This is a genomic window from Nocardia sp. SYP-A9097 (assembly GCF_009649815.1).
Lineage (GTDB): Bacteria > Actinomycetota > Actinomycetes > Mycobacteriales > Mycobacteriaceae > Nocardia.
This window is the reverse complement of the sequence record NZ_WJIC01000006.1, coordinates 1-57,671: the sequence shown is the minus strand read 5'-3', so window position 1 is coordinate 57,671 and position 57,671 is coordinate 1. Positions and strand designations below refer to the sequence as shown.

The 57,671-nt window shown below is 63.9% G+C and carries 52 protein-coding genes (1 of these 52 running past the window's edge); 13 read left to right on the top strand and 39 right to left on the bottom strand.

Annotation, left to right across the window (positions count from 1 at the left end; genetic code table 11):
- The 16 genes from GFY24_RS14640 to GFY24_RS14565 form a co-directional block, all read right to left on the bottom strand.
- Positions 1–770 carry the 5' portion of a hypothetical protein gene (locus GFY24_RS14640; RefSeq protein WP_153805612.1) on the bottom strand. It extends 91 nt beyond the left edge of the window, so the window shows 770 of its 861 coding nt (coding positions 1–770); it begins with the start codon at positions 768–770; the stop codon falls past the left edge of the window.
- A gap of 457 nt (positions 771–1,227) precedes the next feature.
- A complete protein-coding gene (locus tag GFY24_RS14635; RefSeq protein ID WP_309230920.1) occupies positions 1,228–2,595 on the bottom strand; it encodes a hypothetical protein in 1,368 nt (455 codons plus the stop codon).
- 14 nt (positions 2,596–2,609) lie between these two features.
- Entirely contained in the window at positions 2,610–3,119 is a 510-nt protein-coding gene (locus tag GFY24_RS42945; RefSeq protein WP_153805610.1) for a protein kinase, read from the bottom strand.
- Positions 3,116–4,984: a serine/threonine-protein kinase gene (locus tag GFY24_RS14625; protein WP_153805609.1), complete on the bottom strand. Its 1,869-nt coding sequence runs from the start codon at positions 4,982–4,984 to the stop codon at positions 3,116–3,118. Before GFY24_RS14625 ends, GFY24_RS42945 begins: the two co-directional genes overlap by 4 nt.
- Before the next feature lie 49 nt (positions 4,985–5,033).
- Positions 5,034–6,167 (bottom strand): hypothetical protein, encoded by a 1,134-nt coding sequence (locus GFY24_RS14620; RefSeq protein WP_153805608.1) that lies wholly within the window; start codon positions 6,165–6,167, stop codon positions 5,034–5,036.
- A 238-nt stretch (positions 6,168–6,405) separates the two neighbouring features.
- Positions 6,406–7,938 carry a type VII secretion protein EccB gene (gene eccB / locus GFY24_RS14615; protein ID WP_309230853.1) on the bottom strand — a complete coding sequence of 511 codons (1,533 nt, stop codon included), beginning with the start codon at positions 7,936–7,938 and terminating at the stop codon, positions 6,406–6,408.
- A gap of 109 nt (positions 7,939–8,047) precedes the next feature.
- Complete coding sequence (locus tag GFY24_RS14610) at positions 8,048–8,347, bottom strand: WXG100 family type VII secretion target (RefSeq protein WP_153805607.1); 300 nt, start codon at positions 8,345–8,347, stop codon at positions 8,048–8,050.
- A gap of 47 nt (positions 8,348–8,394) precedes the next feature.
- Positions 8,395–8,703: a WXG100 family type VII secretion target gene (locus GFY24_RS14605; RefSeq protein ID WP_194852871.1), complete on the bottom strand. Its 309-nt coding sequence runs from the start codon at positions 8,701–8,703 to the stop codon at positions 8,395–8,397.
- Between the two features lie 101 nt (positions 8,704–8,804).
- Entirely contained in the window at positions 8,805–9,593 is a 789-nt protein-coding gene (locus tag GFY24_RS14600) for an ESX secretion-associated protein EspG (protein ID WP_153805605.1), read from the bottom strand.
- The gene (locus GFY24_RS14595) at positions 9,590–10,621 is read right to left on the bottom strand and encodes a PPE domain-containing protein (RefSeq protein ID WP_153805604.1); all 1,032 of its coding nucleotides are present in this window, start codon (positions 10,619–10,621) and stop codon (positions 9,590–9,592) included. Before GFY24_RS14595 ends, GFY24_RS14600 begins: the two co-directional genes overlap by 4 nt.
- A gap of 15 nt (positions 10,622–10,636) precedes the next feature.
- A complete protein-coding gene (locus GFY24_RS14590; protein ID WP_153805603.1) occupies positions 10,637–10,951 on the bottom strand; it encodes a PE family protein in 315 nt (104 codons plus the stop codon).
- A gap of 27 nt (positions 10,952–10,978) precedes the next feature.
- Positions 10,979–12,334 carry a hypothetical protein gene (locus tag GFY24_RS14585; RefSeq protein ID WP_153805602.1) on the bottom strand — a complete coding sequence of 452 codons (1,356 nt, stop codon included), beginning with the start codon at positions 12,332–12,334 and terminating at the stop codon, positions 10,979–10,981.
- A gap of 17 nt (positions 12,335–12,351) precedes the next feature.
- A complete protein-coding gene (locus tag GFY24_RS14580; protein WP_153805601.1) occupies positions 12,352–12,663 on the bottom strand; it encodes a type VII secretion target in 312 nt (103 codons plus the stop codon).
- Positions 12,664–12,773: 110 nt separating this feature from the next.
- A complete protein-coding gene (locus GFY24_RS14575) occupies positions 12,774–13,073 on the bottom strand; it encodes a YbaB/EbfC family nucleoid-associated protein (protein ID WP_309230852.1) in 300 nt (99 codons plus the stop codon).
- A 12-nt stretch (positions 13,074–13,085) separates the two neighbouring features.
- Positions 13,086–13,451, bottom strand: a complete 366-nt coding sequence (locus GFY24_RS14570) for a hypothetical protein (protein ID WP_153805600.1) — start codon at positions 13,449–13,451, stop codon at positions 13,086–13,088.
- 113 nt (positions 13,452–13,564) lie between these two features.
- Positions 13,565–14,374 carry a hypothetical protein gene (locus tag GFY24_RS14565; RefSeq protein WP_153805599.1) on the bottom strand — a complete coding sequence of 270 codons (810 nt, stop codon included), beginning with the start codon at positions 14,372–14,374 and terminating at the stop codon, positions 13,565–13,567.
- Between the two features lie 719 nt (positions 14,375–15,093).
- On the opposite strand from GFY24_RS14565, the gene GFY24_RS14560 reads away from it, so the two are divergent.
- Positions 15,094–17,040 (top strand): hypothetical protein, encoded by a 1,947-nt coding sequence (locus GFY24_RS14560; RefSeq protein WP_153805598.1) that lies wholly within the window; start codon positions 15,094–15,096, stop codon positions 17,038–17,040.
- 5 nt (positions 17,041–17,045) lie between these two features.
- The gene (locus GFY24_RS14555; RefSeq protein ID WP_194852870.1) at positions 17,046–17,813 is read left to right on the top strand and encodes an ESX secretion-associated protein EspG; all 768 of its coding nucleotides are present in this window, start codon (positions 17,046–17,048) and stop codon (positions 17,811–17,813) included.
- Between the two features lie 30 nt (positions 17,814–17,843).
- On the opposite strand, the gene GFY24_RS14550 is transcribed toward GFY24_RS14555, so the two are convergent.
- The 7 genes from GFY24_RS14550 to GFY24_RS14520 form a co-directional block, all read right to left on the bottom strand.
- Positions 17,844–19,562 carry a YncE family protein gene (locus GFY24_RS14550; RefSeq protein ID WP_153805596.1) on the bottom strand — a complete coding sequence of 573 codons (1,719 nt, stop codon included), beginning with the start codon at positions 19,560–19,562 and terminating at the stop codon, positions 17,844–17,846.
- Between the two features lie 192 nt (positions 19,563–19,754).
- A complete protein-coding gene (locus GFY24_RS14545) occupies positions 19,755–19,943 on the bottom strand; it encodes a DUF397 domain-containing protein (RefSeq protein WP_309230851.1) in 189 nt (62 codons plus the stop codon).
- Entirely contained in the window at positions 19,940–20,233 is a 294-nt protein-coding gene (locus GFY24_RS14540) for a Scr1 family TA system antitoxin-like transcriptional regulator (protein ID WP_309230919.1), read from the bottom strand. The genes GFY24_RS14545 and GFY24_RS14540 overlap by 4 nt, the downstream gene beginning before the upstream one ends.
- Positions 20,234–20,292: 59 nt before the next feature.
- Positions 20,293–20,856: a hypothetical protein gene (locus GFY24_RS14535; protein ID WP_153805594.1), complete on the bottom strand. Its 564-nt coding sequence runs from the start codon at positions 20,854–20,856 to the stop codon at positions 20,293–20,295.
- An 86-nt stretch (positions 20,857–20,942) separates the two neighbouring features.
- Positions 20,943–21,347 (bottom strand): hypothetical protein, encoded by a 405-nt coding sequence (locus tag GFY24_RS14530; protein ID WP_153805593.1) that lies wholly within the window; start codon positions 21,345–21,347, stop codon positions 20,943–20,945.
- A 564-nt stretch (positions 21,348–21,911) separates the two neighbouring features.
- Positions 21,912–22,175 carry a DUF397 domain-containing protein gene (locus GFY24_RS14525; RefSeq protein ID WP_153805592.1) on the bottom strand — a complete coding sequence of 88 codons (264 nt, stop codon included), beginning with the start codon at positions 22,173–22,175 and terminating at the stop codon, positions 21,912–21,914.
- 12 nt (positions 22,176–22,187) lie between these two features.
- On the bottom strand, positions 22,188–23,036 hold the full coding sequence (locus tag GFY24_RS14520) for a helix-turn-helix transcriptional regulator (protein ID WP_309230850.1): 849 nt from the start codon (positions 23,034–23,036) through the stop codon (positions 22,188–22,190).
- A gap of 185 nt (positions 23,037–23,221) precedes the next feature.
- On the opposite strand from GFY24_RS14520, the gene GFY24_RS14515 reads away from it, so the two are divergent.
- The gene (locus GFY24_RS14515; RefSeq protein WP_153805590.1) at positions 23,222–23,440 is read left to right on the top strand and encodes a hypothetical protein; all 219 of its coding nucleotides are present in this window, start codon (positions 23,222–23,224) and stop codon (positions 23,438–23,440) included.
- Between the two features lie 22 nt (positions 23,441–23,462).
- The gene (locus GFY24_RS14510; protein ID WP_153805589.1) at positions 23,463–23,627 is read left to right on the top strand and encodes a hypothetical protein; all 165 of its coding nucleotides are present in this window, start codon (positions 23,463–23,465) and stop codon (positions 23,625–23,627) included.
- On the opposite strand, the gene GFY24_RS14505 is transcribed toward GFY24_RS14510, so the two are convergent.
- From GFY24_RS14505 to GFY24_RS14490, 4 genes are read right to left on the bottom strand one after another with little or no spacing between them, the layout of a single operon-like run.
- Positions 23,624–23,914: a hypothetical protein gene (locus GFY24_RS14505; RefSeq protein WP_153805588.1), complete on the bottom strand. Its 291-nt coding sequence runs from the start codon at positions 23,912–23,914 to the stop codon at positions 23,624–23,626. The genes GFY24_RS14510 and GFY24_RS14505 overlap by 4 nt on opposite strands.
- Positions 23,915–23,931: 17 nt before the next feature.
- Entirely contained in the window at positions 23,932–24,717 is a 786-nt protein-coding gene (locus GFY24_RS14500; RefSeq protein WP_153805587.1) for a hypothetical protein, read from the bottom strand.
- 49 nt (positions 24,718–24,766) lie between these two features.
- Positions 24,767–25,837 carry a hypothetical protein gene (locus GFY24_RS14495; RefSeq protein WP_153805586.1) on the bottom strand — a complete coding sequence of 357 codons (1,071 nt, stop codon included), beginning with the start codon at positions 25,835–25,837 and terminating at the stop codon, positions 24,767–24,769.
- Between the two features lie 53 nt (positions 25,838–25,890).
- A complete protein-coding gene (locus GFY24_RS14490; RefSeq protein WP_153805585.1) occupies positions 25,891–32,820 on the bottom strand; it encodes an alpha/beta hydrolase in 6,930 nt (2,309 codons plus the stop codon).
- A 319-nt stretch (positions 32,821–33,139) separates the two neighbouring features.
- Between GFY24_RS14490 and GFY24_RS14485 the strand changes: the two genes are divergently transcribed.
- From GFY24_RS14485 to GFY24_RS14475, 3 genes are all read left to right on the top strand, one after another.
- Positions 33,140–34,675 (top strand): hypothetical protein, encoded by a 1,536-nt coding sequence (locus GFY24_RS14485; protein ID WP_194852869.1) that lies wholly within the window; start codon positions 33,140–33,142, stop codon positions 34,673–34,675.
- A gap of 88 nt (positions 34,676–34,763) precedes the next feature.
- On the top strand, positions 34,764–35,087 hold the full coding sequence (locus GFY24_RS14480) for a WXG100 family type VII secretion target (RefSeq protein WP_153805584.1): 324 nt from the start codon (positions 34,764–34,766) through the stop codon (positions 35,085–35,087).
- A 3-nt stretch (positions 35,088–35,090) separates the two neighbouring features.
- Positions 35,091–35,588, top strand: coding sequence for a YbaB/EbfC family nucleoid-associated protein (locus tag GFY24_RS14475; RefSeq protein WP_153805583.1), 498 nt, complete (start codon positions 35,091–35,093; stop codon positions 35,586–35,588).
- A gap of 301 nt (positions 35,589–35,889) precedes the next feature.
- Here the strand turns inward: GFY24_RS14475 and GFY24_RS14470 are convergent, their stop codons facing one another.
- The 3 genes from GFY24_RS14470 to GFY24_RS14460 all read right to left on the bottom strand — a co-directional run bounded on the left by GFY24_RS14470 (position 35,890) and on the right by GFY24_RS14460 (position 39,083).
- Positions 35,890–37,722, bottom strand: coding sequence for a serine/threonine-protein kinase (locus GFY24_RS14470; RefSeq protein WP_309230849.1), 1,833 nt, complete (start codon positions 37,720–37,722; stop codon positions 35,890–35,892).
- Positions 37,723–37,815: 93 nt separating this feature from the next.
- Positions 37,816–38,367 carry a hypothetical protein gene (locus GFY24_RS14465; RefSeq protein WP_153805581.1) on the bottom strand — a complete coding sequence of 184 codons (552 nt, stop codon included), beginning with the start codon at positions 38,365–38,367 and terminating at the stop codon, positions 37,816–37,818.
- 23 nt (positions 38,368–38,390) lie between these two features.
- Positions 38,391–39,083, bottom strand: a complete 693-nt coding sequence (locus GFY24_RS14460; protein WP_153805580.1) for a hypothetical protein — start codon at positions 39,081–39,083, stop codon at positions 38,391–38,393.
- 148 nt (positions 39,084–39,231) lie between these two features.
- Between GFY24_RS14460 and GFY24_RS14455 the strand changes: the two genes are divergently transcribed.
- Together GFY24_RS14455 and GFY24_RS14450 are read left to right on the top strand one after the other, a co-directional pair.
- Positions 39,232–39,546 (top strand): hypothetical protein, encoded by a 315-nt coding sequence (locus GFY24_RS14455; protein WP_153805579.1) that lies wholly within the window; start codon positions 39,232–39,234, stop codon positions 39,544–39,546.
- An 8-nt stretch (positions 39,547–39,554) separates the two neighbouring features.
- Positions 39,555–40,067 carry a YbaB/EbfC family nucleoid-associated protein gene (locus tag GFY24_RS14450; protein ID WP_153805578.1) on the top strand — a complete coding sequence of 171 codons (513 nt, stop codon included), beginning with the start codon at positions 39,555–39,557 and terminating at the stop codon, positions 40,065–40,067.
- A 1-nt stretch (position 40,068) separates the two neighbouring features.
- Here GFY24_RS14450 and GFY24_RS14445 read toward each other — a convergent pair whose 3' ends face one another.
- Positions 40,069–40,728: a hypothetical protein gene (locus GFY24_RS14445; protein WP_153805577.1), complete on the bottom strand. Its 660-nt coding sequence runs from the start codon at positions 40,726–40,728 to the stop codon at positions 40,069–40,071.
- Positions 40,729–40,979: 251 nt separating this feature from the next.
- Between GFY24_RS14445 and GFY24_RS14440 the strand changes: the two genes are divergently transcribed.
- Genes GFY24_RS14440 through GFY24_RS14430 form a run of 4 tightly spaced genes read left to right on the top strand, consistent with a single transcriptional unit; the run spans position 40,980 to position 47,904 of the window.
- Positions 40,980–46,376 carry a hypothetical protein gene (locus GFY24_RS14440; RefSeq protein WP_153805576.1) on the top strand — a complete coding sequence of 1,799 codons (5,397 nt, stop codon included), beginning with the start codon at positions 40,980–40,982 and terminating at the stop codon, positions 46,374–46,376.
- A 4-nt stretch (positions 46,377–46,380) separates the two neighbouring features.
- Positions 46,381–46,737 (top strand): toxin-antitoxin system YwqK family antitoxin, encoded by a 357-nt coding sequence (locus GFY24_RS42940; RefSeq protein WP_194852868.1) that lies wholly within the window; start codon positions 46,381–46,383, stop codon positions 46,735–46,737.
- Between the two features lie 15 nt (positions 46,738–46,752).
- Positions 46,753–47,133 carry a hypothetical protein gene (locus tag GFY24_RS14435; protein WP_153805575.1) on the top strand — a complete coding sequence of 127 codons (381 nt, stop codon included), beginning with the start codon at positions 46,753–46,755 and terminating at the stop codon, positions 47,131–47,133.
- Between the two features lie 18 nt (positions 47,134–47,151).
- Positions 47,152–47,904: a hypothetical protein gene (locus GFY24_RS14430; protein ID WP_153805574.1), complete on the top strand. Its 753-nt coding sequence runs from the start codon at positions 47,152–47,154 to the stop codon at positions 47,902–47,904.
- Between the two features lie 34 nt (positions 47,905–47,938).
- Here GFY24_RS14430 and GFY24_RS14425 read toward each other — a convergent pair whose 3' ends face one another.
- The 8 genes from GFY24_RS14425 to GFY24_RS14390 all read right to left on the bottom strand — a co-directional run bounded on the left by GFY24_RS14425 (position 47,939) and on the right by GFY24_RS14390 (position 57,643).
- Positions 47,939–49,174, bottom strand: a complete 1,236-nt coding sequence (locus GFY24_RS14425) for a hypothetical protein (protein ID WP_153805573.1) — start codon at positions 49,172–49,174, stop codon at positions 47,939–47,941.
- Positions 49,171–49,488 (bottom strand): type VII secretion target, encoded by a 318-nt coding sequence (locus GFY24_RS14420; RefSeq protein ID WP_153805572.1) that lies wholly within the window; start codon positions 49,486–49,488, stop codon positions 49,171–49,173. Before GFY24_RS14420 ends, GFY24_RS14425 begins: the two co-directional genes overlap by 4 nt.
- Before the next feature lie 165 nt (positions 49,489–49,653).
- Positions 49,654–49,998, bottom strand: a complete 345-nt coding sequence (locus tag GFY24_RS14415; protein WP_153805571.1) for a hypothetical protein — start codon at positions 49,996–49,998, stop codon at positions 49,654–49,656.
- A 23-nt stretch (positions 49,999–50,021) separates the two neighbouring features.
- Complete coding sequence (locus GFY24_RS14410; protein WP_194852867.1) at positions 50,022–50,798, bottom strand: ESX secretion-associated protein EspG; 777 nt, start codon at positions 50,796–50,798, stop codon at positions 50,022–50,024.
- Between the two features lie 5 nt (positions 50,799–50,803).
- Positions 50,804–52,603 carry a WXG100 family type VII secretion target gene (locus tag GFY24_RS14405; RefSeq protein WP_153805569.1) on the bottom strand — a complete coding sequence of 600 codons (1,800 nt, stop codon included), beginning with the start codon at positions 52,601–52,603 and terminating at the stop codon, positions 50,804–50,806.
- A gap of 78 nt (positions 52,604–52,681) precedes the next feature.
- The gene (locus GFY24_RS14400; protein ID WP_309230848.1) at positions 52,682–54,289 is read right to left on the bottom strand and encodes a hypothetical protein; all 1,608 of its coding nucleotides are present in this window, start codon (positions 54,287–54,289) and stop codon (positions 52,682–52,684) included.
- A 72-nt stretch (positions 54,290–54,361) separates the two neighbouring features.
- On the bottom strand, positions 54,362–54,631 hold the full coding sequence (locus tag GFY24_RS14395) for a hypothetical protein (RefSeq protein ID WP_309230847.1): 270 nt from the start codon (positions 54,629–54,631) through the stop codon (positions 54,362–54,364).
- Positions 54,632–54,733: 102 nt separating this feature from the next.
- On the bottom strand, positions 54,734–57,643 hold the full coding sequence (locus tag GFY24_RS14390; RefSeq protein WP_153805568.1) for a hypothetical protein: 2,910 nt from the start codon (positions 57,641–57,643) through the stop codon (positions 54,734–54,736).
- Positions 57,644–57,671: the final 28 nt, after the last annotated feature.

The window sequence follows — 57,671 nt, the reverse complement described above, 5'->3', positions numbered from 1 at the left end:
TAGCGTCCGGACCGCACCGTGCAGGTGAATCGTTCTGTGGCCGAACCGGTTTCGACACAGAAGGCATCCGGCACGCCGGGCGGCGCTTCGGCAGCCTGCCGACCCGTCCCGCGTAGTTCATTCAGTACAGCGCCGGCAGCCTTGTCATTCCGCGCCCGAGCCACCAGCCCGCCCCCGGAAGTTCGTGCCACAGCATCGATTCCACCGACGACGATGAGCCGCCGCCACAACTCCGGCTCAACAGCCACATGCCGGAACCCCCGAGCGGTAAACACCGCTTCCCGGTCGAAGTTCGGCGCCAGATCCTCCCCCGAATGCAACGCCCGCCGCAACATCCCCTGCGGGTCGAACTCCTGCTGCCGCATATCCCGCACAGACAATGGCGGCAACTGATCCAACAATGGCAGCTGCGCCGCAATAGCCCTCTTCGTGAGCTCCTGCAACGCAGCCAGATTCGGCTCCGGCCGAGTGGCATTCACCACAATCAAATAATTCCCCCGCGCCAGCGCCGCATCCAACGCTGGAACATCCTGCCGCCAATGCGCTTTGGCATCGGGGTACCAATCCAACGTCACCGGCGCATTAGCCTTCGGCGCCGAACTGAACCCCGCCGCCTCGGCCTCGATAGCAGCGGACCGTGCCGCGGCAGCCTCCGGAAACTGCAACACCGTAACCCGAACTCTGGCCGTATCCGGCTCCCCCGTAGCCGCCATCCCGAACCCGAACATCATCCCATTGCGCTCGACAATCGGCCGAAGCAACGGATCCACATCCCAACTCCCCCGAATTGCCTTCCCCGCCAGCTCATTCCGTAACCAAGGCTCTATCTCACCCCCGGTAGGCACCGCCCCCGCCAACCGCACAACCGCCAACTCCACCCCGAATTCCCCACCACGCGAATCCACCTTCAGATAGTCCACCGGATCAACGGAGTACGCCCCCACATCAAGCCCCCGAACATCAACCTCCCCCGCAACAGGCACCCCCGGCACGGTCCCCCCACACCCCACCACCCCGAGCCCAGCAACCACCGCCAGCCCCACAACCCGAAACACCCTGTGCAAGTTCATAATCGCGTCTATCTGGCCTTCACGAGACGAGCGTACTGCGCCGAAACCCCTTGCCGGACACCGAAGAGCCCCCAACGGGAGTCCCAAGCACTATAGATTCGGACATATCTGACCAGTCTCGTGGGCGTCGATCAAGTTGGAGCTGTGCGAATTAGAACTACTTCGGCAACTTGGCGATGAGGGCCTTGGCGATGGATTCCGCTGCGGTGCAATGTGAGTCATTGTCATCATTACCGTGCACCCGAATCTCCGCCTGCTCCTGTTGCCCTCCTGCGTCGCGGTACGGGTATGCCCTTGTACAAATGGCGGCCACATTGCTCTTGGGCGCGGACAGCAACCGGCCTTCTCCCAGGTCAACCTGCGGATCGGGCGTAGCCGGTGGTTTGACCTGCCGCAGGTTCACCTGCACCTCGGCGGAACCCTCCCAAACACAGGAATGCGCCGAAGCCTCCTTGGGAGCATCGGGAAGCGACCCGATCACGGACGTCAAGACGTCACGATCAACCAGCGCGCACGGATCCAGCCTCGCCAGGGAACGGTCCGCATCAGCCATGCGCGGCACAGACGTCACCCGCGCCAACCGCGTCAACACGTACTCGGCCAGTTCACATTGATCCTGATTCCACACCGAGACCATGACTCCCGAGGTGGGGTGGGCCGTATCCGGTTGCAGAGCACGGTCGCAAGAGGTGGTGTAGGCCCGTCCGAACACCAGTCGGCCGTCAACTGCCAACCCCGTCGCCGCCAAGCCGAAGAGGTATGCGCCCGGATTGAAGTCGAAGGCATACTCTTTGGAAGCTACCGCCTGGCATCCGAATGACGAGTTCGGATAGAACGTCCACTCCGATATATTCGTCGGCCAGTGGCCTGCCGATTCGGCGGGCAGTGAAGTCCCCAGGGCGGTCCGGAGCCATACGCAGGAATCCGCCTCGCGCATCACGTTGAGCGGCAGCGCAAGTGGTGTGACCTGCTGGTCGTCAGCATGGCCCCATCGTGTCCACGCCGCACCCGCCGTGACCGCCAGCACGAGCAGCACCGCGAGCAACACCGGCAGTAGACGCCTCCGCGACCGGCCGGGCGCGGCTTCGACCATGGCGGTCCGGTTGCCTGTGCGTACCCCCCGCCGAGCACCGGGCAGTACGTTCGTCGCCTCCGGATTCGCGGCCAGCGCAACCAGTTCCATACCCAACTGGTCGATATCGTCATGCACAGGCTCCGGCCACGGGTGCCCGTGTTCGGGCGGATGACCCAAATAGTCCAAGATCTGAGCCGGTGTCGGACGTGCGGCCGAATCCTTGCGCAGGCATGGCGCAATCAGATCCTGGAGGTCCAACGGCACCCGCGTCAGATCCGGCTCGACGTGCACAATGTTGAACAGCGTGTACGCGAGAGTCGGTGACACGAACGGACTTTGCCCGGTCGCCGCCATTACCAGAAGCGACCCGAGCGAGAATATATCGCTCGCGGGTGTCAGCGGCTCCGACAACGCCTGTTCCGGCGACATGTAGGCGGGAGAGCCGAGCACCGAACCGGTTTCGGTCAATCCGCCCGGATTTGGCCGTTGACGGCCCACGGGTGATCGACTTCGGCATCGCGCAGGCGGCGGAGAAGTAGAACGTTGGCGGGCTTGAGATCTCGATGGATCAGCGCGGCCTGGTGAATGGCATGCAATGCCGATGCCAGACCTGCTGCGAGCATTCGCACAGCCGCGGGCGGCAATGGCCCGTGCCGCTCGACAGCCGTGTCCAGCGGAACCCCGACCACGAAAACCGAAGCCAGCCACGGCGTCGCGGAGTCCACATCGAAATCGATCACGGGAGCAGTGAAAGCGCCCGAGACACGTGTCGAGGCCGTCACTTCCCGTCGGAATCGGGCACGATACTCGATCTCGTCCAGGAGGTGAGCGTGCACCTGCTTCACCGCGACCAGCCGACCGTCAGGGCCGGTTCCCAGCAGTACCCTGCCCATTCCACCGGCACCGAGGATACCGAGAATCCGGTATCGGCCGATTTGCTGCGGATCGCCCAGGGCGAGCGGACGAATCGTCATTTCGGCAACTGGGACAGCACGGTCGAGAACACGCGTTTGGCCCGATCGCAGGCACCGGGGAGATCGTTCCGGTCGGTAACGTAGAGGTATACAACTTCCGCCAGATCCTGGCGGGTGGGACGAGCCATGTACTTCAGCGAGCAGGAATGATAGGCCGCGTCGTTGTCCTCGAGATAGACCGTCGCACCGTCGATCTGCACTGGCTGCGCCAAGTTACTGCCCCCGACCTTATCCGGTCGCGCGGTTTCGCTGAAGCTCATGTCGAGCGTGGCATCGGCACCGGCGAGAGTGCATCGGTAGGGGTAGCCCGTGCGCTCCGGGCCGGCACCGACTACCTCTGAAATCAGCGACTTCTCCAACAGGGCACAACTATCCAGGCGGAGAATCGAGTTCGCCGGTAGTTGTAGCTGCGGCGGGTTGGCGGCGAGCCTAGTGGCGATGGCGATCATCGCCTGATCGCTGAGCCCGCATCCGTCGCTCTTTCCCGATACTGACAACTCGACCACTACGGCCGGATGATCCTGCGTGATCACGCGACGATCGCAGAACACCATCTTGCCGTAGATCGGCATCCAACCAGCCACAACTCCACTGGGCGTCCAGGTATCAAGAGTCTCAGAGACAGAACCGCCCACCGTCAACGTGATTGTGCGGTCCTTCCCCGCTGGATCTTTGAAGGACGCGGAGCAGGCGTTGGAGTGGCCGGCCTCGAAATCACCACTGCGCTTGGCAGTTGGCCCATTCACCGACTTGTCCAGCAGCGTGCAGAGATCCAGTTGCCGCCATTGATCCCCAGACATGATCACCGACATATCGGTGGCGGGCGCGGCATGCCCCGACTGCAGCGCCCACTCGTGTGCCCCGAACGCCGCGGCGACGAACAGTACGAGACAACCAACCGCTGCCGCGAGTGCACGGATGTTGCGCCGACGAATATTTCGTAGCCCGGCGAGCTGCGCCTCGTGTCGCGCATGCTTCGCGGTGGTCTCCACCCACCAGTCCGAGTCGGAACGATGCTCCGCGATCGCGTCCCGCACCGCACCCGACCACACCGGCTCGGCCTCGATTTGCCCAACCGCATCGAGTAGTTGCTCTGGTGTCGGACGCTGTTCTGGATCCTTGGCCAGGCAGCGTTCTACAAGATTGCGCAGTGGGGACGGCACCCGAGCGGTGTCAGGCGCCGAGTACATGACGTTGTAGAGCACCTGCGGTGTCGCAGTACCGGCGAAGGGACTCTCACCTGATGCGGCCATGGCCAGGATCGCGCCAACGGAAAACACGTCGGCTGCCGGTGTGAGCGGATGGCCCTGCGCCTGTTCGGGCGACATGAACGCTGGTGAACCGATCACCGACCCGGTGGCGGTGAGTTTCGAATCGCCATCGGAACCTCGAGCGATGCCGAAGTCGATAACTCGAGGTCCGTCCGGGGCCAGGAGAACATTGGCGGGCTTGAGATCTCGATGGATCAGACCGGCGCGATGAATCTCGATCAGAGCCGATGCCAGGCCCGCCGCCAATAGTCGCAGGCCACCGAGCGATAGCGGCCCGGTCTCCTCCACGACCGTCTTCAACGACGGCCCCGGAATGTATTCGCTTGCCAGCCAAGGACTCTCGGATTCGGTGTCGCAGTCCACCACCGCGGCGGTATAGGCACCGGTCACCTGGCGGCTGGCCGCGACCTCGCGCTCAAATCTCGCCCGGAACTCAGGGTCATTGGCCAGATGCCGGTGAATCTGCTTTACCGCGACCAGTTTTCGGGTCGGAGATTCTCCGAGCAGAACCCGGCCCATCCCGCCCTGGCCGATCACCGCCACCATACGGTTGCGTCCAAGCTGCCGTGGATCTTGGGAACTCAGCCCCTTCATGCGTCCCCTCCCACGTAACTCCTACACCGGCAGTCTGATTCGAGTGCGATCATTTGCCGTCCTTCAGCAGCACATATTGGGCGGCGGCCAACTGCCGTACAACGGGCTCTTGATCACTGAATACCTCGGCGACAAACCCTTCGTACGTGATCAGGCAGCGGAACTGGCGGGCGCCCGCAACAGTCGGATTCGGTCGAGTGGCTTTGAAACACGAGGTGTTCGGAGCACCGGATACACCCGGTATCGGGATGTATTTCGACACGGTCGGTTCGTCCGCGAGGTGAGCCGCGAATCCAGTTGCCGCAGCGGCATCACGCATTCGATATAGATACTTGTTATCCGACACAGCGATCGCGGTGACACCATGAGAGTCGTAATCCCGAGTATCAGCGGCGGGATCGGTACCCAGTACCGCGTAACCGCGCGGGCTGTAGACCGCGAACTGACGTGGGTCCAGGCGCTGATCGCTGGTTGCGACAAGGCGGGTGAGCACCTTGTCCGGATCCAATTTCAGCATTGGCTGCTGGTCGGCCGGAGTCGGCACGTAACCGTCCAGTTTGGGTACTTGCTGCTTGTAGGTTCGGGTAACGAAGCTTGTGAGCTGATCGAGATCGGCTTGGGGCGCCTCCACGTAAACCGCGATGACGACCGACTTCACCGCCAACCAGCTCCCCAGGTTCGGCACACCCGGTCGCCAATGACTCTGAGCTCCTGGGTAATCGGGGATCGAGACAGCTTGATTCTTCGCGTTCGCCGCGAAGTCGTTCTGATTCATGTCGATCGCCGCGTCCGTAGCGCTTTGCTCGTCGGGGAAGGCCACGAGCGCGACCGAAAGCGTGTAGGTCTTGTGGTATTCGCCGACATACGGTGTCTGCGCCGAAGCCGCGATGTACGCGGCCAACGGGTGATGCGCTACCAGCGCCTCTGCGAAAACTCCGTCGCTGTTCCGGATTCCGTCATCAGTGGCAATGACGTTGCCGCCCAGCCCAGCCTGGAACTCCGGTGCGACGTCGCTGCCGAATACGATGCGCTCGCCCAGCCGAAGCGACTCCACCATGATCCCGCGCGCTCGGCTGGGTCGATCGTCGAAACCACTGTCCGCCCGCTGTGTCGAGTAGGAACCGACATCCAGCGGCTGGTCGTGATCCGTTGCCTGACTATCACTTCCACAGGATGCGGACACAGCCACAATCGTGATAGCCGACGCCATGACAGCGAGCCGACGCAACCGAAACCCCATGCACCCCCCTCTGCCCGCGACTCCCCCGCGAACATTCGGACTTCATCTGACTGAACCAGCGGCCAGACCGCACGGTCGGCGACAATCTAACATCGGCTGGACGCCGGAGCCATTCGCCATGGATTACGTCACAGTTGGGGCATGCAGGCGCGACCGTCGCCGAAAAGTGCTGTGCACCGCCTCATTTGCTCAACGTCGGCAGGGAATCGTAGCTGCTCAGAGCATCGGTCTTGCTGAGCATCGGACCGGGAACCAGTTGCCCGACAATCGCCCAGGGCGCTAGACGGGGTATGCCACCCAGTCCGAGCAACTGAGCGGTATCCACATCCGGTATGCCATAGCGGATTCCATTGTCGGCGATATAAAAAAGACTGTCTCGACGCTGACTACCGGGTTCGATCCCGGTCGTGCGCACGAATTCACCGGTGGTCGGCGGTACATACACGCTGTCGATGCCATCTTTGGTGCCATTCGCACCCGCCAAGGTCACCGGGACTGCCGAATTCGACAGCGGCAAACGGGTTCCGACGAGCAACGCGGTTGTGGCGCGGTCGGTGGGCCCCTCGGTTACGTCGGCATCCTTCAGACCGGTGGCCTTGGTCTTGGCCCAGGTGATGCAGGCGACCGGATTGTCTTCCGCGGTAATGATCTTCGGCGCGGTGCCGGGGAAATCATCGACAGGCAAATCATGCAGGATGGGAATCCCGGCGAGCAGATCCGGTGTCACCGACTTGATGTCGTCCATCTTCTGCGAGTCGGCGCGGCGGATCACATCGGAGGTGAACGCCGAAATCTGTTGGACGCCATTGGAAAGCACGACATAGAGCTCCGATTTGCCGGAGCCGCTCAATGCCGCGACCCGAATGACACCGCCGACGGGCACACTGCTGAGTCGCCCCGGACCAGAATCACCTGCGTTCGGAATCTTCGGCGGAACCAGCGGCGGCACTTCGATTGCCGCGCCGAGCAGACCGGTGGTGATCGGCCGCGGCCGCTGCCCGGCCAGATTCAACGAGGGCGACATGACGGAGTCCTGGACATCGACCTCGGCCCGCTTACCGTCGTAGATCAGGTACTTCTTTTCGACATTGGTCGTCTTGTCCACACCGCGTACCAGCAGGGCGGTACCGGCGTCGGCCTGCTTGACCCGCTCACTCAGCTCGATTTCGCCCGCGATCGCGGTGGTCGTAGCCCCGGAGGAGGAAGCGGCGCCGCCGGAGGCGGACAATTGCACGGTGTCGCAGATCGTCCACTGCGACCGATCTCCCTGCGAGGAACCCGGCAGAGCGGATGGTGCGCCGGGAATGCCGAGGATCGGACCACGCGGCACAGAGTTCAGTTTGGCGTCCTTGACGGACTTGGGAGATTCGGCGGTACCCGTAATCAACCGGGCCGAAGCAAGATTCAACGCTGGATACAGCGTCATCTTGGTCTTGTCGTTCTTGTCCCGGACGACCGCGTACAGCGCACCGCTGTCCTTGCCCATGACGATATTCGCATCGCCGATGGAACCCTGCGGCCGGATGAAAGCCATGATCGTGCAACCGGCGACCACCAGCAACGCGAGAATCGCGCCGGAGAACAGCGACCGGAACTGCGCCCGCATGGGGTCGTGCAGCATGCGCACATCACGGCGGACCAAGGCGTGGTCCAAGCGGCGCAACAGGAAACGATACCCATTGACCTGGGCCTTGGTGGTCAACTGGGCTGGCACTGGACCTCCGTCAGAACGATATTTACAAGCGGGAGACTACCGAGGTGGGCATCCGACAGCGCACCCCACTGAACCAGCGGGGTGCGCTGTGGGAGAGAACCCGGTGGTCTCAGATACCGCCGAAGCCGTCGCCGATCTTCTTGTCGGCGCCGAGGGCGGACTGCATCGCGTTCTCGACCGCGATGGCAACCTGGTTGAGCGTGTGGAGCGAGTCCGCGTACTCGTTCTTCCAGTTGGAGTGCACTCCCTGGAATCCCTCCAGCGCGCTGTTGTTCGCCCACGCCGCCTCGAGCTTGTTGGCTGCGTCTTCCATGTCCTGGCCGGCAGCGGTCAGCTGACCGAACTGCTCCTTGAGATCGGACACCAGGGTGGTGATTGTCGCCTGGTCATACAGCATTTCATCAGACATGTGTCATTCCTCCAAAGCTGGTTTTCGGGTGAATCTCAGTGGATCGATCAGAGGTTGGTGAGGGTCTTGAAGCCAGCCTCGTTCTCGGCATCCAGGTGACGGAACGACGCGACACCGGTGCCAACCTGCTGCTCGATCGAGTTCAGGATGTCGTTCAGGCGCTTGTTCTCCCCATCCCAGGCGTCGGCGGCCTGGTTGAACGCCACCGCAGCGACGCCCTTGAAGCCGGGACGCGAGGAATCGACGGAGGTGGTGACCTTGGCCAGGATCGCCTTGACGGAGGCGACCACGTCGGCCATGTGGCCCTGCGCCTTGCCGGCTACATCGTGTTCTGACTGAACGCTATTGCCGCTCATAATGTTTCCCTCTACTTCGGTGTTTTTCGATGGAACGCGCCGAGCGATGCGGGTCTGCATCACCCGATTCGGAGTGGATCAGCTGCCTGGTCACATGTGGATTACGACAGCCACCTTCCCCCGGGCAACGTGTCGATCAGGCCCGAGATCGCCTGTGCGACACGGTGATCGGTGCCCGGTGTCAACGTGGACCAGACCTGCTGATCCGGAGCGACCCCGGGTGCGGCCACAATGCGACCCCGTGCGGTGTCATACACCACGACGGCCCCCGGCGATCGATCAGTCACGCCGTCGGCGTAGGCATAGGCCACCACTTCGGCGTAAGCATGGGTGGATGCGAGCGCGAGGCCGTACACGGTGGCATCGTTGTCGGCGACACCGAGGCTGTAGACGGCACTCGCGAAGTCTTCGGAAGTTGTTGCGGTGTCGAAGCGTTCGCTCAGATCCGTGGAGAGCGCGCTGAAGCTCGCGACCTCCGCCGGAGGGAACGCTCCTAGTGCGTCGAGTATGGGGCGCGCGAGTGAATCGCCGCCGCCGTCCGTCCAGATCGAGCGGATATCGAGGTTATCGCCGCGACGGATCGCCACTACGGTGTCCTCGGCCCGGCGGGCGATACACACCCGGACCTGACCGTCGCTCGTGTGAATGCGCGCGGCCAGTTCACAATCCGGCTGGGCGAGCACGAAAAGCGTTGTGGCCGTGTCTGGATCGATGTCGCCTCGGCCATCCATGATGCGGGCGGCGCGCAACTCGGCGCGGGCGCGTTCCTGACCTGCGTTCCATTCGGTGTATGAATCCTGTTGCGGGCCAATATAGAGAACCAGGGGCAGGGTCTGTACACCGAGCTGGGCGGCAAGCGCTATGACGCTGTCATTGGTGAGAGTCGTCATGGCGTGGCCTCCGCAGTCGCGGCGGGAGCGGCCGGTGCGGCGGGGCTCGCATTCTCGGTTCCCGTACTCCCCGCGTTGAACGCGATATCCGGAACGCGCTGCTGCGCATTGGGATCGAGTCCGCCGAGCACTGCGGGCGCGACCTGCATCCCCGAGGTGAGGCCGAGTTCCTCATCGCCGGCGGGCGCTGTCAGACCGGAGCGGGTGGTGTGCTCGCCCTCGTCCTGACCTTGCGGCGACATCGCGCCGGGCGACATCGGCACCGATCCGCTCTGCTGCACCGTAACCGGTTGCACCACAACCCTTTGCGTGGTGTTCGAGTTGACCTCGGTAACCCCACGCTGCTGGAACGCGGTAATGACAGGCGGCATATTGAACGACCCCAGCGGGATGCTCGGCATGCTGGGCATTTCAGGTGTCACCGTCTCCGGATCCACCTGCGGCACACTCTGAGTCGTGGTCATGCCCGCGGTGATCTCCGGCGCGGCCTGGTGCTCCCACGGTGTCGCCAACGTTTCCGTCGCGCCCTCGTAGGTCCGCATCACCCGTGCCGCAACGGCTTTCACCGTATCGGAGTCGGTGTCGGTCTGTGCGAGCTTGGCGAGCATGGGTGCGCCGATGGCGGTACCGAGCTGTTCGAGCATCTCGCGCAGGTGCTTGAGCTTCTCGACGTCATCGGCGTCCGGCATCGCCAGGCGCGCGATTTCGTATGCGGCGGCGTGCGATTCGGCCTGGGCGGCGTTATTGGCCGCCTCCGCCGCGGAGGTGGCGAACCAGTCACGCAGGGCACGAATGCGCTCGATGAACTGCTTGCTGTTCGTCGATTCCCATGCGCTGCTCAGGTTTTCGAGAATGCGCTCGTAATCGATGGCGGCCGCGGCGAATCCGGCGCTGACGCGCGCCCACGCGAGCCCGGCTTCGGCGGCGGGCACCGCGCCCACCCCCGTCACCAGGTCGCGCGCCAGCTGCTCGGGCGGTCTGGCTTCCCAGATCTGCCCGGTGAAGCCGGGAATCGTCGGTTCCAGCATCGGCTACGGCGCTCCTCAGACCGCGAAGCCGAGGACGCTCTGCTCCTCGACCTGCCCGAACTGACCGACCTGCGCGCGCAGCGCGGCGGCCAGCTTGCGGACCTCGTCGACCCCGGACGTACCGGAGGTCTGGAACGAGGCGGCGACCGTGTTCAGCGTCTGGGCGGCGCGCACGGAGACCTCATCGGCCCCGGCGGGGGCGATCTCCAGCTTCGCCTGTTCGACGCTCATACCGTTCGCGATGCGATCGGCGAGGGCGTCCAGCTGTGTGGCGGCCTGCAGTGCGCTCGACGCATCGAAACGCACGCCTTCGAAATCGTTGGTGCTCATGCCAATCCTCCTGTTACCCCTGCGTTTTCAGAGCGTGAGCGCTTTGTCCGGTGGTTCGTCGACGGGTTCCACCGCGCCGACCACCGGAATCGATACACCTTCGATGACGCCGACCACTTCGTCGCCGTGCGCGCCGGTGACCAGAGCGGTGCGCTCGCCGCTCGATTCGGTTTCACCCTTGTTGGCCAGGCCCGCGCCGCTGCCCATACCGCCGGGCATGCTTGTGGTGGAACGGGTTTGGGTCTCGTTGTTATTGCTGCTGACGCGTGAGACCGGCGAACCGGAGCCCAGGCCCTCACCGCTCGGCATCTTGCCGGAGTACGGGCTCAGCGGGCTGCTGTTCAGTCCCGACCCCATCGGCATGCCACCGGGAATGCCTCCGCCACTTGTGGTGTCGTCGGTCTTCAGCGTGGTGGTGTCGACCGGCTTGCCGTCGGTGGTGGTCGTGTCCTTGTTCGTGGTGGTCGTGTCTTTGTTGGTCGTGGTGGTGTCTTTGCTGGTGTTCGTGGTCAAGGCACTGACCACGGATTGACCGGCAGAGCTGATGCTGCTCGCCGCGGTCGAACCGGCGGACACCACTTCGCTGCCCTTTTCCACAACCTTCTGTACGGCGGTCGAACCGACGCTCAGGAACGGCTGCACCGCCTGCGTCACCTGGTTCGCCAGCGACGCCACATCGGCGGCATTGGGCGCACCGGGCACCGGAATCTTCAGTCCGGCAGCGGTGACCTCGGCGGTGTGAACGGTCAGTTGGCCACGGGTTTTGGCGGTAATGACCCCCGCCTCGGACAACGCGTCCGTGGCCATGGTGATCAAGTACGGCAGTCCGGCCGGCGTGACCAGGAATGCGATGCCCGCCATCACCTCCGCGGTGAACCGCGCGATGAGTGCGGAGAGTTCCGCATACCCTTCCGCGACAGTCGCTTCGGCGTTGAGCAGGATCACCTTCAGCTGCTGGCCCTGCGCGTCGACCGTCGGAATGACCGTCTCGACCTCGTTGCTCTTGACCTGCGCGGCGTTCGCCGAGTCGCCCTGCCAGCTGTTCGAGACGGTAGCGGTCGCTGCCGAACTCGTACTGGCCGCGGAGGTGAGCGCCTTGCTGACCGAGGAGAAGATCGAAACCAGTTCGGTGCCCATGCTGGCGGCGCCGCTGCCCATCGAGGACAGCAGGCTGATCGCCGGCTGAATCAGCGTCGTGGGATCGATGGTCGGCAGCGTCGGCATCTGAAACCCGGACAGATCCGGCAATGTGATCGCCGGGAGTTGCGGCAGCTGCGGCAACCCCAATCCACTGATCACATCGGACACCGGCGTATCCACCAGAGCCCCAGCCGGACTGGTACGAATAACGTCCAGCACGGTGGGACTCGGTGTCGTGGTCACTACACCGACGGATTCGGTCACAGGTTGCTGAGGAAGGTCGTCGCCGAAGCCAGCTCAGTGGTCGAGTAGGTGGCGACGGCAGACGCCGCACTGACCGCTGTCTCCGCATGCACGGCAGCGATTTCCGCCGCCGACGACAGGTACGTCCCCTGCGCCCCCGCGAATGCCAATAGGAAGTCCTGGCCGATCAATCCGAACATCGGCACCGCCGAGGCGAGCGCGCTCACCGAGTCGGCCGCGGCCGCCCCCGCAAGCTGCGCCGCAATCCCGGCATGCTGGGTGCCGTACTGCAAAATCGGTTCGAACTCTGCCTTCACATGATCAGCCATCGGTGGTCCCTCCCAGGTACATCGATCTCGAGTGACAGTACAAGCACGAAATTGGTTGTGCCAGACAGTAAAACGCAAATTCTGGCGCAAGACTGCGTTAACAGACCGGTCTACCCGGCCATCTCCTCATTGAACCGGTTGACGATCTCGGCGCGCCGCTCGAACGCCGCACGCGCCGCAGCAGCCGACGTCGTCACCACGACCCGCTCGAAATCCTCCGGCGTCATCCGCGAAATAGCGTGCCCGAACTGCAGATCCCGCAGCGCCCCGTTCCCGTCGACCTCGGCCATCACAGCGCCGTCCTCGGAGGTCTCCCGCCCCCGAACCGCGGCCATCTGCTCCGCCAGATCCTGAAACCTGTACAGCTGCCGACGAACCCGCTCCTCGAGCTCATCCATAGACCCGACCACGCGTCCCCCTCCTCACACAGTCCGAAGCCAACTCTGCGGCTCAGTATCGTAGTCCTGCTCCTCGACAATCTCCTGTCGAGCGACGTCAGCCTCAGTGGGGAGGCCGGTCCGGGCAAGCGCGGCAGCACTCATCCCGGCTTCCTGGAGCTGCTTCCGCTTGGCGAGACCGGCACGGGCCGCTGCGCGCTGACACAACCGCAGCATCTCCGCCGCCAACTGTGATGGATCCCTATGCAGCTCAGCCGCATCGACCTTCACAGCAAGGGGAAGCCCCTGCTCTGTGACTTTCATCCGGATCGCCCCAGATGGCGACGCCGCCGTGACCGAAGCCCAATCCTGCCCAGCAGCATCAGAACCCACCGCCCCCGCGTCGGTCATGCCGAACTCCCCTCAAGTTAGCTATGCGTAGAGATACCATACGACGTTTTCGATCTCCACCGATATTCAAGGCCACTTCTCGCGATCACAGTCTCCTCCGTGGCCGATCAACCTCACGTGCCTGTGATCATGCGAACCGCCAGATCTTTTGTGGCGTCATCCACATCACGGATTTGGAAGCCGCGAGCAACAATGTGTCGCACCAGCTCCGGCTCGGGCGGAAGCCCATGCTTGTGCAGATAGTGCGGTACCGCTCCCGACCAAACCCACACACCATCGGTGCGGAAGTTCAATGGCACATCACGCTGTCCAGGCGCGAACTCGTCCTCGTCGAGACTCCGTGCGGATAACACCACCGGCGCGGACTCCAGATACGCCAGCACGGCGGTGCGCGTGTTCGGGTTGAGGGTCGGCCGATCGATGGTCGGGCGACCGTCCACGCCGCGACCGTCGTACACCTTCGCCATGCGCGGGGCTTGAACCTGGAAGTGCTGTGCCGCAGGTTGATTCGGCCACGAGGGTGCGGGGAAGGCGGGCGGGGGCGGTGGACGAAAGGCCGCAGGAGTCCGGGGTGTCGCCGATGTCGAAACCAGACTGGCGACAATCGCGGCGAACGACATCGGTACGGCCATGACGAGTAGCCCCTCGCCGATATCGAGATTCTCGATATGCACGCCGTGCCTGGTGAAGACGGAGTCCAGCACGACGGTCATAGCTATGCCGAAAATGACTCCCGCGGCAACAGATCCACTCATACGCACCAGCCCACTGCGCATTCCGTACCCGACGAACAGGAGGATCGCCACACCGATCGCAAAAAGACCGGCGGCGATCAGTTCGTAGAACCAGTAGGGAATTACGGAGCCGCCATATTGGGTCACCGTCTGATATGCGCCACCGATTGCCAGCACAGTCGCCAACACCAGAAACACACCCGCAACCCGGTCAGCCGCGCCTCCACCAGGAACAGACGGTGGGCCCGTCCGCGCGAGTCCCGCTATCCCGGTGACCACCGTCGCCAGGGATAGCACCGATACAAGGACCAGAAGCCAGAAGCCGGCACCGAATTCGAGGCGCAGGCCGCTTCCGGCTTTGATCCGACTCGACGCCAGCCCGAGCACAACTGTCGAGGAAATCCCGACCGCCGATCCCGAGCCCACACCGGCGAGCCACAGCGCGAAGGGACTGCGCGCGCCCGCGTGAACGATCAACAGAGTCCCCGCAAGGCCGGCGATGACACTGCACAGTACAAGCGCAACACCGAGCAGGCGCACCCCACCGGAATCGGAGACCCAGGCTCGAAACTCGAACTTATGAGAGGGCAGGTTCACGCTGGCCAACGTCAAAAACGAAGCGACAAGCACCAATCCGGCGATCGTAAGAAGCAGTGCCCCTATAACCCGACTGGCAGTAACATCGCGACCTGGTGACCCACCCCGCACCGGCTGAAAGCTACTCACCCGAGGGAACTCTAGGTGATATCGAAGCGGATCGCGTTGCAGCACAGCGGTGCCGATGTGGACTGCCACCGCCAAGTGAACATGCACGATACCTGTGCGCTGTACTAGGCGTAGGGGCACGGTAGGCATCACACCACGTCACTGGTTACGCTGCGAACAGATCCACTAGGGAGGGGATACTGATGGACGACTCAGACAACGCCTTCACTGGTCTCAAGACCGACGCCCGCGGCGGTGGGTTCGACGGCGACGCCTCCAAGGGCGTCTACTTCAACCCTGCAGCTGCCGAGGAGATGGCCAATCAGTGCGGCAATATGCTTCAAGTCATTGATATGGCCCTGCAATCGGTTTCGAATGCCAGAAACCTCCAATCGCTCAATCAGCGAGATTCAGGCGCGCAGCTCGCAGCAAAATTGAACGCGGCCGCAAATAATCTCGTCGATAACGTGTTGAAAGATCACAAAACCATCCTCACCGACATGGGCCAGACATTTGTCGCAGCGGGGGCATTATTTAAAGTCCAGGATCAAGCAGCTGCAGATGCCATACGAAATAACACGCCGAGTGATCAGCAGCTGTCCAGCGCATTCCAAAATTATTGCTCGGGCAGTGGGCAGCCAGGCCTCACAAAACCGGGAAGTTCAATCCACGTCGATGCCGTAAAGATGACCGGTTGGGGTCAATCGAATTGGGACCCAAATTGGGACGATGTGGATGACGGATACAGTTGGTCCGGCACCGCCAAAATTGACTATACCAATAAATTGTCCGACACAGATCAAGTAAAGAAACTGCTCACCGATCTGACGAAGGGTCTCGATCTCGACCCAGTGCACATTGAACCAGAATACGGCTCCCAATACGAGTGGGACGACTTTCACAACCACTGGCAATATATCAAAGACTCAAAGGTTATCGGAGATCTCGAGTCCTACGCGCAATCCTGGCACGCAGCCCAGACGTACGTGAAAGTGCAATCTGCGACCTTCAAAAGCGCGGCCAATAAATACCTCTCCGATTACCAGGGAAAAACCTCGGCCGTAGATACGATCTGGGCATCACCAGCGGCAAAGAAGGCCAAGGATGCAGTTCAAAATTATCTTACCAATCTTGAAAAGTTGAGCAGCTCCATGGAGCTGATGAGCGCCAATCTCGTCATTGTTCAGGGCTGGGTCAAGAAGTTGCAGAACTTCCTGCCGTACGAGAGCATTTCCAAAACGTACCCTTACTCCAATAGCTACACTCAGAAAAAAGTCGATGACGGAATGCGGGACATGCGCCAAGCCTGGGATGCCTGGTATGCAGAAGGCGTAAAGGATTCCAGCGGCGCAATTCCTATAATTCCCCCGGCTAAAGCTGCGGTCACCGTGCAGGCGCCGACGATCACCGTACCTCCGGTAAATCAAGGAAATGGGAACCCTTCGCCGAGTGGCGTTCCAACAACTCAGACCCCCAAACTCGACACCACCACTCCAACTAATCCGAATCCCACAACCACTGACCCGGCGAATCCAAATCCTACGACCACCAACCCGTCGAATCCCACCACCACGACCGATCAAACCCAGCAGACTCTCCAGACTCTGATTACACAGGGCAGCACGGCCCTGCAAGCAGGCATCACAGCGGCTGAATCGGCCGTTGAGAAGGTGGCATCAGCAATTCAAACGGGCTTGCAGTCCATCACGAAGACCACAACGGACACCACAACGGACAAGGTCCAGTCCCTCCTGAACCAGGAATTGCAACAATTGGGTCTGATCCCCAACGGCGACAATCCATCCGGGCAGCCCACTGGAGGTAGCCCCACCGGAGGTAGCCCCACCGGAGGTAGCCCCGGCAGCCCTGGTAGCCCTCAAACGCCTAAGAGTCAGCTGTTCCCTCGTGCCGCAACTCCGGCTTCGACTACCGAGGAGGAGACGACGACCTCCCGTGCCGGACTGGCCACGACTTCTACTGCCGGGACCACGGGCGGGTCGTCCAGCCCGATGGGTGGATCGCCGATGTCCGCTGCGTCCCAGGGGCAGGGTAAGGAGTACAAGCGGGCCCAATATCTCAATGCCGGTGAGCATCTCGAAGAGGCACTCGGCGAGGTACCTGCCGCAGTAAAGCCGGTGGCGGAAAAATGACACGAATGTGGCAGTTCACCGAAGCCGAATTCTATGTCCTTTGGAAGGACCGGGCCGGAGAAGAACCACCTGAGCCGTTTACCTTCACCTCAGCCACCAGGACTGCAGCGGACTTCCAGAAGGAACTTCGGGAGGCACGAGACAGCCTGGGCCACAAGCTCAAGAGCACCGACCTCGAATCCGCCTTCGAAGCCCTGGCTAACCCGGACCTCTACTTGACCACCTATGGATGGAGCGAGGCGGACCTGTGGGGCACGAATTCTCAGGTCCGTGTGCTCGCAACCAGGAAGGGCCCGAAGGGATATGTAATCACGCAGCTTCCAGGTGCTACATACTGGCGACGGGGCGGATACACGATGGTTGAGTGCGATCCGATCAGACTCGCCGATGCCGTTGTCGATGCCACACCAACCGTCGAACGCGGTAGCCGGGGTGATATCACGCTGGCAACCCGGGATCAGGACCTCGATCACGACTACGGTCGCTCCGCAGTCGCCGCGGGCCCTGACACCGCGGTATCGAAGACAAAGGAGTTCCTGACAGCTCCAGCGACTACCGCCGGAGATATCTATATCGTGCAAGGAAGCTCGGTCTTCGGCCCCCGCGGCATCACACGCCATCTGGTGCGCTACCGCGACCTCGCAGAGGATGGTCGCTACGTCATCACCGAAAACCCCGAACAGGCTCTCGCGGTAGACGAATCCCGGTTCATCTCGGTAATCAACAACTACATTGCCGCGATCATCCGTGCGATCAAGGACGAGCGCGGCTGACCGAAAACACAAGGGCAGCAGCCGCCCCGGCTATGACCCCTTCCGCGGGATGACCACGACCTTGCCTGCGCTGTATGCATATAAGGTGTGTGTACGCGGGTCGACCGCAATACCGTACGGCAAACGAATCGACAGAGTGTCCGTGATCTCGCCGGTCACGGTATCAATGGCTGTGACGGTGTTGTCTTCGAAGCTCGAAAGGTACAACGTGTTCGCAGCAGAATCGAATGCCAACCCCTCGAGTCGGCGGTCGCGTGTACCACTGCCCCTTCCGAGCCCGTCAAGAGTCTTGGTGACTGTCGCGGAGCGGGCGTCGATCATCGCAATCCTGCCATCCTCGCTCACTGCACAGATCGTTCGAGTGTCGTGATCGGCCAGCATCAACTCGACAGTAAATGGCAAGGGAACAGATGTAATCCGCTTGTTCGTCGCCAGATCGATGACTTGGATGTCCAAAAGGTTCGCCACATACGCGGTATGTGAGTCGATGACGATACCCTTCGGCCCAATGCTGGTGGGCACCGGAGCATTTGCCACGGTCGAGCCCGGAGGAATCACGGAGAGGCTGTCGGCGGCAGCGTACTGCGGTTGGGCGGTGCCCATGTTGGTCTCGTTGAGAACATAAGTGGTGTGGGTGCTTTCATCGACCGCAAGCCAGAATGACCTTCGGTCTATGGGGACCGTGGCGGTCACTGTATTGGTCGCAGCATCGATGATCGTGACGACACCCGAGCCTGTCGGTGTGTAGTTCGAGACGCTGAGGACATAGACGGTGCGTGTACTCGAGTCCAGCGCAATTCCCTGAGGAGTTCCTGTGGGGAGTGGGACCGTCGCGGTGACCGTATTGCTGGATAAATCGACGACCGAGAGTGTGCCGGCCGATTCAGGCCCGGCGGCGCTGGCATCCTTATTGGTGACGTACAGCGTGCGCGTCACCGCATCGAGCACAACGTCACCTCCGAACGCATGTTCGTTGGTCGCGATTGATGTCCGGCCGTCGCCATCGTTTTTGAGCGCCACAATCCCGATGGTGGTTAAGAGACCCACGGCGATTGCTATCACCGCCGCCGCTGTCAGGACTGGAACGACCCACCGCTGACGGCGGGTCCGTGCGCTTGTCGGTGTTGCGGGATCCACACCCCCACTTGGGATTTGCGTCCCGACTCCACCCGAACGAAGCAGTTCCGCAGCGAATTCCGGAACCAGTTCCCTGGGTATCGCGAACTCGTGGCCGTTTTCCGGACGAATGAACACACTGCGCCGGAAGAACGCAACATCCTTGATTCCGGGATAGTCGATCGTCCTGATCTCGCTCGCCAGCGATACTTCCATTGTCCCAGGGGAGTACCGCACCCCCATGGGCATCCCAGCGGAAGCGTAGGCGGTGACCAGCGGATTCCGTTTCATCATGCGCACTCCGGTAATGAGCGCGACGATCACCACAGCCAGGACGAGCAAAGCGAAGTAGACGCCGAGAATCCCGAAGACCCCCGAATGCGCTTGGCCCGCACCGGTAATCAGATCGAAAATATGCCGGGACATGATCACAAGCGGCAACACGGCCACCATCACCCAAGTCCGGGGCGACCGCCACCGCGCCAACTCCATCGCCCGGCTCAACCGCAGCGCGGTCGTAGAATCCGCCACATAGGTGCACTCGATCGGCGCCCCCGGACCCGATTGCTGCGCCGACTGATTCGGCGCGGCTGGCTCCGGATACGGTGCACGCTGGTCAAATGGTTGCTGCACACATCCCCCTGTCGATCTGGCTCTCGCCCGACCCTAACCCGCGGACACTGCGGGAACCAGTCAGCCCCACCTCGTCATGACGGCCGGAAACTCGTTCGCACACCCTCCTGATGAAGATCGCTAACCAGATTCAGCGCAGGACTGGGCGAGCTCCCCTTCGACTCGTCTGCCGGAGTACATGCAATTACGGCGTTAGGAGTGCCAGATATCGCTGGCCAGGAAACGATCCCACTGTTCGCTGGTGAACCACAGCTCTGGACCGCGGTTCTTCGAGTCGCGAACGCCGACACGTGCATTGTCGAGAAAGACTTCCACGCACTCGTTTTGCTTGGCAGAGCGAGTGGACTTGAACCAGATGCGGGTGGGCGGGTTGTGAGTCACGCCGCGTGCTCCTTCGCGATCTTCAGGACCAGAACCCTTGTGTCCCTTTCGGTCAACGCTACCTGTTCGAGGGCGGTGATCGCCTCCGAGGAACGGGTAATGACGTCCGCACGCTCCACGTAGAGCGCACCTTCCGCGCCTTCGGTGTAGACGACTGGCGGCTCGACGAGCTTGGTCAATATGAGTGGGAAGCGCATCAGGCTGAACGATTGGACGGACAACCCGGCATGGCCGAAGGCGCTGAACGGGATCACTCGTAGTGAAACATTGTGCCGCTCACTGTCTTCAATCAGATGTCGGGATCATCGTTGGACCAGCACAATTGGATTGCATCCAACGGTCCGGCAGGTCATCGGGGCGGAACATGGTTGATCCAGCACACCACGCGAGCTGGTCGCGGTACGACCGACCGGACTAGCGAACAACGGCCCCCGTCAACGATGCCATCGAAGCGCGCTGTCACACGTAACGGGATCCCTGGGGACGTCGCGTCCGCACAATCGGTTGGCGTGATCTCATACTTCTCATCGTGGCCGAACGGCACCCGATAACATGTGCCCACAATGACATCGGGTGCAAAGCAAAGAGTTTGCAACCCTTCGGTGAGCACGAAATACACCGACTTCTCGAGTTCGCCGTCCGGGCACGTATGACCCGAGCGCACTCGCGCGGCCAGTTCGTAGACCGCATCCGGGTCGCCGCAACTGGTCGGGTGCAGTCCGGCGATTCGATTCTTGTGGAAATCGCTGGCGAGCACGCAATCTCCAACGGAGACACCGCTGCCGAGCGCTTCCGACAGTCCGATGCCGAGCAGGCCGGACGCCAGCAGAACCGCTCCCGCAACCATCAACGTCGCGCTTCTTTTGTACAGTGGAATACGAATCTCAGGCGGGCCCTCGGTGGCGCGAGACATTGTGCGAGCGTTGGATGATGTTGCTTGCCCGACTCTCCGCCGTCGGGCCAATCCCACTGTGACCAAACCCAATCCGATCACCGGGATCAATATGACCCCGACCGCGATCCACAGCGGCCCTCTTTGATCTGGGTGTAGGAGATGGTCGAAAACCCAGCGGTAGAAGGCACTTCCATCGCCTCGCCGCCGTACCGCGCCCATAATGAGGCCCCGGTGGCTGCGTATGTTCTGATCTGCGGGTTCACCTTCATCATGCGCACCCCGGTGATAAGCGCGACAACGATGATCGCGAGTACCAGCACAGCAAGGTATACGCCGACAATCCCCAATAGCGCCGAGCCTTTGAGGCTTTCGCCGGTGACGAGATCGAAAATGTGCCGCGCCATGATCACCAGCGGCAACGCTGCGACGTAGCCCCAGATCTTCGGTGACCGCCACCGAACTATTTCCAGCGCACGGCTGAGCCGCAACGCAGTCCGGGAATCAGCCACGTGCGAACCTCGAGCGGCACCTCGTGCTGCTCATGTCGACCAGACTGATTCGGCGAGAACGGCTCCGGATGCGGTACTTGCCGGTCAAATGGTTGCTGCACACATCCCCCTGTCGATCTGGCATTCGCCCGACCCTAACCCGCGCGCATTACTGGAACCAGTCGAGCCTAAGTCCCCGAGTAACGACGCCCGGCCTCAGGCGCGCTGGCCTCCTCCGGAGGCAACCGCTCGTTGTCCGGCGGCTCGGGTGGAGAGGGGCGATCGCCGAACACGTAGTCGTAGAACGCGCGGAGGTATTGATCGACCTCCTCAGAGGAGAAGACGATCCCACCCGCCAGTCTCTCCCATTCCACTGGATTCGTACCGCGGGCCAACAGGGCATCCAACGAGAACCGCAGCTTCTCAGCGTACTTCGGATCAGACTTGGCGCGATCGCGTACGCGAGGGGCCGTCTTCCACATTTCGCCCCCGAACTCCACCGAGTGAATGTCCCTGAGCTCCTACTGCAACTCGTCGATGTGCGGAAGTTCCTCCCACCATCGGCTCACGCTCACCGCCTCAGTCTCAGTAGATCCCGTCAGCTACCAGGTTGCTGATCCGTTCGCTTTCGCGCAGCCGCGAAAGCGCGATGCCAGCGTTCCATTCACCCCGAATATCGCTGGAGAGGAAGCGATCCCACTGCTCGCCGGTGAACCACAGCTCCGGACCACGGTTCTTCGAATCACGAACGCCGACACGGTCGCGCTCGAGACGAACCTCGACGCACTGGCCGCCGTTGCTCCCGCTGTAGCTGGACTTGCACCATTCCCGATTCGCGTCCGCTGCCATCTGCCGACTTCCTCACTTCCACTCGGCCGCGCAACTCCGAATCAGTTCGGTGGATTCACTTTTCGACAAAGCCGCCGAACGGAGCTGGTCGGCCAGCATCTCGTACACTGCCACCCCATCGTAGTCTTGCAGGTAGAGGGCGCCCGTCGGGTACTCGATATAGCCGACCGTCTGGGCTTCATCGAAATGCAGAAGTGTGAACTCACTGACGTTGCCGGCATGGGCGTACGTCCTGGTGGGTAGGACTCGGATGTCGATGTGGTCATGGCCCGCAAGGTTCAGCAAGTGGTCGAACTGTTCACGCATCACTGTTGCGTTGCCGACCTGGCGCTGCAGGACGGCCTCCTCGACAACGGTGCTGAGCCCCATTGGCATTCCTGTCAAGGCCAATCGCTGTCGGGCCATGCGGGCGCGAACGATCTGCTCCACGTCGATCGACGCCACCAGGGGACTTCCCGCGAGTAGAGCTCTGGCGTAGGCGTAGGTCTGCAGCTGTCCCGTGAATGTCACTGTCTGATAGATGAATTGGCTTTCCGCCAGCCCTTCCAAGCCGACGAAGGTTTTGAACCAATTGGGCAGAACGTCGGAAAACGATGCCCACCAAGTCTTCTGGTCGGCGCGACCGGCGAGCGATGCCAGCCGATCGATCTGAGCGACGTCCGCGCCGTAGAGACGCAGAAGCATGGTCACGTCCTCCGGCTGTTGCAGGTACTTACCGGATTCCATGGCGACGATCTTGGGCTGACTGCAGTCGAGCGCCTTGGCAGCCTCGCTCTGCTTCACGCCGGACCGCTCGCGAGCGGTCCGTAGCTCATGGCCGATCAGGAACCGCAGCGCCGATGGATCCGATCGTTCGCACACCTGGTCCTCCGTTCCCACACTCAGTCGAGCGCCGAATCACCCTACTGATCAACATCATCCACTGAAAGCCATTGAAGCGGCTGATATATCAGCCTATTCTTGACATGTGGCGTGGGACACACTCCATCTTCACTCAAAGGCTCCAGAAGCAGTGCGTAGCAGTCCAACCGATGAAGGGGAAGACGATGTACGAGCAACTGAAAGTCGGCACCTGGGCGTGCGTCGACGACCAATGCCCCATCCGCCCCGTCGTCCACCCCGAAGACAGCGCGGTCACCCTGGTCTTCGGCGACCACAACGATTTCGAACTTCTTCTCAGTGCGACAGCCCTCCAGAACCTGCTGCAGCAAGGGACCGACGCGTTGAACCGCTTGGCATCCGACCACCCCCGAAACTCCCTGTAGCCGAATAACCAAGGAAAGCACCATGATCGGTGAACTCATCTTCCTTTTCCTCGGAACAGGGCTCGGCATCGTGCTCAACTCCGCGGTCGCCAAGCACCACAGAGGCAAAGGCTCTGGCAGAACCGTCGCCGAAATCAGGGACCGCATCCAACGAGAGCACCGCGGCCGGCATTGGCGTATCGCCTAGCAGTCGTCGGGGAGCCTTGGCGGCTCAACTCGCCCCTCGTAGAGATACTCGTACAGCTCACCCAAGAACCGGTAGAGGCTCTCTTCCTCTCCGAACTCGACGTAGGTCATGCGGTACCACTCGGCCACACCGATGTTCTTGCACCACAACAGTTCTTGAAAGCCGGATCGGATCGACTCCGAGTACTCACGACTACGTCCCCGCGATAGCTCTTTGACGGTCGGAAAATCGGCGACCGTCTCGATGTGCAGTGCACTGTTGATGAATTTGCGAAACAGATCTTCCACCGTTCAACCGCCGGCGATCAGATGTTGTCGGCCATGCGCTGAAGCTCGGAGAGACTGACAGCCCGGTGTTCTGAAGCCCCCTCGCTGATCACACCGAAAAACTCAGGGGCATGAATTGGCAGCGAGCGGCTATGGCTCAGTACTTCGACAGCCGGCCGCCCCGCCTCGTAAGCATCGATGAGGCGGGACCGCCATAGCCCGCCAGCGACCATGCCTTCTCTACCCACTGCTGCTCGTTGCAGATAGCCAGCGGCGTTGTCACTTGTTGATGCCCACAGGTACCCGAGAACGATGTCATCCCGCGTGATCGGCAGATACATGACAGGAGAAGTGGTGTCCTCGGGGTAAGTGGAAGTCGGAACCGAGGACAACGAGCCCCACCCATCGGAACGATTTTCAGGAGTGCCACTGGGATACTCGCCATCCTGCACCCAGGGGCCTTCACCAAGCGGCGCATCGGGATTCAGCTGCAGCGCCAAGTCCTGAATGGTCCGCGAGCCCATGAACTCGGCGTCACTCGCGATGCCACCGAACTGAGCATCTGCTGGCTTCCCTATCCAATCGCTGATTGCCTCAACCGGTGTCAGACCCCGCCGATACGCGTCGTCGAGCTTGCCGAACCAGAAGATCGAAGACTTCACATGGCTGATACCAGACGCCCCGTACGCGAAGTAACCTGCGGCGCTCCCGGTCTCCGTCCCCCATAGATAGCCAACCAGCTTGTCTCCGAGCGTGATTGGAAGGTACACGACGGCACGCCGCGTCCAGACGTCGTAACTGTCTCGAGATGGATCTGAAGTCATGGTTACTTTCAGCCTCGCTCAAACGGGAGTTGCTAAGCGCCAGTACTTTTCAGCTATTGCTCTGCGGTTCTAAGTATTCGGCCCAGGCCGGAATCTGCCCGCCCTGTTCCTGAGTTCTTGCCAGGGTCCGCCTCGCTCGCGGAATATTAGGTGCCATAGCGTCGAGCCAGCCAGTCGTGCTGCCCCACGCTTTACGCACCCGTCTCGTTTTCCCGGCGACGCCCACTTCCCATACCGGCGGGTCATCTTGGAGAAGGTCCGTGCCGTCGATTGCGTAGTAGGTGTTCCCGGGGTACGCGGCTAGCAGCAACACACCCTCCGGGTCACGCATATCGTGCGGAATCTCCCGGAGAGCTGACACAAGATTCGATTTGAGCTCAGCGTCGACACCATGGACGCCGAATCTCATTGGATAGAGCCAGAACCCAGGCTCAGACCCGATCAGCTGGAGAATTTCACGTACGGCCGGAGGTACGCTTTCGACTCCCTGCCCGACTACGAACCGGTCAATCTCATTCTCGGATGCGCCGACAACCGAGTCACGACGCAGTCCAGCCGCAAACACACGCTCGACGATGTCACGAACACGTACGCGAGGATGCTGCGAAGGGGGACTCTTTTCTGTCCGTGGCAGTATGTTTCCCGACCAGTGCGGAAGGTCCCACCCATTCCGCTTATACCGTTCCAGGTCGCGCCTCAGGCTTTCGACCAGCGGTTCCATGTCAGAAAACCACGCAGATGTCGATGGCCACTTGCGCGCTGAAGTGCCCTCCACGATCTCCCACACAGCAGGGTCGTCACTAGCCAGGTCTGCCGCATCGATGACTTGGTAGACGTATCCCTGACGCGCCGACAGCACCAACATCCCCGCTGTATCACGGATTCCGTGGTCTACCCCTCGGAGCGCACTCGTTGCGACGTGATTCTTCACTGCAGAATCGATACCGCTACGGACTCCAAAGTCGGTGCCGTCGAACCACAGTCCTGGCCGAGTTCCAATGAGTCGAAGAACCTCCTGAATCGCCGCAGGTACGTGGGATACCCCTTGCTCGGCCGCGAACCGGCCGATCTCCTCGTCCGATGCGCCTTTCACAGAATCCCGCTTCAGCCCCTGCGCCATCGCCTCCTCGAAGATGGATCGAATCCGCGCACGTGCTTCGTCCTGTGGTCGAGTCATAGTGGATACAACCTTTCCAAGGCTGGGTTGAGAGCCTCCACGCGCATGTTGGGGAACACTCGCTGGTAGACCTCAATGAGGTTCATACACGAATCGCAGATCTGAAATTTCTCCGGGATATCGGACAGCCGGGCTGAGGGCAGGTCGATCAGCATCCGCAGGTCACCGGCCACATCCGCTGCCGAGAATGGGGTGTAAGGTATCCCATCCTCAGCAGCCTCCACGGCAGCCCGCCGATTGAGCTCCTCAATCGCGAGGGCGATGCGAGCCCTTGTTCGCAGCTCCTGAACCTCCCTTCCCGGCTGCATGTCCGGTATAAGGGATTTGTGCACCTCCTGTGAGTCCTCGATCACCCGTTCCACTACATCCCATGACAGTCCGGTGTCGTTTACCAGCTCATGGACTGTGGAGTCGCGGATTGTGCGTGGTGTGTAGGGAGTGCCGCTCTGCTCCGCCTCCCGAGAGGCCTGCCTATTGTCCTCGATGAGTATCTGGTTGATCTTCTTCCATGCATCCCTCACCTCGGCGTATTCAGTTCTGGCACTGGCATCTACCTCACGGATTGCCTCGGCCAGTACGTCGTCGACCGTGTCTCGTGACAAACCAGAGTGCTCGGCCAACTGATGCCGCACGACATCTTCGTACAGCTTCGGTTCCGAGTCGTTCGCGCGATCGGATCCTTCACTAGTACTGAGCCGGCCGGTTTCCGGATCGAAGGCGCTCGCATAAGAAGTCTCGAATACCCGTTGCCCCTTCGGGGGCCTTGCCGGGGCCTCTGAAGCAGGGGACCAGTCATGAGTCACACCACTGAAGTTGAAGAAGTCATTCGGCGTGCGGTTGCTATCGGAGCGATACCGGGCAGTTGTAAGAGCTCGATCCAAAGGACGCCGAACCCCATCGACAGACGGATTACGGTGCGTGATGTCTTGAACTGCTTCGAATCCTTCGATCCGCTTGGCCCGGTTCTCATCACGAAGTTCCCGGAAGTCGTCCATACGTTCGGGTGTTTCGGGCAGGCGATCTACGGCACGGTCTCTTGCATCTCCCGGATCGAGGTTGTACTTATCTTCCTCACGGGTACCTGGAGCGAATCCGTCCTCTGTGGCTTTGGTTTTGGTGCCATCCGAGTGGAATGTTTCCCAGGTGCCGTCGGGTGGAATGCGGGGGCGGCGGATGCCATCGGGGCCGATTTCGACTGCGCTGGTGTAGAGACGACCGCTGCTGTCAGACCAAGCCGGCTTGGTGGGTGCCAAGACGTCTGTGCCGAGATGCTGAGCCAGGCGGCTGGCGAAGCCATTGGAGGCGGCGTCGCAGCCGACGAGCCGTATGGGGGTGTGGCCGTCCCAGTTGGTTTGGCGGAGAAGGTTGGCGAATTCCTCTGGGGTGTACGTACGGTCGCCGATACGAGCATGGCCGTCCTCGGTGATGTGGACATCAGCGGTGAAGTGCGTGGGGTCCTTGGCTATTCGACTGGCCAGGCCGGCGACCTCTGGATCGTCAGGGTGAAACGACGCACCGGCTTCGGTTTCTTTGACAGGGAAAGAATGTTCCGTTGCGGGTGGCATATGGCTGGCAGGCCCTGGTTCGTCCTGATGCGGCCACACCTTGTTCGGATGAGCGGCAGGATTCGACTCAGGTCGATGATTCAGAAGTGTATTGCCATGCTCCGCGAGATAGCGCTCGAATACGGGGTCATGCTGGGCAAGCAGACGCCATGGGGTGGCCGACGTCTCAGGGTTCGTCATTCCGAGCCGGTCCGCCATCTGCTCGAGATCCCTTTGCAGGCTGGGCAGTTCACCGTGGCGGACAGGGTCGGAGGCGGAGCGCACGATTTCCGTTGCCAGAGACTTCATTTCGTTGAAGCAGCCGCGGAGGTGAGGCGTCAGCGATCCGGGACGGTCGTCGAGATCGAGCGGGACGAAACCCTTGTCCAGATCATCGTGTGGACTACTCGAAGAAGGCTCTTCGACCGGTGTGGCCTCCTTGTAGACCGATTCCTTCGCATGTACTGACGACTCTGGATGCCACATATTCTCGGGATGGGGCTCGTTCCCAGCGGGCAACACAGTCTCTAGAATATGTTGCAGCCCAGCATCTTTCAGAGTAGCAGTGTCGAGCGGTTCGCGGGTGGGAGCTACTTCGGTGTCGTGGGGAGCTCGCTCGGCCCGAACCGGGTCCGCAGGGTGGACGTAGTCGGGACCAATCACGACGCCCTTGAGCAGGTACTCAACGCCATAGTATTTGGATCCCTGAACTGTGGATCCTGTCGGATCTTCGATGACCTCGGTGATCAGGTAACGCGTTTCCCGCTGCAGGATGAACTCGTTCTCTGGCCCTGCCCCGCTCCTGTCTCCAATCCATACCCCTTTGGAATTGGCAGGAACGTCCAGCTCCATCCGAATTTTGGATTGAAAGGCGTTCGGCGGAGCCTCGCCCAAACTGGTCGACAAGTAGCCACGTTCGGTCTGGATCGTGTTGATCAACTGCCGAGGACTCTTACCGCCCAACATGGTGCCATGCTGATCGATTGTGAGACTATCGACCCCTTTGTAGTTGATTCCCCTGGCAATCTGGAACCCTTCCGGTGCAATGCGATTCGTTGCCCGGTCCAAGGTTTCCACATGATGTCTCATCATCTCAGCGGTCGGCTCAGCGCCGACACTGTCTCGAATGGTCGCGAATTTTTCTGCGTTCGACCACATGTCACTGAGCCGGTTCTGGGAATTCAAGTCATGCAGAACATTGTTGATCGCATCCTGTACCGCAGGATCAAGGTCCGGATGCTGGTCAAAGGCATCCAACAATTCAAGCTTCGGCATTTCCGAACGGCCGTCACTCAACCACATCAGTTTGCGCTGAAGCGCATAATCCTCGGTGATTCTTGCGAGAAACTTCCCAGGATCAGGATGGCGCAAAAATTCATTGATCCAAGAATGTACCGTATAGCGATTCACCTCACGAAACTCAGCCTGGGACATGGTGTCTCGGATAGGCCCGAGTACTTCCTCGCCAAACTTTCGACCTGCGGCGTCGGAATCGAATCGACGCACCCTTTCATCGGAGGCGCGCTCAACAGGTCGGCCGCCGGGGTCATGAGCGGGCTGATGCTCGGGAGTCGTGTGCGGCTGTTCGTGAGCGGGTTGCGAACCATGGGGTTCCGCTTGGCCGATGCGGGCTTCGGGGCGCGCGGTGTTCGGATGCGATGGGGTGCCGGATTCGATGGGGTGCACGGGGTTTCCGTGCGAGTCGAACAGGACTGCGTGGGCTGAGCGGACGTTGGGGTTGTTCGGGGAGAAGGGGTGGGGGCCGCTGCCGAGGGCGGAGTCGTGGACTACCAGGCGGCCGCCGTCGTTGGTGACGGTGTAGGCGTGGGCGCCTATGCCGTTTACATCTGTGGGGCCGTGGAATTCGGCTACGACTATTGCGGTTGCGCCTTCGCCGAGGCGGTTCAGGTGGTCGGCGAGGACTCCTGGGGAGTCCATCAGTTGCATGCGGGCGCCTGCGGCGTCTTCGAGGTCGCGGGCGGACATGCCGCGTTCGGCGATATCCGGATCGTGTGGGATTCGGATGTTTTCGTTGCCGGTCAGTTCTTGGGCGTGCCGAAGGGCTTGGGGGCCACAGTCATTGACCGGCTGGTGGTCGGCGGGGAGGGTGGGGTGTTCGGGGGTCGGGTCGGGGTTGTGGAACTCCTCGACCAGGTGTTCGTAGCCGATCGGGGGACCCTCGTGCGGGTCGGTGATGGGTGGGCGCAGGTGGGCCGGGTCGCTGGGGAGCGAACCGATATTGCGCTGCCAGGCGTTCAGGCCCTCGTGGTCGGGGCGGGCGAACTCCGGGATGACGTTCCCGCCGTCACCGGCTGCGATCTTGGCGAAGTTGTGGAGTGATTCGCTGGGGACCGTATGGGCGTCGTCGTGGAACTTGTAGTAGCCGGTGTGCGTACCGATATTGCTGAATGTCTGTGCACCGCCCGGGAATTGGGCGGTGATGCGACGGGCACCGAACGCCTCCACCGAGGGGTCCATGCCGAGACCCATGCTGAGACCCGGTGCGGCGCGGGCGATCTCGCCGGGAGTGCTGGAGCCGATCCAGGTGACCGGGTCGCGGGAGGAGCTGGCTACGAAGACATTTCCCTCGCCGAGGCCGAACTCGGAGGCGTGCACGACCGGGCCCGCGCCGGGTGAGCCGAGGAGGGTGATGGTGGTGACCTCGCCGGTCAGGCGGCCGCCCGCACCGGCGTAGCTCGTGGTGGTGGAGCCGTAGCTGTGGCCGAAGAGGTGCACATCGGGCATGGGTTCACCGCCGGGCAGGCCGGCGTTGATTTTGCGAGTCTGGTTGAAAGCGGCCACATCTCGGGCCAGTAGCTGGCCACCGCGTTGCGCCAGGGCGGGATTCGTCATCTCCCGGCCGATACGCGAACCACTTGGGGCGTCGTAGCCGATCCAGGCGATCGAGGCGACCATGCTGGGGTCGTGCACATTGTCGGAGGTGGCCTCGTAGTGGTGGAACGCGTTGTTCAGGTTCGTTTCGAGGCTGCGGACCGTGGTGGTGATGCCCGGGATGTGCCACGAAACGGTCGACGCCTTATTCACGTCGCCGATCGCGACGACTGCGCGGCCCTCTCCGTTGAAAGCCTTTGAGTCGTAGGACAACACGTGGACGGGCGGCCGATAGCCGGGCGGGTCGCTCGGATCGGCGCGATCTCGGTTGGCGAAATTGTCGGCGAGGGTTTCCGCGTGCTTCAGGTTGTGGATGGTGCTCTGGAGGTTCTTGAACTGCTCGCGGCCCTCCGGATCGGTCCACCGGCTCGTCCACTTGTCCACGCGCGGATTGCGTTCTCGCAGTTCGGCCATGTCGCGGGCGATGGACAGGCGATTGGCCTGATCGCGCGCATGCGGCGGAACACCGTCGGCATTGCCGATCTCGTGCGGATGCACGCGCATCACCGCACCCTGCTCGTCAGGGGTCAGGTCGTGCCACCAGTCGTGGTTCTCGCGGGCTTTCTGGTGTGCCCCAGCCTGATCTACGTCGTCGACGTGAAGCAGTGCCTCGACCTCGTGGCCAAGCTTGGCCAGTGCGTCGGCAGCATGGGCCCGCTCGGCCGCGGTGATCGGATGGTCGACTGGCAGGACCTGGTGCGGCGCGGGATTGGATGGCGCGGGCGGTTCCGAGTGGGACGGCTGCGGGTTATGGCTCGGCTGCTCGTCATGCGTTGGATCGTTGTCCCGCTGTGGATTTCGCTCGTTCTGCGCGACGTCTTCGTTGGTGCGACCCGACTGGTGTTCGTCATGTGCGGGCGTCCCGTCTGGATTCGGATGCTGTCCGCCGGTCACATCGTCATGTCTGCCACCGATCCGCCCCTCGGGGCGATCGGATGCGGGGACTTGCGCGCGATCATTCGGTACCGCGTCCAGGCGTTCGGTTCCGCGCGAAGTCGCCTCTATACCAGTGGGTTTGGCTTGTACGGGTGCGGCAGGCCCGGCCGGTTCGCGGCTCGGCGCGGCACCGGCCCGGGAGGTATCCGCCGGGTGTGTGGTCGAGGCCGGGTCCGCTCGGGGAGCGGGTGCCGGTGCGGGGCGACCATCTCCGGTCGGCTTGACGTCGCCCGATGTGTGTGAGGCAGCGGAAGATTGGACACCATCGGCAAGTTTTGGGCCCGCGGTACCGGGCGAATTGGGCTGCTGATGCACTGGCTGCGCGGGAGCGGCGTTCTGGCCGTTGCTGATCTGACTGTTCGGAACATCGTTGTGCACCACCGGATTCGCGGGTGCCGCGGCAGCCACCACGCCCGGATTCTGCTTTCCAGCGTCCCCGGAGTGCGAGTTATCTCCGGCGAGCCCCGCCCCGTCGGAGATGTGCGCCGGTGTGATCGGCGCGCTCTCCTTCGTATTGGCAGGCGCCTCGAGCCCGCTCGGTTTGGTCGGTGCCGGTTGGCTTTTGAGCTCCGCAGTTGGCTCGGCAAGGGTCGGGGCGTGGCCCTTCGGATTGGCCGCACGAATCGCGCCGGGCGCGGCACCGCCCCACATGCCCGCGGTAATCATCCGTGGGTCGAACTCGTGGTTACCGGTGATCAGCGCGCTGGCCCCCCAACCCGCCAGTCCGGCCGACCCGCCCGCCGCCACCATGGTGATTCCGGTGGTCGCCACTCGCGTGGTGATCTTTGCCGGACTGCCGAACAGCCCATGCAGACCGCCACCGACACCGGCGGCGACGACACCTCCGGCGGCTCCGGCGGCCGCCATGATCCCGACCTGTTCCCAGCTGAACTTCTCGCGTCGCCCTTCATAGCGCTGCCACGCCTGAATTGCCGCATCCGGGACAGTACCCATGGCCGCACCGAGGGCTGCGGACTTTGCCGCGGTAAGACTCGCTTTGATTGCCAGATCTTTGAGAACAGCTTTGATCTCGGCGATCTCGGCGAACTTCACGCTCTGCCCGATCAGCTTCTTGAACAGCTGCTTCATAATGATCCGCGCGGTGACGCGATTGGCCGCGATCACGGCCGCTTCCGCAGCGGGCGCGGCCAGCAAACTGGCCGCGGCGATCAGCATGTCCGCCGCCATGATGATCAACATGGCGTGGAACATCAGCTTGCTGTACTCGAACTCGGTGCCGGTGTTCTCCGCGAGCCCCCCAATACTGTTGAACCACGTGACGAGGCTGTCGATCGATCCGGCCCCGTCCTTGCTCACATCGCCGACCTTGAGCGAATTGAGCTGAGCCAGCATGGCGTCGCCGCCATCGCCCTCTGGATAGGCGAGCCGCACCGCCGACATGGCGGAATCGATATCGTCCTTGATGCTGTTGAGCTGCGTGGCAGCGGCTTTCCAGTCGTCCGCGAGCGTCCACATCTTGTCTTCGTTGCCCTCGGGCCACTGCATGCCGACGAGCCAGCCGTAATAATCGGCACCGGGCGGACGCCAGATCATCGCGACCTCACCGCATCGCGAGTCGTGTGCCTAGCAGCGGTTTCCGCCCCCCGTACTACCACTCCCGCCCCCGGATTCGACCGACTACTCAGCTATCAGACTGCCGGACTGCGGTTTTCACCGACGGACAGGCAGTGATCTCGCGCCACGCTGCCATAGAAGGCGTGGATCAGCAACTGCGGATGGTCGCATCGGCCTACCGGGTAATCCCACCGCTACCCCACCGGCCGGACCTGAAACACCACTCACGAATGTGTAGGGTCGCAGGCGTATCCGAACGGGCGGCCGGTGCGGCCCGGTCGACGAGGGGAGCGACATCGTGAACAATCCGCAGGCTGGGAAGCCGGACGACGACTTCATGAAGACATTCATGGACAGCTTCGCGCAGGCCGCCGGGGAGCCGGTCATCAGCACGACCATCGTCTCCCATCCCGGCCCGACCGGCGGCGACGAGAAGCAGATCACCGAGCAGGCTCGTGAAGTCACTCACGCTATTGCCCGGGCACTCACCGAGGACGGTCCGGAGGGTTGGGAGCGGATCGACGCGGTATTCGCGTGGACGGTCGCCACTCAGGCTTGGAATGTGATCTATTCGGCGCAGGGGCGCGGGGTGCGTGCCGAACCTTCGCAGGCCACACTGCTTTTGGTGCAGGACCAGCGGGAGATCGCCGCGCAGCTGCCCGAGGGGCCGTGGTGGCGGATGCGAATCGTGCTCACCAACGACGGTCAGATTCAGACGGATTACGACTACGGCGATGAGCCGTTCCCGGATGATCAGCTGTTCCCCGCCGAGGCATACCGGGCCGATATCGCCGAGTATCCGCGGCGGCGGCTGCCGGTGTGGCTGGCGGCGTATGTGGGGCACGAAGGACGGCAATTGCGACCGGCGAAGGTGGCCGCGGAGCAGTCGCGTCTCGATCGCGGGAAGGGTATTCGCGGCGAGGTCTCGACCACTGATTTCCCTCCGCTGCAGCTGCTTTGGGCGCGATGGACCGCTATCGCCGCGACCTATGCCGCCCTCGATGTGGCGCAGGGGCCGCGCGTGCTGCCGTCGCTCGGATGGTTCGAGACGGCCAAACGCAGTGGGAGCACGCTGTATCTGCTGCCCGGTGATCGGGCGGTCATCTCCGGTGGGGTCTGGAACTCGCCGGAGCTGGACGCCGCATACAACGGTTCCGCTCCGATGCCGGAAATCTATGCGGGAGCACCGGATTGGGTCACCGACGCGGTGCTCAATCCGCGCACATCGTCGGGGCTGCTGTCGTTCTGCTACTGGTGGGAGAACGGCGGGTGGTATCGGGGCGAGTCGCCGGGCGGGCCGGGGTTGGCCGCCGCGATTCCGGGTGTCTGGACCTCCGATGTCACCGCCCAGATCATCGCCGCCGGGCTGGCCGAGGCGAGTGGTGCACCGCTGACCGATCAGACGCGAAGCGCGGTCGAGACGCTGGTCGCGGCGGCGGAGGCCGGGATCGTCACCTTCGAAACCATCTCCGCCGCAATCGATCCGGCGCGATTCGATGTGGATGCGGCGCTCAATCAGTTCACCCTCGCTGGATTGCGGACGTTCGTCACCGCACCGCCGATGTCCCGCGTCGATGCGATCCAGCAGGTGCGGCGGCACATTCTGAACAAGGGCTCGGACACCACCGGGTATCCGCTGGACCAACTGAACGCCGACCGGATCGAATCGGGCTGGATGGTTTATGTACCGACCCAGCCGGGCGAGATCATGCTCGGGCGGGCGATCTACTACATCGCGGACGACGGTGTGGTCGAGGCGTCTTCATCCTCGGTGCCGCCTGCGGTGTACATCGCCGGATTCACGCAGCGGTACAACGCGCGAACCCGTCAGTGACCAGTGAAAACATATGCATCGCATTGCTTCCGACGCTGATCAGCGGATATTGTCGGCGGCAAATCTGCATTGGGGAGGAGTCGGCATCATGGCTGGAAAAGTTGAGGTAAGCCCCGAACTGCTGCGGCAGGCATCGGCGAAGACCGCCAACGTGACCGACCGGGTGAAGGCGGTGCTGACCGGGCTGGAGTCCGCCATCGACGGCTTGGGCGAGCCCTGGGGCAGCGACACCTACGGTGAGAAATTCGCCAAGGGTGAGGATGGCAAGGGGTACACCGCCGCACGCGAGAACCTGAAGCAGCTCACCACCGACAATGCCAAGAAGTCGGACGATCAGTCGAACGCGCAGCACGATTCGTCGAAGGTGCACGACAATACGGATCAGGCCAGCGCCAACACCTTCAAGTCGTAGCCCATGGCCAACGAATTCATGAAGGGGGAACTCGCCTCGATGATCGACGAGTTCCAGGCGCAGATGTCGGCGCTCACCGAAGTTCACCAGCAGCGTGCCCAACTCACCGCCACCGGAACCGCACTGCAGAAGCGAGTGACGGTGACGGTGAATGCCGACTACGTGGTCATCGAAACCCGATTCGTGGACACCGAAGACCTCACTCACGACGAACTCGCCAAAGCGGTCACCGAGGCCGCCCAGGAAGCCGCCACCGAATTAGCGCGCAAGAGTGCGGAACTCATGAACCCACTCCATGAACGTCGCGGCCGCATGCCGAAGATGTCCGACCTCATCGAGGGCCTGCCAAACCTGGACGACCAGCTTCCGGAGCTCATCCCAGCCTCCCTCGCTCCCCCGAATTCCCCTGAGCGCCAACGCCACAACCCCGGCATGGTCTTCACCGACGTAGAAGAACTCGACGACCTCCGCCCCAGCCGAATCAGCGCCGACGACTGGTGACCTGGGCGCCACTCTTCTACCTCCGCCAAATCCGGGACGACTCCAATCCCATATCCGCGATACAAAATCCTGGATTCGCCAGAGCTTTAGTCCAAGATCTGCCAGAGGCCCCTGCCATGTGCAAGGCGGCCGCGACGAACGGCTCGCCGGCGCTTCCCACAACGGAGCCACATCCGTCGGCGCTGATAATTGACAGCTGGACAGTCGCTCACCAGGAACTCATGCCTCAATCGCGGCGGGATTCACCGCCCTCAGTTCCTGGTGATCTTGTTGTTTCGGATGGTGTTGAGCCCGAGGACTATTACCTATTTCGGTTCACTGCTCGGGCGGTTGTACTGGAAAGTGCGCCTGCGAGGATGGTCAGTGACAGCAGGATCACGACGCCGGTGAATATTGTGGCCGCTGGTTCACCAAGGTATGGGAGCGGGCTGATGTGGCGGAAGAGGTTGTGCCGGGGAAGGTAGTTGCCGATTTTTCTGAGCAGGCCGATGATCAGCAGGCCGATGCTGCCTATGGCGATCATGAAGCGGCCGGCTGCGGCTCGGGCGAATAGGGCGGTGGCTCCACCTACCAGCAGGAGGGTGGTTATGGCCGCTCCTACCAGCACTATTCGAATCGTGACGGGAGTGGCGGAGTATTCGATGTCATTCCAGAAACCCAATGCTGCCAGGCCGGCGTACGCTCCACCCAGGATGGCGGCCCAGGCCGTTGCGATGAGAACTGCTCGCGATCCTGCGGACGCACTGGGTGTTTGGACCGCGCCCGGTGGCGTGACCGAGGTGGAGAGTGCGCAGATAGCGGCGGCAAGCACGATGATCAGGCCGATCGCGCACACGGCGGTTTCGGGGGCCAGGCCGTAGATCGAGAAAGGGCGATCGTCGGTGGTTCGACCGAGGATGGCCGCGATCGTGTAGGCCGTCGCGCCTGTCACGATCAGGCTGCGGCCGAAGGGGTTGCGGGCCAACAGGAGTCCTGCACCACCCATCAATATGAGCGCGATCAGCGCCGCTGTGAATGTGCCTACACCCAGGTAGGTGAGTGGGTATAGGTCGCTGTTGTAGCCGTTGGGGCTGTAGTGGGCGATCCGGGCTTTCTGATCCGAGTAGAGGAAATACAGGCGGATGGCGCCTGCGGTAGCGATCAGTCCGGCCACCATGGCGAGACCAGCGGCGGCGATTGCGCCGGGGCGCAACGTTGTTGGGGTGCTGGGCAGCGGGGCGGGAACACCGTTCTGAAAATGCGGGGTCTGCGGCCACACCACTGTTTGTGCGCTGGCGGGCATTGGCGCTGGCGCCTGGCCGGCGAGCGCTGCCGCGGCCGCGGTCACGAATTCTGTGCAGCTGGCGAATCGCTGGTCCCGTTGTTTCGCTGTCGCGCGGGCGATTACGTCATCCAGTAGCGGGGGCACGTCGCTTCGAATGTGGCTGAGGCGTGGCAACGGCTGGCTGAGGTGGCCGGCGACGACCTGGCCGGGATTCGTGGAAGCGAATGGTGGGCGACCGGCCAGCAGGGCGAAAAGGGTGCAGGCGAGCGAGTATTGGTCGGCACGGTGGTCGACTACCTCGCCGGAGAGCTGTTCGGGGGGCGCGTATGCCAGTGTGGCGGTGAAGGTTCCGGTTGAGGTCAGTTGGGTATTCGCGTCGAGCATTCGGGCGATGCCGAAGTCGGTGAGATAGGCGCGCTCCTCGCGCCCGGTGTCCGCCGCGGAGAGAAGGATGTTGGCGGGCTTCACATCTCGATGCAGCACGCCTCGACTGTGTGCGAAATCCAGCGCGGCCGCCGTCTCGGTCACGATGCGAAGAGCGCGTGGCACGTTTACCTGGCGAGGGTCCAATCGGGATGCGTCAGTTCCCTGGACATACTGCATGGCGATCCACAGATGTCCGTCATGCACACCCCGGTCGTGAATCCCGACAATGCTCGGATGATCCAGCCGGGCAATGGCATTCGCCTCCTGCTCGAACCGCCGCCGCAATTCGGCGTCCGCGGCCCCCTCGTGCGCGAGCAGTTTGAGTGCGACCTGCCGAGGCAGTCGTGGATGCCGCGCGAGGTAGACGCTCCCCATTCCCCCAACCCCGAGCACGCCGTCGAGTGTGTATTCCGCGAACGTCTGGCCCGCGCTCAGCTGAACCACGATCCCCCTTGCAGACCTATCCGAGCAGTGCCCGGACAGCATAAACCAAGGTCGGCAACGGATCCTGCCGCCGACAACCGGGCGGATAGCGAGCTAGGAGCCGGCGAGAGTCGCGGTGTAGTAATCCCGGACCGCTTCCAGGCGAGGGCGGGTGAAGCGGCCTGGTTCGCGGTCGTAAAGAGCTAGGCCGTCTGCTGAGGTTAAGGCGGAGAGGGGGACTCGGTCTTCGGTGTCGGGGATGAACTTCAGGACTTCATCGATGGCGGCTATTGCGGTGGCCAAGGTGTGGCGGGCCGCTTTCAGGGCTCGGTCGTCGAGAGTTGCTGTGGTGGAGGGGACTTGGCGGATGCACACGTCCGAGTACCAGAGCCAGGTACCGGGGTCCAGGAGTTCGGAGGGGGACGCTTCGCCGAAGCGGACACTGCCCGCAGGAGGCGGGAGGACCTCCGCGGGGAGGCGGAATTCGTAGACACGTCGCGCGGAGCAGCTGGGGCATTCGCCGGTGTAGCGGCTGGCCAGGGCACCTTCGACGGTGATTACCGCGCTGCGGAATGTGCAGCGGGATTCGCCGCAGGATTCGCAGGGTTGCAGGCTTAGGTACAGGCGGGCTTCGGCGTTGGTGCGGGCCAGGGGGAGCTCGGGCATTGCTGCTCCTTTCGCGGCGGGGGTCAGGACATTTTGGCTACGAGGGTACGGATGGCCTCGTAGAGGACTTTTTCGCGCCAGGTCGGGCCGTCGGTTTTGTCATCGTCGATCGGGTCGGAGCGGCCGGAGATTTCGAAGTAGTACTGGCCGTGGGCGCAGTGCAGGGTGCCTCGGGATGCGGAGTAGCAGGTGGCGCCCGCGACCGAACCCAGGTCGGTGGCTTTGGATTCGGCGGTGCGTTCTTTTTGGAAGAAGGCGGTGATCGACGCCGGGTCGGCGATTGCTCGCATGACTATGTCGATATTGGAGTTCTGGCCGTCCCATTTTGCGGGGAGGTGGAACCAGAGGTTGCATTCGCCGGCGGGGACGTCGGCGGGTGGGGCCCAGGCGGTGAGTTTGCCATTGGCGTCCACGCCGGTGGGGGTGAAGAAGCTGACCTTTTGGGGTTTGTGATCGATTTTGCTGGACTGCGGCAGGATTGCCTTCAGTTCGGTATCGGTCAGCAGGTCACAGCTATTCGGCCATTTCGCGGAGTCGAGGATGCCGGAGCTGGGGACCGGGAGGTTGAGCCGCGCGCCGGCGGGCGCTGCGGGGCCGTATGTGACGGCGGCCGGGGTCGAGTCGCAGGCGGCCAATAGAGCTGCGGCAAAGGCCAATCCAGCCGGTACTGCCCATCGTCGTCGCGAACTGCCCTGTTCCAGCGCGTGTTTCAGCATGCTTTCTCCCACCCTGAGTTGCTGCGTCGATCTTAGGGGCAAACCCGCATGGCAGCGCGCGGTCGACGGCTGTTCATGTTGTGCTCACTATTGGGCTGTGGCAGAGTTGATCTCGGTGTGGTAGGCGGCGGACTCGGGAAGGCTTGCTATGGCTGGGAAATTGCATGCGGATGCTCGGCTGGTGGGGGAAGCGTCGGGGACGGCGGCCGATATTCGGGACCGATTGGCGGGCATTGCCGACGCGGCGCGGACTGCGGTGTCGGCGGGGCAATCCGCCTGGGGGGATGACGAATTCGGGGCCAAGTTCGCCGAGGGCGCGAAGGGGTTCGCCAGCGGGAGCGAGAATATGGCCGACGGTACCGGGAATCTCTCGACCTCGTTCGGGAATCTGGTTACGGGGCTGCAGAAGTCGGCGAAGGCGCTCGGGGCGATGGAGCATCGCAATACCGATAGCTTCAAGTAGGTCTTGAATTGGTAAGGGAGCGTGGGGAAGCCGAGGCCGCCTCGATTCTGGAGGGGTTCTCGCGGCAGATGCGGGAGATCGCCGAGGCTTCTCGTAAGCGAGCGCTGTTGACGGCCAGTGCTACCAGTGGACGCGTGACGGTCACCGTCAATGCCGACTGCATTGTGATCGCCACCCGGTTCGCCTCCGATATCGGGGAGTTCGGTTTCGACGAGATCGCCAGGGCCGTGACCGCCGCCGCGCAGCAGGCCTCCGCCGATATGCGGCGCAAGACCGAGGAGTTGTTGCGGCCGCTCAGTGATCAGCGGGCGAAAATGCCCAAGCTGTCGGAGCTTTTCGAGGGGATGCCCGATCTGGAGTCGCAGGCGCCGACCTTGCCGCCCGCCTCGCTCGCGCCACCGCAGGCGCGGGAACGATTGGCGCAGCAGGCCGAGCCCGCACCGGAATTCACCGATGCGGTCGACTATGAGGATTGGCATTCCACCCGGGGCAATTCCGGTCCGACCAGCAACAGTTGGTGAGCTACTCCGGCAGGTCCGGATAGAACCGGCGCTGGAACGGCTGCAGCCGCGAGATCGCCAGCTGCCCGGCACCCTGACAGATCGGGCACATGCGACCGCCCGAACATTCGGGACACGTCACCCGGCCGGCGGCCGCATCCGTGAGCCAGCCGCGCCCACCACATTCCGGGCAGACGCCCAGGCCGTCGCATTCGTAGCAGAGCACATGGCGGGACGAGAGCGTCGCGGCCGTGCGGATCGGGTCCGGCCGCTCCGGCTCCGACACGGTGGTGAGTGCCATGGCGGGGGTGCTGGCGCTGAACAGTACGGTCGGCACCTGGTCCGGGACACGGATTTCGAGGGTATTGCCATTCGAATATCCGGTCACCAGCGTCCGATTCACCTCGCGTGATTCGGATACCTCCCAGCCGGCGTTCGCCAGCATGGCCGCGCCGCGGCGCACGGTGTCGGGGGCGCTCACATCCTCGGCTCGCTGCGCGCGAAAGGTTGTCGAGTAGCGGTATTTGAGCGGTTCATGCCAATCGGCGACGGTGGGTTCGTCGAGGAAGAGCAGCGTCAGGTCCGCATCGGGGGTCAATAGCGCGATGAGGTCGGCCAGTTGGGTGCGCAGCACACGGCCGTGCCGGTCCAGTTCGGCCCGCGCACCTGGTATTTCACCCATGCGAACTCCCTTCCGCGCGGACACTATCACCTGTCGCATTCCACCGGCTGGGCATGGTGCGGGACTGCTGGAAAACACGTCGCTACCCCTATTCACCGACCATCGTGTGAACCTTGTCGTGCGCCCGGACGACGCGGAGATGGCGTGCGCCAGCAGCTTTCATTCACCTTTCATATTGAGTTCGCTTGCGTCGTTGTGGCACAGTCGATCCCACCAAGATCGGAACCGACCACCCGGGGTGTGCTGTGGCGATGGAGTTTCCGTCCTGGCTGGAGTGGTTGGAATGGCTGGTCGGCTCGGATTGGCCGCACGGCAATGAAGACCTCATGTGGCAGATGGGGCGTGACCTCGAGGATGTGGCGGGACAGGTCGACGACCTGCGCGCCGACCTCGACCACCTGCTCAGCGGGCTCGGCGACGCCTATCCCGATGGCACCGGCGGCGAGAAGATCATGCAGTGGCTGCTGCCGCTGCGCGACGGACAGGGGCCCGAGCAGCACGGGTCGCTGAAGGAGATCGGCGAGAACTATCGCGCGCTGGCCTCGGCCGCCGACAGCATGGGCGATCAGCTGCAGTCCGCCAAGCTGAACTTCTATATCGCCGGGGCCTGGCTGGTCGCCGAACTCGCCTGGGCCGCGGCGTCGGGACCGTTCGCGCCCGCACTCGAGGGCACCATTTTCGCGACGGCACGGGTGGCGTTCCGTGAACTCGGCGAGCAGCTGGCGAATCGGATCACCCGGGCGCTGGCCGATCGGATCACCAATCAGGTGCTGAAGCGGATCATCCCCAAGCTGGTCTACGAGATCGGCCAGGAGGCGTTGGTCGAAGCGCTGCAGGGGACTTCGCAGGAATTCCTGGTGCAGACCATTCAGCAGCAGACCGGGCACACCGACGGGTACGACTGGAATGCCATGGGCACCAATGCCGCCATCTCCGCGATCGCGGGCGGCACCGGTGGGGCGTTCGGGCTGGGGGCGAATCATTTCCTGCCGACGAATATGGGTGGCTGGCGGGGATCGTTCAATGGGGCGCTCACCGGATGGGGAGCCGGTGCGGCCGGGGCCGGCGGCGCGTGGCTGGGTGGCGGATTGCTCACCGGCAATTGGGAATTCGATCCGCGGTCGCTGACCGGCGGGGCCTTCTCCGGAGCGGGGCCCAGCGCCTTGCACGGGTATGCGGGGCATACCGATTTCGGTGGGCGGCCGGTCGGGTCACCGACCGATGGGAGCTCACCGGCGAACTTCAATTCACCAGTGCACGGTGGGGCCGATACGAATCCCGGGACTTCCGGTGAGACAACGGATCCGGCAGCCGGGGCAACCGATCCCGCGCGACAGCCCGGGACGAGCGATCCGGTCAATGGCCAACAGCCTGGCGGCCCAGGCGATTCCGGGCAGCAGGGTGGTGCACCCACCCACTCGGCCAGTTCACCTGTGGGCGAGGGTGATTCCGGTGCCGGAAAGGATTCACACGCTCCCCCGGATGACCGCCATGAATCGCCCCAGACCAATGGGGACGGGCCGGGAGTCGGTGGCGGGCGTAACAACAAGCCGGATGTGGACGCCGATACCAACGGCGACGGCGGGGATTCGACGCACACCTCCGACAGCAGGACACCCGGCGGGGATCATTCGGCGGACGCGCATGCGAGTGAGCCTGGCGCCGCGGCGGATTCGCGTTCGGACACGAATGGCGAGCACAGCACCGACTCCAACTCGGATGCCCGGAACCACGAGTCACCGGCCCAGTCCGAGGATGCCGCCGGGCGGAGCGAGTCGAATCCGGCAGGGAAAGAGACGCATCCGGCCGAGTCCAATACCGCCCCTGGCACCTCGACCAATGGCACGGTCAGCACCACGCCCGGCGCGAGCCAGGGCGGCACATCGGGACACACCACCGCGCCTAACAGTCCAGGTTCGAACCCCACCTCACCCGATTCCCGCACCGCTTCGAACCCATCCACCGGCCCGGCGGGCGATACCCGCGCACCCGGCGATGCGGCCAAGCCCGCTCCGGCCGGGCGGCCCATCGCAGCGGGCGACGGCTCGGCTCCCAAACCCATTGCGGCACAGCCGGGCACAGCTTCACGCAGCACGCTCAACGATCAGGCCCCGAACACCGCGGGACCCGTTCAGGCGAACCGCACCGGCATTGAAGCGACCAGCCCGGACACCGCGACGCCCGGTGAAGCCATCCGCACCGAAGGACCCGGCGACGTCAACGGTCCGCGCACCGAAACCTCCGGCCCGCATAGCGAAACCAGCGGACCGGACACCGAGGCCGGTTCGGACGGCATCGCCCCGGATAGCCGAACACACCAGGGCACTGAGGATTCCAAGGATGGACCGATCGCGGGAGTCGTGCCGATTCCGGTGCACGATCCCTCCGCACAGCATGGACCGGGCCGCGCCGGAGTGCCGGAGAATTCGCGCGGGGAGCGGACGCCACCGGAGCGCGGGCAATCCACGCCCATCGGCGACTACAACGCCGACGCACGTTCGGGGGGCGAGCTCAGTCCGGAGTTCCTGGCCGAGGAGATCAAGGCCAATCTGGGGCTGATCACGCCGGAGGATGTGGCGTGGAATCGGGACCAGAGTCACTTCGTGCTGCCCGATGAGCATGGCACCGTCACCGTCCGAGTCGGGCCGACCGAGGATGGGGCGGTCGCCGAATTCACCGCTCGCCCCGATGGTTCCGGCTACGACGTGCGGGTCTCCCCGCATGCCCGGGACGAAGACGTAGTGCGTGCGGTGGCACACGAACTGGCCGAGATCCGGCTGGGCATTGACCCGCAGATCCCACTCGATCCGGATATCGAGCAGAACGACGATCGGCCGAATCAGCTCACCCCACACCTCGCCGGCCGCTTCGCCGAATTACGGGTGCTCACCGCGCAAATCGATGCCGCGACCTTCGATCCCGCTCGGGCGCACGAACTTCCACGGCTACGCGCCGATCTGCGCGCACTCACCGACCGCCTGGGACTCGGCGATCCGGCACACAGCCCCTCCCCCACCGACACCGAGTCGTCCGATACCCATCCCGCACAGTCGGATCCGGCGCGCAGCGATGCGGCCCCGGGGCAAGGGGATGCGGCGAACCCCGATCCGAACCCCAGGCATGGCGATACCGCGCGAGAGTTGTTGCGGGAGCATGATCCCGAGCTGGCGCGGCGGTTGCAGTTGGAGCAGGACGGGTTGCTATCGGAGCGGCCGCGCTTCGATCCGAATCTGAGCGAGGCCGACTTCGACAGGGCTGCAGCGGATCACATGGATCAGCTGCGACAGCAGCTCACGGGCGACCACGCCGAGGATGTGGTGCGCGCCGAGCGGCAGGCGCTGGATGGGCGGATGCGGGAGGAGCAGTCGCGGCGCATATTCGACCCGCTCTTCGAGCCCGAGGCCAAGGCGGCCCGGCGGATGGTGCCGGGACTGCTCAATGCGCTGAATCCGATCAATGCCGTAATCAATGATCCGAGCCTGAGTGGGCCGGATCGGGCGCAAGCCTTGCATCGGGCGCTGGATCACTTCGAGAACTCCACACCCGAGAACTTCCGGCAGGCGTTCGGCCCGGAGAACTTCGCTCGAATGCATGATGCGGCAGACGCTTTCGCGCACGCACCGGATCGGGTGACCGGCGTACTGGATCATGCGACGGGCACGCTGACCGTCAATGGCGAGCCGACCACGCTCGGGGATTTCCTGCGCACGGTGGACAGCGCCAATCGCGGGGCCACCGAACACGGGCTCAATCTCGAATACACCGTGGTCGTACACGATGCGGTGGATGGCAAGTCTGTCGTCGATGTACTGCCGCGACCGCAGCCCCAGCATCGACTACCGCTGCAGCAGAATGTATTCGGCGAGAACGACACACGTATTCCGCACCAGCCACGCCCCACGGTGCAGGCGGCGGGCAATGGCGGTCATACCGTCGATGTCGGGGTCGGCCGCAGTGCCTTCGCCGTCGACCTCACACCGGAGGCCGATCGCTCCGGCGGCGGCCTGATCATCAAGACCGAACTCGCCTCGGAATTCCCGATCGCGGGTCAGCGCCGCCGCGATCTCGGCATTCTCGATCCGGGTCCGCTGACCGCGCCGGGCAGCGTCATGCTCTTCGGAAATCTGCTGTTCGACGGGCATATTCTCGGCGATACCGGCAGCGGTCAAATCGCGCGCGTCTACATCAATAACGTCAGCGCCGAACTGCCCGATTCCGCCTATCACCCGATGGCCGAGGGGCTCGCCGCCGCCATGGCTCCCGGCGGGCGCATCGAGGTGCAGTGGGATATGAAACCGCAGGAGGAGGGCGGTACCCCCGGCGATCGCGGACATATTCTCGGCACCAAACTGTGGGAGGCCATCGAGGCGCTGTACGGGGACGGCGCCAATCCCTTCCGGGTAGTGGAGCTCACCCACTTCCCGCACCCGGGCAATACCGATTACGACTACACCATCGACGCCGGGGCCAGCAATAACCTCGATACCGCGCGCATGGCCGGCTACTCGGCGCCGCTGCCCGAGCACCGCATGGTGATCGAATATCACCCCGCCCCGGATCCGGTCGCGGCCCATCCGGCGGAAATCGAGACCACGTACGGCATTCCGGAGCAGAACCAGCAGAGGATCCAGGACTACGCCGACCAGCACGATCTGCAGATCGATGTGCGGCCGACGAATCCCGATGCGGCACACGACTTCCCGGAGCCGCCGCACCAGGCCCCCTCGGCGACCGAACCGAGCGAGCACCCCATGGAGTTCCCGGACCCGGTCGACCCGGGCCACGCACCCGATATCCGCACCCCGGAGTTCGAGCAGGACAAGAGCCGTGGCGCGATCGTGGCGGAGATCGATCCCGATGACGAATCCCGCGTCACCAAGCGCGAGGGCACCGATCTGATCGAGACAGTCGACGGCAAACCGGTCAAGCAATACGTCGAGGAGCTGTCCAGAGCGCGCGCGGATCACCATGCCGCACAACGGACTCCGGATGAGGGCCCGTGCAGCGCCATTGCCATCGACCTGCGCACCGGCCTCATTACCGAGGGCGTCAATGGCAGCGAACTCGATCTCATCGACCCTGATCATCTGCATCCGCTGCTACGGGAGAACTATCACGCCATCGGCGATTGGCTGCACCCGCTCATGAAGAGCGAGGACGTGGTGCATCAGCGGCCCGTCCTCGATGAGAACCACAAGGCCATCAAGCTCACCGATGAGGAAGGCAATATCCTCCGCAACGACAAGAATCAGCCGCTGCTGCTGATGGAAGACTTCGTCATGGACGGCCGGGCGCACTATGACATTCCGCTGCGGCATGCCGAGATCAAGGCCGTGAACGAACTGCTCTGGGAACGCCAGCGCGCACATGAGGAGTCCTGGCGCGAGGAACACGGCGACGATATCCCGCCGCCGCCCCTGGACCGCCGCATACTCGATGAAATGCGTTTCGATCCGCGCTGGCTGGACGAGAAATTCCGCAAGCAGAACGGTGAACGGGTACAAACCCAGTTCATCGGTGATCCCGCTCCGGCCTGCGCCAATTGCAATACCGTGCTGGATTCGGTGCCCAGCTACACTGGCAGACTGCCATTCGCGCCGCAGGACTATCGCAAGGCCGCCAACGAGATACCACCAGCCCTGGAGTAGCACTGTGAAAGTCGACAGCCGAGATACGTACACGGGTGAGGACACGCTGCTGTGGCATGACGACGAGCACGTCACCGGCGAGGTCGAGTATCGGGACGCGAATGGCAATCTCATTCTGGCGGCCGACTACTGGGAGGGCGTCAAGCACGGCCGCCAGCAGGAGTGGTATCCGGACGGCGCCAAGAGGGCCGAGGGCGGGATCAATATGGGCGCGGCCGTTGGGGAATGGCGTAAATGGCATCCCAATGGGCAGCTGGCGGAATTGCGCACATTCGCCGAGAACGGCAACCCGCTGCACCGTACGCGCTGGGATCGGGACGGCAATCTCACCGAGGACAAACAACTCGGCGGCCGGGCCTGACATAGGCTGCGATTCATGATCGAGCGCTCCCCGCACCCGCTCCGTATGGCCCGGGTCTACGACGGCCGGGACGAGAACGGCCGGCCGCTGGCCAACCGGTCGCCGGTGATTCCCTGGTTCGCCGATGATGTCCTGGCGTATCTGGAATCCGCGCCGGTGGTGCTGGCGGCGCGCAGTTTCGACACCGACGAATTCGCGCCGGAACAGCGCGATGTGCCGCTGAACTTCCGGACCGACGGGGTATGGGTGTGGTCTGGATCGGTGCCGCACTATCTGCGCAAGCACGGGTTTCCGCCCGAGACGGAACTGGTCGAACACATTCTGGCGCGCGGCTGCCGCGTGGGCGAGGTGGACGAGGCCGCCAAGGACGCGGCGGTCCAGCTCATTACCGGCTGATTCGAAAGGGGTTGCCGGGTGGTTGTTTTCGACCTCGCGCGACGGCGGGAGCTACTCGACGAGGGCTTCCGGCTGGAGGAGCTGTACCGCGCCGATCAGCACTCGGCCGAGGGGCGGGAGGCCATCTACCTGGCCTTCGACCTGCACAGCGAATACCAGAAGATGCTCCCCCGCATTGCCCTCGCACGGTGCCCACTGACCGGCAGCACCGCGCACTGGGCCCTCGACATCGGCGATCTCGATGGCTGGTACTGGAGGTCGGAAAACCCGGTGCAGCAGTTGCCGACGGGACTGCCGCAGACCTGGATCGCCATGAAAGGCGCCGTGCGGCTGGCGGAACCACCGACCTTCGCCCCATACGACTGCCGGCCCGGACCGGGCATGCCCTTCATCCTGCCCCACCTGCTGGAACAGCCCGAGGCCCGCGCCGTCATCACCGAGCTACCGATCGGCCGCCATACCGGTTGGGCGATAACATATTTCGCGCCGAGACGACCCGAAGACATTGCCCTGGAGGATCTCTGGGGACAGCACGGCAATCCGGTGCTGGACCCGCGCGGCCTCGAACGCGAATACGCCGAGCGACTGCCTGGACGCCGCACCAAGGATTTCGACCTGCTCCCCTGGCTCGACACGGGCAAGCTGCTGTGGATCGAATCGGGTGACGACACCGCGACGCTCCGGCAGGGTGCGGAGGACTGCCCCTACCTGGGAATCGAAGGCGATCAGCGGGAACAGCGCATCTACAAAGGCGAAGTCACCCGATACTGAAGTCCCGCAGCCGAATTCACGACCGCGGGACCGATCAGAGATTGGTGGTGGGAACCCGGGGACTCACGGAACCCACCGCGCCGACCACCGGAACACCGGTATTGCCGAGATCGCCCACCACATCGTCACCGTGCTCACCGGTGACCATCTGCGAACGAATCTCCGCGTCCACATCGCCCTCGTCCGAGTGCGGCGCCAGCCCGGCAGCGGCCATCGGCGGCATCATGCTCGGGCCGGGAGCGGCGGTGGTGCGGGCGGCCGCCGCCGGTTGCGCGGCGGCGGGCGGATTCGACGCCGGAGCCGAGGCGGAGCGGGTGCCCGTGTACTCGCTCAGTTGCGTGGCAGCGCTGATACCCAGACCACCGAGCGGAATTCCGCCACCGGGCGCGATCCCGCCACCTGTGGTGTCGAGGGTGTCATCCACCGGGACGACCGTATCGGTGGTGTCGGTGGTCAGGGTCTGCGCGATCGACTGAATCTGCTGCACACCGGAGCCCGCGGCGCTGGCCAGCGGCGAGAGCACACTCAGCAGCTGGGTCACCTGCGAGAGCGAATCCACCCCGCTGGGCGCGTTGGTGACCTGTACCTTCTGTCCGGCGACGGTCATATTCGCGCTGTGCACGCCCAACTCGGCCTTGGTCTTGGCGGTGACCGCCGTTGCCTCGGCCGCGGTTTCACTCGCCAGGGACAGCAGGAACGCCTGCCCGGGCGGGGTCACCAGGAAGGGCGCGGAGATCGTGACGCCGGTGAGGAATTTGGCGATGATGGTGGCCATGGAGGCCGCACCGGTCGCCACCGAGCCGGCCGCACCGCCGAGCACCACCTTCTGCTCGCCGTTCTGGGTCTGCAACGCCACCGCGTCCGCCTGCGCCGCGGTGCCCTTCTCCAGCGCACTCGTCGCACCCGCGCCCTGCCAATCGCCCGAGGACGCCATGGACATGAGCGAGGAGGCCATGGTCATGATCTGTTGCAGCGCGCTCGATACCGTCGAAAGCACCTGTGTCGGATCGACACTCGCGCCACCGAGCTGACCGGTGCCGAAGGCCTGCGCCAGATCGGTGAGCGGGCGGGTGAGCGCGGACAGGTCGATCACCGGCAGCGCGGGCATACCCGGCAGCGGCGGCATGGCGGGCAATTGGGGCAGCGACGTCAGGCCGAGATCCCGCAGGATGTCGTTGACCGGGCGGTCCAGCAGCGCGCCGATATCGGTGCCGCGCAGCAGATCCGCCACGGTGGGATCGGGCGAGCCCGACGCCAGCGGTGAGCTCATAGCTCCTGCGTCAGCGAGAGGAAGTCCACGCTGGAGTGTGATTCGACCGCATCGTAAGCCGCGGCGGCCTCGTGCGCGGTGATCGCGGTTCCGGCGTGCACGGCGGCGAGGTCGGCGGTCGAGGCGAAGTGATTGCCCTGTGCGCCCGCGAAACTCAGCAGGAATTCCTGCCCGATCAGACCGAAGACCGGGACGATGGCCGCCAGCGTGGCCCCCTGGTCGGCGGCGGCGGCACCGGCGATGGTGGATGCCATGGCGGCGGAGACATCGCCGTAGTGGCGAATCGCGTCCGGGTTGGCAGCGAGGTTGCTCATGAGACTCCCATCAGGAAGATCAACTCGAAATGAACTATACAGAGCGGAGATTCGGCCGGTATATCAAAGTCTGTGCGAACTTCCGGCGTGCCCGGTTAACGGCAGGTGAGCTGCGGGTAATCCCGCGACTCGGATCGGGTTGCCGCGCTGCGGCTTTCGCAGCGCTCAAATGGGCCTCAGCCAGCTCTCCGGCTCGGTGTCGAAGTCCTGCTCCTCCACGATTTCCTGACGCGTCACCTCGGCCGCCGTGGGCAATCCGGTGAGTGCCAGCAGCTCCGGAGCCAGTCCGGCGGCGCGCAATTGCTCACGCCGCTGCAATCCGGCGCGGGCGGCGGATTGTTTACACAGGCGCAAGACCTCCGCGGCCAAGGCCGAAGGATCACCGCGCAGTTGATCGCGCTCCACGCTCACACCGAGCGGCAGACCCTGCTCGGTGGTGCATACGACCACCGCACCGCTCCGCGACGCGAGCGTGAACTCGGTCGGAAACGGTACTTCGTCCAGTTGCATTGGCGCACCCTCCTTTTCGCTGGTCATTCGTCCTCGATTGCCACGAGGACCTCGGCGATCCGAGTCTCCACCGTCGCCACCATCCGGCGTAGATCGGCGGGGGCCGCCACCCGCGGATGGTCACCGGTGACCACATAGCGGCCGTCGTCGGCCAAGTCCCGCCACTCCAGCCGATGCCGGGTGATTCCGCGCGGGCCGAACCGCGAATACCCCTGCACCACTTCGATCCAGCCGCGGCTCATCACCGGGGCCGACAGGAAATCGGCCGCGCGATCGATGACCGTGCCGTCCATGGTCTCGTGCGCCGGGGACAGGCCGAAACCGTAATCGTGCTCCTCGATATCGGCCGGTTCGGCCAGCACGAGCTCTCCGCCACGGCCCGGCGCGGTCTCCGGGAGCACCGCCATCATCTCGGCCGCCAGCCTCCCCGCATCACACGCGATGACATCGAAACCCGCACTGTGGCTGACGGTTTCACCGGGCTGCTGCACGACCAGGTAGCCGACATCGCCGCGGCGCGCACCGAGCAGGCGGATGCTGCCCTTGGGATCGGCGGCGTCACGACCGTCCCGGCCGCGCATCTCCACCCGGACATCGGGCAGCGACAGCGTGTCGAAGATGTCCTGCCATTCGGGCTCGCGCTCGCGCAGACCGTCCCGGGTGCGGGCCATCTCGTCCAGATGCTCGCTCCACCACTGGGTCCGACTGGAGAACATGAGCGGCTCGGGCAGGAACTCCACACCGCGCTCCTCCCACAGCGCCAGGAATTCCAGATCCGTGAAAGACCAGGATCGAAGCACCGAACTCAGCCCTCCACCACGGGTTTCGCCACAATCGGGGCCGCTCCCATGGCCTCCTCCAGATATTCGGTGGAGTCCAGGAATTCGGGCCGCTTGTGCTCCTTGCCCTGACCACCCTGACCACCCGCGCCATGACCGCCGCCCATCGGGGAACCGCCCATACCGCCGCCCATGGGAGACGCACCGGCCGTGGCGATTCCGGCGCGCGCACTCGTCGTAATCGCTCCCTCGATCTCCGCCGAGAGCGCGGCGCGCGGGAACAGACGTGAGGTGAGCTCCTTGGGCGCGGACGCGGGACTCACGCCCGGACCGCCGCCGCCCGGACCGCCGCCCTTGGCGAGGTCCTTGCTCAGATTGCTGAGCAGGTTGGGGATACCGGCCAGGGTTGAGCTGGGATCGTTCGTCTTGGCCTGATTCGAGGTCAGGCCCTGCAGGGCACTGGTGAGTTGCGAGGCGTCCGTGGATCCGTTCGAACTCTGTTGCGACGTACCGTTACTGGTGTTCTGACTATTGTTCTGGCTGGGGTCCGTCGAGTTGGGGCCGGTCTTACTCGGATCGGTCTTACCCGGATCGTTCTTGCCCGGCGTGCCGCTCGGATCGTTCTTGCCCTGCGTACCGTTCGGATCGTTCTTGCCCGGATCGGTATTGCCGGGGTTGTTCTTGCTCGGATCGATGCTCTGCGGATTCTTGCTGTTCGGATCGGTCCTGCTCATGCTGAACCCGTCCGCCGGAGGCGTCGCCGATTTGAAGGCGAACTGATTCGGATTCGTCGACGTGGGACCGCCGCCCGTGAACGAATAGCTCACCGGTGCGACGCCGGGCAGCTGTGCCAGCGGGTCGACCAGCTTCGGAATGGCCGGACCGGCGGCGATCAGGCCGGTCACGTACCAGCGCTGGAAGGCCAACCGTGCGGCATTGAGGATCCGTTCCTCACGCGCGGGGTGGTCGTAGTCGAAATCGGTTGGCGCATTGGGCATCTGCGCCTTGGTGTGGTCCAGCCAGCCCGAGACGTAGTTCAGGTTGGACGCCATGGCGCGGACATCGGCGGTGAGGCCGTCGGCCTCGGTCTTGAACTCCCCGGCGACGCGGCGCGCCGCATCCCCGCCCTGACCGCTCCAGCTCCCCTTGATGTCGTCCAGCTTCGTGACGAGATGGGCGAAGCTCTTCTCCACCTTGTCCGCCACGGTCAGCCAGGTGCCACCGATATCGGCCACCAACTGGGGGTTCATCCCCGCACCCGCGAGATGGAGCCACATATGGTCCTTGCCCTTGGGGTCCTCGGGATCGATCGCGTCGTAATGCCCCTTCTCCCTGGAAATCTTCACCAGGTCCGGATTGCCGTGCTTACCGTCCAGCAGCGGGGTCGAATCATCGTTCCACACCGGGATTTTGGTGCCGGTCACCAGCGTCGGGGTGCCCGAGGCCGGGTGGATGGCGGACTCCTTCTTGAACCGGGTGAACATGGCCTTCGAATCCTCTTCGGCCGCACTGTAGTTCCGGTCCGCCACGATCATGGTGTCGGCCATGGCCTCGACCAGGTCGATGTATCGCTTCAGGATGTCGCCGAGGCGCCCGCCCTGCGCATTGAAACGGTCCTTGAGCGCCAGCACCTGCGACAGATGATTGTTATCGCTGAAGCCCTTGTGGTCGGTGAGCAGCGCCTGATAGGTCAGCGCGATACCCAGCGAGTTCGCCACATCGGCGGCGAGCTTGGACGCCGCCTGCCCTACCCCCGGGGCCAGATGCAGGGTGCCCCCGCGCGCCTGCTGGTCCAGCCCCAGCCAAGGATTGTCGTCGTCACCCACGTCCCGCTCCTACCCTCACGTGTCCGTCGAACACTAGTGCGCACCAGTACAATTCAGCCACCCATTCGAACGATTCCGTTACGCGTGCCTGGCACGGAAGCGCTGTTCGAAACCGGGCAGGTAGACCGACGGCGGGGTGGCCGAGGTCGCGGCCTCCACGACGCCGTCGTCCGCTATGTAGAACAATGCCCGCTGGACCGAGATTTCATCCCGTTCGGCGGGGGCGTAAATGAGCCAGCCGACCGGAAGACGTTCCGCGCGAAGCTGATCCAGCGGATAGCCGGCGGTGTCCACGCCGGCGGTGTCGATATGGCGCAGTACCTCGGCGACGGCCTCGGCCTCGGGCAGCGGTTCCGGGCCGGTACGGGCCACGCCCGACAGCGTGAGCTGATAGTGCGCGCCATCCAGATCCGCTGTGTCACCGAAGGTTTCGTCGAGCTGGGCATGGGTGACATCACCGCGCTCGGCCGCCTCGACATAGGCGGCGACCGCGCCGCGCAACGCATCGGACGGGTCGTCGGCGAGGAGACCGCAGATCACCTCCGCGACGGTGCCGGTGGTCCAGATACCGGGGACGGCCGCGGCCAGTTCGGTGGCGCGCGGGGAGTCGGCGCGATACCAGCGGCCACGCTCCCACCAGTAGCAGAAGGTCAGCAGGCCGCCGCTGGCGCGAGAGTTCAAGACCGAGTTGGCAACCCACCGCGGTGCGCCCGCGTACAAGTTCGGCAGCGCGAACCGGCCGTTGTAGGCGGCATCGAGCTCCGGGGCATTCCAGACACCGCCCGAGAGCACCGCGCGACCGCCCGGCAGGGCATACAGCGAGGAGCCGGAGCGGCGCGAGCCCTCGAACCAGCCGAAGGACGGCAGGACCCGCGGGCCCCAGTCCGAGCGAATGGCGACGAAGGCCGCCGCGAGCGCGGACCAACGTGCCCACAGCAGGTCGAAATTCGGGAAGTCGTTCTCGGAAACCGTTGGCAGCAGCCCGGATTCACGGTCCGCGCGGGCGGCGAGGGCGGCCTGCTGCGGGGTGCGGCCCTGCCGATTGCCATGGTGCACATAGGCGGCCAGCCAGGTCGGCAGGCTCGCGCGCGGATGCGCCTCCAGATCGGCCAGATACTCCTGGGGTGCGAAGAGCTGGTCGTCCGGGAACGGGTCGTCACCGTAGTCGTGATCGACCTCCAGCTCACCGGCGGCGGTCACCGTCATTTCGAAACGCCACCAGGGGCCGTCGCCGAGTTCGGCCGATACCGCGCGATGCGTGGCTACCAGATTCAGCACCTCTTGCGAGGGCAGGATCCGGACCTGGCGCTGCTGATCATCGGCGTAGGTGACGCGGGACAGCTGGCCGGTCACCGTCAGCGCGAAGGCCGCGTGCACGCGATCCCAGCCGTCGGGGCCCAGCGCCATCAACTCCTGGGCTATGCGGTGCGCCACCGCCCTGGCCTGATCGGCGACATCCATGGTGCCGGGGGTATCGGCCGGGCCGGGAGTCAGGTTGAAGCCGACATCGGGGGCGGATTCCATTGCCGCATAGGCGAATTCGGCGGAATCGCCGGAACCCGCTGCCGCACCGGCGGATTCACGGTTCGGGTCATCGGTGCCGAGTACCGGGGCGAGCAGGTCCAGCTCCGGATCACGGTCCGGCGCTGCGTCTTCGGCCTGAGCGGTGTCGTGATTGCTGGTCACGCGTAAATCGTCTCCTCGACGGTCACATTCGAAACGGCGGCGCACCGACCACGATCGAGCACGGCGGAACGGCTACTCGTCCTCGGCGAGCAGGCGGTCCATCTCGGCGCGCCGCGCGGCGGCGTTGGTGCCGTCCAACTGACCGCCGAAGGTCTTGCGGGCCTGCGCTATCAGCTCCTGCGACGCATTCGGAAAGGCGGCTCCGACCGCTCGCAGCGCCTGCACGGTCTGCAGATCGAGTCCGGTCTCGGTGCGCAGGCCGCGGCCGGACAGCACCTGCTCCAGCATGGTGTCGAAGCTGCGCCGCAACTGCTCGTCGCTCGGGTGGCCGCCGTAGCGCACGTCCGTCCTCCTCGTTCGTGGAATCAACCCTCAGCATCGCATATTCGAGCCGACCGGGCGGTTGCCGGAACCGGACGAACAGGCAAATTCGCAATCGGTCGCTCACCCGAAAATCCCCATCCGGCGAACCGGATCACCCAGTACATCGCGAATCAGCAGACCCAGATCCGCGTCCGCGCCCACCGGGCGATAACGCAGCTCACACTGCGCATGCCCACCCGCGGAGACCGTGAAACGGGTGAAACCCTGGGTGGTGCGCTCCCATATGGCCTCCGCACCCAACTGGTCGATCTCGATCGCCTGCTCCCCCACCCGCAGCACCAGACCCTGCGGGGCGCGGTAGAACACCACCTGGATGCCATCCATATCGCCGTACACACCCGCGAGCGCACCCGTCGCGACCGGGGCCGACTGCAGCAGACCCGTCGCCGGATCGAACGTGGCGAACTCACCGTACCCGGAATGCGAACGGAGATAGATCATCCCGTTCTTCGCCGGACCGCCACCCGCGCGCGGGAAGCGGCGATCACCACGGCCGCCATTGCCCTTCGCGCCATTGCTCGCGGCCGCACTGCCCGGCGGCATCGCGGGCGCGCCGCCCATCGGGCTGCCCGAACCATTCGCCGCCGCAGCACCATTCGCGGTGGGGTCGCCCGACATCCCGCCGCGCGGGGCATCGGAATCCTCGGGCCAGCCGCTGTTCGGGGCGAATCCGCCCGGTGATCCGGGACCACCCGGCATCGGAGTCAAAGCCGGGGTGCCGGAACCCGGACCACCCGGGTTCGCGCGTTCGCCGAGGGACTCCAGCAGGCGGTTCACGGCCTCCGCCGGATCGTAGGCCTGCGGTAAGCCATTCGACGGAGCCGACTGGGCAGGCGCGTGCGAACCTGGCGTCGAGTGCGACGGCATCGACTGTGACGGCACGGTCGAACCCGGCGAATCGTACGACGGCATCGGCTGAGACGAACCCGGCCGGCCATACGACGGCGTCGAAGCACTCGGCAAGCTCGATCCCGGCATGGGTACGCCCGGCGGCCACGAATCAGTCGGCGGCCAAGGGCATTCCGGCGGCCAACCCGCGGGCGGATTCGGCATGGTCGGCGGCCAAGCCATTCCCGGCGGCCAGCCCTCCGGCGGCGTCGGAACATTCGGCGGCAGTGGCGATTCCGGCAATGGTGGCATCGACGGCTGCGGCATCTCCGGCATATGCGGCATCGACGGCCCACCAGGTCCGCCCGGCTGCGGCTGGGGATATGGCTGGGGTTGCGGCTGCGGTTGCGGCTCGGGTTGCGGCTGATCGTCCGCGGGCGGCGGAGTCCACGGGTGCGGCTCCCGCGACGGCTCCGGTGTGTAATCGGGCAGGTTGTAGTCCGGATCCTGATGTGGCACATGCGGCACATGCGACCGCACATGCGCCCAATTCAACTCGGACCGACGCCGCCCCGAATCTCCCGCATCCGGCGCATCCGGATCGGAGTCGCCGGGATCAGTGCCATCCGGTTCCGGACCGTCAGGATCGGTGCCTGTCGGTTCCGAACCATCAGGATCGAGCCCCGTCGGATCCGGACCATCAGGATCGGTGCCCGCCGGATCCCGACCATCAGAATCGGTGCCCGCCGGATCCGAACCATCAGGATCAGTAACAACCGGTTCCGGACCATCCGGATCAGTAACTACCGGATCCGAACCGTCAGGATCGGTGGCGATCGGATTCGAGCCGTCAGGATCGGTACTGGTCGGATTCGAGCTGTCAGGATCGGTGTAAGCCGGATCCGAACTGTCGGGAATCGAATTATCAGGAACCGAGCTATCCGGGTCCGAACCCTTCGGCTTCAAGACATTCGGGTCCGATGCGGCGAGGTTCGACGCGTCTCCGTCGTCGCCGGGGGCGTCATCGCCGCTGGCATCGTCACCGTGGGCGCTGTCGTCGCCGATATCGTCACCGCCGTGCCGGCCGCCTCTGCCGGATCCCGAGCCGGAGTCGTGACCCGAACCGGAAGCGTTCGGCTGCGTATCCTCGGCCGCGTCGGTGCCGTCGGTGTCGTTGGACGCGCTCGCGCCGTCCTTCTCGCCGGGGAGGGCGATTTCGTTCGCGCCGTTGACCTTATCGTCGGTCGTCGGCTCGGCGCGGTGGGGCGGAGCCTCTGATTCGGCGACCGGTGTCGGAGTGACCGGAGCGGGAGTGGCCGGGGTGACGGGGCGTGCGGGTAGGCCGGATTCGGGGTGGGCGGTGGGGATTTCGGAGGTTGCGGGGGCGGGCAGGTCGGGCAGGAAGCGGATGGCTCGGGCGCCGGTGAGGGTGCCTTGGATCAAGACCTGGGAGAAGCCGTCGTCGAGGTCGTAGATCGGCTTGAAGCGCCAGGCGGCGTCGGCGGGCGGGAGGCCGGTGCGCCATTCCAGGATGAGGCCGTCGTTACCGGCGAAGACGCCTGCGGTGGAACGGTTTCGGGACCAGGAGGTGGAGTCGCTCTGCTCGCCGAGGTGTGAGGTGTGGCCTTCGTAGTCCAGGTCCAGGGTGCCGCGCGGGGTCACCACTCCGGACAGGGCGGCGGTGTACGCGGGATTCACCGAACCGTCCGGCAGTAGCCTCGGCACACCCCGGTAGAGCGGTTCACCGCCTTCGGGCAGAGTGCCCTCGAACAGCATCGCACCATGCGAATCCGCCTCCGGCCCAACCGCTTCGGCGATGATTACCGGCTCCAGCACAACCGCTTCAGCGACCACCGGCGGCTTCGACACCGCCTCCGCAACCGGCTTCGACGGCACCCCTTCCTCCGCAATCGGCTGCTTCGGCGGCATCGCTTCCTCGGAAACCGGCGACTTCGGCTGCAGCACTGCCTCGGCGACGGGCGGCTTGGGCTCAACCGCTTCCTCCGCGACAGGCGACTTCGGCCGCGGCACTTCCTCGGCAACGAGCGACTTCGGCTGCGGCACTTCCTCGGCGATGGGTGGCTTCTGCTGCGCCGGCGACTCGGGGGCCGGGGGCTGACGCAGCACTGTCTGCTCGACCACCGGGGGGTTGTGGGGTGGCGGTGGGGGT

Coding starts and splice junctions, on each gene's coding strand:
- GFY24_RS14415 (WP_153805571.1), bottom strand. CDS start 49,998: ATGCAACTGGACGAAGTACCGTTTCCGACCGAGTTCACGCTCGCGTCG.
- GFY24_RS14580 (WP_153805601.1), bottom strand. CDS start 12,663: ATGGCTGATCATGTGAAGGCAGAGTTCGAACCGATTTTGCAGTACGGC.
- GFY24_RS14555 (WP_194852870.1), top strand. CDS start 17,046: ATGTGGCAGTTCACCGAAGCCGAATTCTATGTCCTTTGGAAGGACCGG.
- GFY24_RS14600 (WP_153805605.1), bottom strand. CDS start 9,593: ATGACGACTCTCACCAATGACAGCGTCATAGCGCTTGCCGCCCAGCTC.
- GFY24_RS14610 (WP_153805607.1), bottom strand. CDS start 8,347: ATGTCTGATGAAATGCTGTATGACCAGGCGACAATCACCACCCTGGTG.
- GFY24_RS14595 (WP_153805604.1), bottom strand. CDS start 10,621: ATGCTGGAACCGACGATTCCCGGCTTCACCGGGCAGATCTGGGAAGCC.
- GFY24_RS14440 (WP_153805576.1), top strand. CDS start 40,980: ATGGAGTTTCCGTCCTGGCTGGAGTGGTTGGAATGGCTGGTCGGCTCG.
- GFY24_RS14465 (WP_153805581.1), bottom strand. CDS start 38,367: ATGCCCGAGCTCCCCCTGGCCCGCACCAACGCCGAAGCCCGCCTGTAC.
- GFY24_RS14420 (WP_153805572.1), bottom strand. CDS start 49,488: ATGAGCAACCTCGCTGCCAACCCGGACGCGATTCGCCACTACGGCGAT.
- GFY24_RS14500 (WP_153805587.1), bottom strand. CDS start 24,717: ATGACTTCAGATCCATCTCGAGACAGTTACGACGTCTGGACGCGGCGT.
- GFY24_RS14455 (WP_153805579.1), top strand. CDS start 39,232: ATGGCTGGGAAATTGCATGCGGATGCTCGGCTGGTGGGGGAAGCGTCG.
- GFY24_RS14480 (WP_153805584.1), top strand. CDS start 34,764: ATGGCTGGAAAAGTTGAGGTAAGCCCCGAACTGCTGCGGCAGGCATCG.
- GFY24_RS14495 (WP_153805586.1), bottom strand. CDS start 25,837: ATGGCGCAGGGGCTGAAGCGGGATTCTGTGAAAGGCGCATCGGACGAG.
- GFY24_RS14525 (WP_153805592.1), bottom strand. CDS start 22,175: ATGGCAGCGGACGCGAATCGGGAATGGTGCAAGTCCAGCTACAGCGGG.
- GFY24_RS42945 (WP_153805610.1), bottom strand. CDS start 3,119: ATGACGATTCGTCCGCTCGCCCTGGGCGATCCGCAGCAAATCGGCCGA.
- GFY24_RS14435 (WP_153805575.1), top strand. CDS start 46,753: ATGATCGAGCGCTCCCCGCACCCGCTCCGTATGGCCCGGGTCTACGAC.
- GFY24_RS14515 (WP_153805590.1), top strand. CDS start 23,222: ATGTACGAGCAACTGAAAGTCGGCACCTGGGCGTGCGTCGACGACCAA.
- GFY24_RS14605 (WP_194852871.1), bottom strand. CDS start 8,703: ATGAGCGGCAATAGCGTTCAGTCAGAACACGATGTAGCCGGCAAGGCG.
- GFY24_RS14445 (WP_153805577.1), bottom strand. CDS start 40,728: ATGGGTGAAATACCAGGTGCGCGGGCCGAACTGGACCGGCACGGCCGT.
- GFY24_RS14535 (WP_153805594.1), bottom strand. CDS start 20,856: ATGTCTCGCGCCACCGAGGGCCCGCCTGAGATTCGTATTCCACTGTAC.
- GFY24_RS14560 (WP_153805598.1), top strand. CDS start 15,094: ATGGACGACTCAGACAACGCCTTCACTGGTCTCAAGACCGACGCCCGC.
- GFY24_RS14425 (WP_153805573.1), bottom strand. CDS start 49,174: ATGAGCTCACCGCTGGCGTCGGGCTCGCCCGATCCCACCGTGGCGGAT.
- GFY24_RS14625 (WP_153805609.1), bottom strand. CDS start 4,984: ATGAAGGGGCTGAGTTCCCAAGATCCACGGCAGCTTGGACGCAACCGT.
- GFY24_RS14570 (WP_153805600.1), bottom strand. CDS start 13,451: ATGACCGACGCGGGGGCGGTGGGTTCTGATGCTGCTGGGCAGGATTGG.
- GFY24_RS14590 (WP_153805603.1), bottom strand. CDS start 10,951: ATGAGCACCAACGATTTCGAAGGCGTGCGTTTCGATGCGTCGAGCGCA.
- GFY24_RS14460 (WP_153805580.1), bottom strand. CDS start 39,083: ATGCTGAAACACGCGCTGGAACAGGGCAGTTCGCGACGACGATGGGCA.
- GFY24_RS14490 (WP_153805585.1), bottom strand. CDS start 32,820: ATGATCTGGCGTCCGCCCGGTGCCGATTATTACGGCTGGCTCGTCGGC.
- GFY24_RS14475 (WP_153805583.1), top strand. CDS start 35,091: ATGGCCAACGAATTCATGAAGGGGGAACTCGCCTCGATGATCGACGAG.
- GFY24_RS14510 (WP_153805589.1), top strand. CDS start 23,463: ATGATCGGTGAACTCATCTTCCTTTTCCTCGGAACAGGGCTCGGCATC.